Consider the following 41,032-nt stretch of genomic DNA (forward strand, 5'->3'; position numbering starts at 1 on the left):
GGGCTGAGCGTGCATTCACGAGTTCATCCCAGGCCGGTCGTGTTGCCGTGCCGCACGAGTGAATCGATTCCAGACCTATGGCGAAGTACCCCAAAGACCAGTTCGACGACCTTCCGGCCGACCTGGCACGCGTTGGCGCCCACCGGGCACCGCCCAAGGCCGGCCGCGGCTGGATCACCTTCGCCTGGGCCGCGCTGTTCACTGGCATCTTCGTGCTGATCGGCGTGCTCGGGCTCAACCTGCTGAACGGCACTGGCTTTCTCGAGGGAGAGCCGACCGCTGCGCCGTCGGCGTCGCCGAGCCTGACCGCAGAGCCGCTCACCGACCCGACGACGATCGACCCGGCGCGCGCGATCACCATCACGGTGCTCAACGCCACCCCGACCGTCGACCTTGAGACTGCCGCCGGCACTGCTCTTCGCACAGCGGGATGGCCCGTCGGCGCGTTCGCACTCGCCTCGCAGCGCGACATCGAGAAGACCGTCGTCTACTACAGCAACCCGGCAGACGAGGACATCGCGCGCGGCCTCGTGCTCGCACTCGGCACTGGCGATGTGCTCGAGAGCACGGCGTTCCTCGGTGCCCCGATCACCATCGTGCTCGGCTCTGACTACGAGGCTCCGACCCCGTAGTCGAAGCCATGCCGCAGCCCAGTGTTTCGGGCGTGTTTAAGTCTCGTTGAATCGCGGTAACACCCGGTCACGATCGCTTTTTCGGGCCATTTCTGTGGTGTCTGCTCCGCTACTGTCGTGTTTCACGAGCAAGGAGCGAGACATGGCACAGGGCACCGTCAAGTGGTTCAACGCGGAGAAGGGCTACGGCTTCATCACGGTCGATGGCAGCGGGCAGGACGTCTTCGTGCACTACTCCGCCATCGACATGGGCGGCTACAAGGTGCTGGAGGAGGGGCAGCTGGTCACCTTCGAACTCGGCACCGGCGCCAAGGGCCCGCAGGCCGAATCCGTGCGGGTCTCCTAGTCACGCCGGCTCCATCTCAAAACCAGACACGACCTCAGCTATCGACGTCGCGGAGGTCGCCGCAGCTAGGCTTGTTGTTGTGAACGCTCGTCGCGCGGTGCGCATCGCACCCCTGGTAGCCGTCGGCCTCGTGCTGGCCGGCTGCACCGCGTCCGAGCCGGTGCCGACCCCGACCCCGTCGTACACCTCGACCTATGAGGCGCCAGAGCCCATGGGCATCGCGCCTCTCACCGGCGAGGCCATCCCCGTTGGCAGCGCGCTCAATCCATCGCTTGCCGCGAAGATCGACAACCACCCAGAGGCCAGGCCGCAGGTCGGGCTCGACCGCACCGACATCGTGTTCGAGGAGCTAGTCGAAGGCGGTTTGACCCGCTACGTCGCCATCTGGCAGTCCGATGTGCCAGACGAGATCGGGCCGGTGCGCTCCATTCGACCGATGGACCCGGATATCGTCTCGGCCTTCGGCGGAATCATCGCCTACTCCGGCGGCCAGCAGCGATTCGTCGCACTCATGCAGGCCACGAACGTCTTCAACGCCATACACGGCCAGAAGTCGACGGCAGAGACGTTCTACCGCACCAAGACCAAGACGGCCCCGCACAACGTGCTCGTCAAGGCGGTCGCGCTGATCGCAGAGCACCCAGAGCTACGTCCCCCGCAGCAGCAGTTCGCGTTCTCCCTCGACGTGCCGTCGTCGACGGCCGCGAAGGAGGGCGCGCCGGCCAGCGCCCTCAATATCGTGTTCTCGACCTACTCCACCCCGTCGTGGACGTGGGACGCGGCGCAGTCGAAGTACCTGCGTGCGCAGAAGGGCGTCGCCGACATGGACAGCAACGGCGCGCAGCTGTCGGCCACCAACGTCATCGCCCTCTTCGTCGGCATCGACAAGAGCCTCGGGGTGCCGAAGACGCAGCTCGTGGGCACCGGCCAGGGCTGGGTCTCGAGCGGCGCCGCCACGATTCCCGTGACGTGGTCGAAGGATGCCGCAACCTCCGTCATCCGCCTCGTCGACGACCAGGGAGTGACGGTGCGCCTCGCCCCCGGCAACAGCTGGATAGAGCTGGTGCCGACAACGGGATCCTTTACGCCAGTAGCGTGATCTGCCGAGCGCCACGGCCCGGCGCTTTCTTGCACTCCCCATACCCGAGTGCTAGATTTCCCTTTGGCACTCGCAGAGTTCGAGTGCCAACAACTCAGCTGTAATACGTCCGGGAGGGACGAGAAACACACATGGCAAAGATCATTGCTTTCAACGAAGAGGCCCGTCGCGGCCTCGAGCGCGGCCTCAACATTCTCGCCGACGCCGTCAAGGTGACCCTCGGCCCGCGCGGCCGCAACGTCGTGCTAGAGAAGAAGTGGGGCGCCCCCACCATCACGAACGACGGCGTGTCGATCGCCAAGGAGATCGAGCTCGACGACCCGTACGAGAAGATCGGCGCAGAGCTCGTCAAGGAAGTTGCCAAGAAGACGGATGACGTCGCTGGCGACGGAACGACCACCTCCGTGGTGCTCGCCCAGGCTCTCGTTCGCGAAGGCCTCCGCAACGTTGCCGCCGGTGCTGACCCGATCAGCCTCAAGCGCGGTATCGAGAAGGCAACCGCTGCCGTCATCGAGGCACTCGTCGCCTCCGCCAAGGAGATCGAGACCAAGGAAGAGATCGCTGCAACGGCGTCTATCTCTGCCGCAGACCCCGAGATCGGCGCGCTTATCGCCGAGGCGATCGACAAGGTCGGCAAGGAGGGTGTCGTCACCGTCGAGGAGTCGAACACCTTCGGCACGACGCTCGAGCTGACCGAGGGCATGCGCTTCGACAAGGGCTACCTTTCGCAGTACTTCGTCACCGACCCGGAGCGCCAGGAGGCTGTCTTCGAAGACCCGTACATCCTCATCGCGAACTCGAAGATCTCCAACATCAAGGACCTCCTTCCGATCGTCGACAAGGTGATCCAGTCAGGCAAGCAGCTGCTCATCATCGCCGAGGATGTCGACGGCGAGGCCCTCGCGACCCTGGTGGTCAACAAGATCCGCGGCATCTTCAAGTCGGTTGCCGTCAAGGCTCCCGGTTTCGGCGACCGTCGCAAGGCGCAGCTGCAGGACATCGCGATCCTCACCGGAGGACAGGTCATCTCCGAGGAGGTCGGTCTCAAGCTCGAGAACGCCACCCTCGACCTGCTCGGCCGTGCTCGCAAGGTGATCATCACCAAGGACGAGACCACGATCATCGAGGGGGCGGGTGACGAGGAGGCGATTGCCGGCCGTGTCAAGCAGATCCGTGCAGAGATCGACAACACCGACAGCGACTACGACCGCGAGAAGCTCCAGGAGCGCCTCGCGAAGCTCGCCGGCGGTGTTGCGGTCATCAAGGCCGGTGCAGCCACCGAGGTCGAGCTCAAGGAGCGCAAGCACCGCATCGAGGATGCAGTGCGCAACGCCAAGGCAGCCGTCGAGGAGGGCATCGTCGCCGGTGGTGGCGTCGCCCTCATCCAGGCTGGCAAGGTCGCTTTCGACGGTGACGTCATCAAGGGCCTCGTCGGTGACGAGGCAACGGGTGCCAACATCGTGCGCGTTGCCATCGACGCCCCGCTCAAGCAGATCGCGCTTAACGCCGGTCTCGAGCCGGGTGTTGTCGCTGACAAGGTGCGCCACCTGCCCGTCGGTCACGGCCTCAACGCCGCAACCGGTGAGTACGTCGACATGCTCGCTGCAGGCATCAACGACCCGGTGAAGGTCACGCGCTCTGCGCTGCTCAACGCCGCGTCGATCGCCGGTCTCTTCCTCACCACTGAGGCAGTCATCGCAGAGAAGCCAGAGAAGAACCCCGCGCCGATGGGTGACCCCAGCGGCGGAATGGATTTCTAAAAGCCAAAGATCTGGCTTGAGAAACCATTCCGGCGTGAGCGTGACTTCTTTCTAGAAGGCACCTGGCGCCGACAACGAAAAGTGGGCGGTCCCCTAACCGGGCCCGCCCACTTTTGCTGTTAACGCCCTATCGCCCGAACAACCCCGCGTTGGCCGCCTCGACATCGGCGTACTGCTGGCCGGCCTGGGCCAGGGCGAGGGTGATGGACTCCAGGCTCTGCTCGACGCGGGACTGGGTCACCCGCCACTCGTCGGCCACGACCTGAAAGGCCGTGGCGGCTGGCCCCGACCAGGAGGACTGCAGGTCGGCGAGCTGCGTGTGCAGCCCTGCGACCTCGGACTGGATGCGGGAGACGGTAGAGCGGGCGTGGGCGGTCACCGTGGCAACCGCTTCACTGTCAACGGTTTAGTTGGTCATGGCGGTGACGCTAGCCACGAGCCGCCCCTGCGCGAGCTCAGTGCTCCGCGACTGTGGACTGTGCCGGATCCTGTCCTGGTTGGAGGAGAGGAAGGGCGACACGGAAGGTCGCTCCACCGCCCGGAGTCTCGAGTACCTGCACCTCGCCCTTGTGGGCGGCGACGATCGACGCCGCGATCGCGAGGCCGAGGCCGCTGCCGCCGGTGTCGCGATTGCGCGACGAGTCGGCCCGCCAGAAGCGCTGGAAGATCTTCTCGCGGATCTGCGGGGGAATTCCCTCACCGTGGTCGATGACCGAGATGACGCCCTGCTTGCGCTCCTCGTCGACCTCGACGGCGATCTCGATGGGGGAGTCGTGCGGTGTGAAGCGCAGCGCGTTGCCCATGAGGTTGGTGATCACCTGCCGGATCTTGTTCTCCTCGGCCGGCACGATCGCGGTCGACGGCGGCGTCGGTGCGCTCAGCTCGACGGGCACCGGCGACGGCGCCTTGGTCGGCCGCGGGCGGATGAGCCGGAGCCGTGCGAGCGTGGCTCCGGCGAACGAGATGGGGCCGGTGGTGAGCGCGGGTGGTCGCGCGGGTCCGGGCGGAGGGCCGGCCGCGGGCACCATGACGATCGGCGATTCGAGGGCGACGCTCGGTCCGCTCTCCGCGGGTGCTGGCTCGGTCGCGACCACGGTGACGACGCGGTCCGGCTGGCTGGCCATGGCATCCAGTGCGGCATCGCGGGCGAGCGGAACCAGGTCGACTGCCGTCAGGGCGAGCGGCTTCGCCTCGTCGATGCGAGCGAGCTCGAGCAGGTCGGTGACGAGCTCGCCCATGCGGATCGCCTCCTTCTCGATGCGCTCCATCGCCTGGGCGATGTCCTCCTTCTTGGTGAGCGCGCCCATGCGGTAGAGCTCTGCATAGCCGCGCACCGACACGAGGGGAGTTCGCAGCTCGTGGCTGGCGTCACCGACGAATCGCCGCATCTGCTCGATGGTTCTCGCACGGTCGGCGAAGGCGCGGTCGATGCGGTTGAGCATGGAGTTGAGGGAGCGGTTGAGGCGCCCGACCTCGGTGTTCGGCGTCGCACCGCCGAGGCGCTGGCTGAAGTCGCCTGCCGCGAACCGCGCTGCGGTCGCCTCGACCTCTCTCAGGGGAGCAAATGTCGTCGTCACGAGCAGTCGGGTGAGAGCCCCGCCGAACAGGATGACGATGAAGGCGAAGAACAGGAAGATCGCGGAGTAGCGATTGAGCAGCGCGTTGTTCTGGCTGAGGTTCTGGCCGACGAGCAGCGTCGCCTCGCCGCTGGAGCCGATGCGAAGGGGCAGCGCGATGACCCGCCATTGCGCCGTGTGGTTCTTGTTGAAGAGCGTGAAGGCGCCCTCGTGGCTCGACAGGTAGAGGAGGCTGAGTTCGGAGACATCCGGAGCCGTCTTGGTGAGCTCGTCGGGCAGGTTGTCCTCGATGAGGCCGCCGCCGGCGTCGATGGCGGCGAGGTAGTAGGGGTTACGCCCGGAGTAGATGTCCTCGCTGAAGGTGTTGTCGCCGTCGAGCACGATGTCGGAGTCAAGGTCGCCGACGGCGACCTGCAGGCGCCGATCGGTCTCGTCGATCAGGTAGCTGCTGACGACCGAGAGCGTGCCTGCGCCCGCGACGGTGAGTCCCATCGCGAGGAGCAGCACCGTGACACCGGTGATCTTGGAGCGAAGCGAGATGGTCGACCACCACCTGCTCAGACGATCGTGCATCCCGCGATCTTAGTTCGCCCGGCTAGGGGCGGTATCAGACGCGAGCGGCTTTGAGCATGTAGCCGAAGCCCCTCTTGGTCTGGATGATCGGCTCAGCCGAGTACTGGTCGAGCTTGCGGCGGAGGTAGGAGATGTAGCTCTCCACGATGCCGGCGTCGCCGTTGAAGTCGTACTCCCAGACGTGGTCGAGGATCTGCGCCTTCGACAGCACACGGTTGGGGTTGAGCATGAGGTAGCGCAGCAGCTTGAACTCGGTCGGGCTCAGCTCGACCGGGCTGTCACCGACGGTGACCTCGTGGGTGTCCTGGTCCATCGTGAGCTCGCCGGCACGGATGACGGCCTCCTCGTCGTCCTGCATGGTGCGACGGAGGATGGCCTTGATGCGAGCGACGATCTCATCGAGACTGAACGGCTTGGTGACGTAGTCGTCGCCGCCAACGGTGAGGCCCATGATCTTGTCCTCCGTGTCGTCCTTCGCCGTGAGGAAGAGGATGGGCGCGGTGTAGCCGGAGGCCCTCAGGCGCTTCGTCACACCGAACCCGTTGATGTCGGGAAGCATGACGTCGAGGATGATGAGGTCGGGTTCTTCTTCGAGCACCGCCGAGATGGCCTGGGCCCCGTTTCCCACCGCTCGCACGGCAAAACCGGCGAACCGCAGGCTCGTGGTCAGCAGGTCGCGGATATTGGGCTCGTCGTCAACGATGAGAATCTTTGGTCCGTCACTCATGCGAACAGTATCTGCGCGTTTCCTGAACGTTTTCTGGAAGCCGTACCCCTGCGGGATTCCCAGCCGGCCTTTCGTAGACTTCTGCTCGCACCCATACTCGGAGGACCCATGACGACACCGCCATCCACCCGCAGCGAGAACCCGCTCGTCAGGCTCGAGCATGCGGGAGAGCAGTTCCTGTTCGCGAGCCGCTGGCTGCTCGCTCCGCTCTACCTCGGCATGGTGGTTGCGCTCGTTCTCATCGGCGTCAAGTTCTTCCAGGAGCTGTGGCATCTCATCACCCACGTGCTCGAGGCCGACGGCAACGACATCGTGCTCGGCACCCTCGCCCTGCTCGACCTCGCGCTGCTGGCCAACCTCGTGCTCATCGTGATCTTCGCCGGCTATGAGAACTTCGTCTCCAAGATCCGTGCCGCTCGCAACTCGGAGGACCGGCCGGCCTGGATGGGGCACGTCGACTTCTCCGGGCTCAAGATGAAGCTCATCGGATCGATCGTCGCCATCTCTGCGATCGGCCTGCTGCAGGACTACTTCACCTACGACTCCTCCTCCGACGCGAGCGTGCAGTTCTGGCGCATCATGCTGCACCTGACCTTCGTCATCTCCGGCCTGCTCTTCGCCGTGATGGACTGGCTCGGCGAGAAGCGCCTTGCGCTGACGAAGCAGACGCACTCGTCGGGCGACGAGTACTAGTCAGGCAGCGGCATCCAGCGTGTGCGAGTCGAGGATCGTGTAGCTGTAGCCCTGCTCTGCCAGGAACCGCTGGCGGTTCTGCGCGAAGTCCTGGTCGACCGTGTCGCGGGCCACGAGAGTGTAGAAGCTCGCCGGCAGGCCGCTCTCCTTCGGCCGAAGCAGCCGCCCGAGGCGCTGTGCCTCCTCCTGGCGTGAGCCGAACGAGCCGCTCACCTGGATGGCGACGGTGGCCTCCGGCAGGTCGACAGAGAAGTTGGCGACCTTGGACACCACGAGGAGCTTGATGGTTCCATTGCGGAAGTCCTCGTAGAGGCGCTCCCTCTCTGCAACCGGTGTCGACCCGGTGAGGGTCGGGGCATCCAGCAGCTCTCCGAGCTCCTCGATCTGGTCGAGGTACTGGCCGATGACGAGGATGCGCTCGCCGGCATGCTTCGCCACGAGCCGCTTGACGACGTCGACCTTCGCATCGGCGGTGGCCGCGAGACGGTAGCGGCCCTCGTCGGCCGATGCCGCGTACTCGAGCCGCTGCTGCTGGGGAAGGTCGACGCGCACCTCGAAGCACGACGCGGGAGAGATGAAGCCCTGTGCCTCGATCTCCTTCCACGGCGCATCGAAGCGCTTCGGGCCGATGAGGCTGAAGACGTCACCTTCGCGGCCGTCCTCGCGCACCAGCGTCGCGGTGAGGCCGAGGCGGCGACGGGCCTGCAGCTCTGCCGTGAGCTTGAACACCGGAGCGGGTAGCAGGTGCACCTCGTCGTAGACGATGAGTCCCCAGTCGAGAGCATCGAGCAGGGCGAGGTGCGCATACTGGCCGCCGCGCTTCGCGGTGAGGATCTGGTAGGTCGCGATGGTGACCGGCTTTATCTCCTTGACCTGACCGGAGTACTCGCCCACCTCGTCCTCTGTCAGCGTCGTGCGCTTGAGCAGCTCGCTGCGCCACTGGCGGGCACTGACCGTGTTGGTGACGAGGATGAGGGTGTTCGACTTCGCAGTCGCCATCGCCCCAGCCCCCACGAGCGTCTTGCCGGCACCGCAGGGCAGCACGACGACGCCGGAGCCGTTGTCGTAGAAGCTCGCGACCGCCTGCTTCTGGTACTCGCGCAGCGACCAGCCGTCTTCGACGAGGGCGATCTCGTGCGGGGTGCCGGGGGTGTATCCCGCGAGGTCCTCCGCTGGCCAGCCGAGTTTGAGCAGCTGCTGCTTGAGCTCGCCGCGGGCCCACGGCTGCATGACGACGGTGTTCTCGTCGCGCTCCTCGAACAGCAGCTCTGCGATCTTCTTGGCCCGGCGGATCTCGGCAAGCACGCTGCGGTCGCTCGCGGTGAGCACGAGCACGCCCTCCGCGTCGCGCTCGATGCGAAGTCGGCCGTAGCGCCCGACCGTCTCTGCGATGTCGACGGACACGCTCTGGGGGATCGGGAAGCGCGAGTACTGCGAGAGAGTGGAGAGCATCTGCTCTGCCGTGTGGCCGGCGGCGCGCGCGTTCCACAGGCCGAGGCGAGTGATGCGGTAGGTGTGGATGTGCTCCGGCGCCCGTTCGAGCTCGGCGAAGACTGCGAGGTCGTGGCGGGCGTCCTCGGCCTGGGGGTGCGCCACTTCGAGAAGCACGGTGCGGTCGCTCTGAACGATGAGGGGTCCTGGCACGCTTTCGGGCATCCGACCATTCTCCCACGCGGGTGCTCAGTCCGTGGGGTGCACCTCGAGGATGCTCGACAGCGGCAGCGTGCGCTCGATATCGGAGGCGCGGTCGCGGGCACGCAACCGCCCACCCCCGATACCCGTCGGCTCGAGCACGTACGTGGTGGTGCCGGAGGGCAGGTTGACCGTCACGACGACGGTTGACCTCGCCTTGACGGCCGTCTCGAGCTGGCGCTCGAGCCAGCTCGTCTCTGTCTCCTCTGCGCTCGAGAGGCGCAGTCTCTCGATGAGCTCTCGTGCCGAATCCCGGGCGGGCGCGCTCGTCGTCGCGGCCCGTCGGCGGTGCACGGTGCGGATGCCGCCGGAGGAGTCCTCGACCGACACCGGGTAGCGCGCATCGGCGAGTGCCCAGAAGACGAGCTCCTCGTCGAAACGCGACTCGAGGCCATCGGCGGTTCGCTGCAGGCCGAGGGGCGACAACGAGTGGTCGATCGCGATCGCGGCGAGCAGGTCGGGGTCGGCGGAGTGCACGTAGCTGCCGCCCTCGGCGCTCCCAACGCGCACGAGGCCGTGTCGGCGCGCGGTCTCCTCGATGAGGTAGTCGAGCGGCTGCGGTATTCCGGTCAAGGAGATGCTCGCGACGAACTCGCGCAGCGTCTCTGCGGTGTCGCCTGCGGCCACGGCACGGTTGATGCTGCCAGCGCTGACCCGGTAGGTCGTCGCGAGGCCGCTGCTCTCGACATCGGCGAGCTCGCGAAGGCGGGAGTCGAGCGGTGCCTCGAGGGGGCCGGGCGAGACGATCGTGAGGTCGTGCTGCACGAACACCTTGTCGACCTCGGCGGGAAAGAGCGCTGCCATCGTCGAGAGAGCTGACCCCATGTCGCCAGAGAGCACGGCGGAGCCGGGTGTGCTCGGCGCGGCGTCGACGATGATGCCGAGCAGCTCTGCGCAGCGCAGTTGCACGGCGATGCGTGCGTGCATGTGGTCGGCGCTCGCGGGGTAGAGCCAGCCGACGTACTCGGCGAGCGAGTCTCCCCACATCGCATGCGCACGGTCGCCGAGCAGGGACTGGATGTCGCGGGGCAGCCCCGCAAACCATCCCTCTGCCAGCTGCGCCCAGCGCTGCGCGGCGCCGCCCTCACGCCAGCGCGCTGCGTGCTGCCCTGGCAGCCACTCACTGCCGACGAGCTCGGCAAGGCCCGCGGCCGCGCACACCGCGAGCAGCGGCGGGAGGTCGTCGAGCGACACCCCGGCGGAGGAGGAGAGCCGCTTCGCGTCGGGCAGGGCCAGCCCGCCGCGCACAAGCTCCCGAGCCGGGCTGTGCCACAGCTCTGCGAGTATCTCGAGCGCCGCGCTCGTTGTCGCGAAGGCACGCTCCGCCGCCGCGTGGTCGGTGAACGTCGAGTCGCTGTGACTGACGGCCGCGAGGGCGGCCGGCGCCGGTTCTGCGAGCTCAATGGGGGAGGGGAGGCCGATGGCCGGCCACTCGGCGAGGGTGGCGGCCACGGCGTCGTACGCCACGCCATCCTGGTCGGTGAGAGCGAGAGCAGAGAGGTCGACGGACTGCTCTGAGAGCGCCAGCAGTGTCGGTCGGTCGAGCCGCGAGAGGGCGAGCTGCACGCTGTCGCGGGTGAGCAGGCGCTCTGCGAGGTCGAAGAAGCTTGCGATGCCTGCCTGGCTCACCTCGCGCGAGCGAAGGAGGTCGGCAAGGGTGCCGTCGTCGAGCGCGCGCAGCCGACCGGCGAGGGCGAGAGCCGAGCTGGTGCTAGCCGGCATCCCTCGCCGCACGACTGCGCCGGATGGCGCTGACAATCACGAGCGCAATTATGAAGGCAACCCCGAAGATGAGGCCGATGGGGGGCAGCGCGACGACCGTCAGCCAGATGCCCGTGGTGACATCGACGCGGGCCGCTCCAGCGATGAGAAGGGCGACGATGGCGAGAAGAGCTAGTCCGATCGAGGATGCGACCATATAGGCGAGCACGCGTTCGGTACGATAGACGGTCACTGGAGTGTTTTCTGCCACAGGTCAAGAATAGGGGCACATCCCAGTGCCCCTCTTCTGCGGAAGAAGCACCATCCACTAGGGAGTAATAGAGATGCCTACCGGCAAGGTCAAGTTCTACGACGACGAGAAGGGCTTCGGCTTCATCAGTTCTGATGATGGCGTCGAGGTGTTCCTGCACGCGTCAGCGCTGCCAGCGGGCACCACTGGTGTGAAGGCTGGCACCCGCCTCGAGTTCGGCATCGCCGACGGCAAGAAGGGCGCGCAGGCGCTGTCTGTTCGCATCCTCGATGCTCCCCCCAGCCTCGCCAAGCTCAACCGCAAGCCGGCCGACGACATGGCGATCATCGTCGAAGACCTCGTGAAGCTCCTCGACGGCATCGGCTCCAACCTCAAGCGCGGCCGCTACCCAGACAAGAGCCACAGCGGCAAGATCGCCGCCATGCTTCGCAAGGTCGCTGACGAACTCGATGCTTGAGTACAACGAGGAGCTCTACAGCGCCGTCGCGAAGGCCGCGCTGCTCGAGCTGACTCCGGAGAACACCATCGGCGACCTCACCGGTCACGTCGAGGAGGACGGCGCGATCACCGTCACCTTCGCGGCCCGCATGTCTGGCTACCCTGGCTGGCACTGGACGGTCAGCGTCGCCCAGGTCGAGGGCTCGGAGCCGACGGCCCTCGAGGTCGAGCTCATGCCCGGTGCCGGCGCGCTGCTGGCTCCCGACTGGGTGCCGTGGAGCGAGCGCCTCGCCGAGTACCAGGCCGCCCAGGAGCTGCTCGAGGCGGAGAACGCCACCGACGGCGAATCGGATGACGACGATGATTCCGACGACGATGCAGACGACGACTCCGATGACGACGACCTCGACGAGGACGACGCTGATGACGACGACTCCGACGATGACGACGAGGACGACGACGACCCGCTCGGCAGCGACGTGCTGCACGGCGGCGACCTCGACGGTGTCGACATCGACGAGCCGGAAGACGAGTCAGACGACGAGCTCGACGAATCGGACGACGACGAGCCAGACGACGAGTCGGATGACGACTCCGATGACGACGGCGACGACCGCTCCTACTGATTGCGCATCGGCTGCCCTAGGCTCCGGGCATGGACATTCTGGTGGTCTTCGTATTCCTCTTCGTGGTGGCACTCGTTGTCGTGGTGATCTACCTCGTGACGCGAGCCGCCACAGCCGGTGGGTCCAGAAGCACCCATGACTCCGGCGCGGGCTACAACGGTGGATCGCATTTCTCCGACTCCCACAGTTCCCACTCCGGCGGCGACGGGCACGGCTTCGGCGGCGGCTCTGACGGTGGTGGAAGCAGTGGCGATGGTGGCGGTGGCGGTGGTGGAGGCGGCGACTAGCTCACGGAAGCCCGCGCGGGCATCTCGGCGTCGCTGTCGCCCGTGGGTGCGCGCCAACCACGTGCGCTCGGTCGGAGCGCTGCTGGCCTCTGCCGCCTTCGTGGCGGCAGCGCTGGTGGCCTAGAGCGCGTCGACCACGAACTCGATCGACCGGATGAGCTGGCGCACATCCGCCGGATCGATCGCCACGAAGGTGGCGACCCGCAACTGGTTGCGGCCGAGCTTGCGGTAGGGGTCGGTGTCGACGACGCCGTTGGCCCGCAGCACCTTCGCGACCTCCGCGGCATCCACCGTGGCGTCGAAGTCGATCGTCACGACGACCTGCGAGCGGTGATCCGGGTCGGTGACGAAGGGGTTCGCGTAGTCGGAGGCATCCGCCCACTCATAGAGTGCGGCCGACGACTCGAGGGTGCGCGCCGAGGCCCAGGCGAGCCCGCCGTTGCCGTTGATCCAGTCGACCTGGTTCTCGAGCATGAGGAGCGTTGAGATCGCCGGGGTGTTGAGCGTCTGGTTGAGGCGCGAGTTGTCGATCGCGTTCTGCAGGCTGAGGAACTCGGGAATGTAGCGGCCCGACGCGGCGATGCGCGCGACCCGCTCGATGGCGGCAGGCGACATGAGCGCGAACCACAGGCCGCCGTCCGAGGCGAAGTTCTTCTGCGGCGCGAAGTAGTAGACGTCGGTCTCTGCGACATCGAAGTCCGCACCGCCCGCGGCGCTCGTCGCGTCGATGACGGTGAGGGCGTTCGCGTCGACTCGCTTGATCGGGGCCATGACTCCGGTCGAGGTCTCGTTGTGGGTCCAGGCGTAGACGTCGATGCCGTCGACGATCTCGACCTCCGAGCGCGAACCTGCCGGGGCGTTGATGACGAGCGGTGCCTCGAGGTGCGGCGCGGCGGCGGCCGCCGCGAACTTGGAGCCGAACTCGCCGAAGGTCAGGTTCTCTGCGCGGCGCTCGATGAGCGAGTAGGCCGCGGCGTCCCAGAACGCGGTCGAGCCACCGTTGCCGATGACGACCTCGTAGCCATCGGGAAGGCGGAAGAGCTCGCCGAGCCCGGCCCGCACGCGGCCGACCATGTCTTTGATGGGTGCCTGGCGGTGCGAGGTGCCCATGAGCTTTGCACCCTCGGTGACGAGGTAGTCGAGCTGCTCCTGCCGCACCTTGGACGGGCCGCAGCCGAAACGGCCGTCAGCGGGAAGGAGGTCTGCGGGAATAGTGATCGTCGGCACGCGTCAATGCTAGCGTCGGCGCGAGTCGCCACCGCTGGGTAGGCTGAGGGCTGCAATATTCGCGTGCAGCTGGAGGGGCTCTCATGACGGATCTCGTCGACACGACAGAGATGTACCTGCGCACCATCCTCGATCTAGAGGAGGAGCACATCGTTCCGCTGCGCGCCCGCATCTCCGAGCGCCTCGGCCACTCCGGCCCGACCGTCTCGCAGACCATCGCCCGCATGGAGCGCGATGGCCTCGTCAACGTCGAGGGCGACCGCCATCTCGAGCTGACCATCGCCGGCCGCAGCAAGGCGACCCACGTGCTGCGCAAGCACCGTCTTGCCGAGCGCCTGCTCGCCGACGTCATCGGCCTCGACTGGGCCTACGTGCACGACGAGGCCTGCCGGTGGGAGCATGTCATGAGCGAGCAGGTGGAGCGCCGTGTGCTCGAGCTGCTCGGCAACCCGACAGAGTCGCCCTACGGCAACCCGATCCCCGGGCTGGCCGAGCTCGGCGTGCCATCGGCGCCGGCATTCATGGATGGCGTGGTCAACCTGGTCAGTGCCGTCACCGACAGCGCCGATCCCATCACCCGCACCATCCGCCGTCTCGGCGAGCCCGTGCAGTTCGAGCCGGAGCTGCTGCAGCAGCTGCAGAACGCGGGCGTCATGCCCGGTGCCATCGTCACAGCATCCGCGGCCGGGTCCTACGTCTTCGTCGCGGTCTACGGATTCGGCGACGGACTCGAGCTGCCCAACGAGGTCGCGGTTCACATCTTCGTCGGCGTGTAGCCCTTTCGTTACGCCGAGTTCGCCCTTTCTGGGTTAACCTGACACTCGTGGAAACCTCTACACCAGGAGAGCCGATGAGCAGCAGGGGCAGCGTCCAAACCACGGACGCGCGCGCCGACCTGCACATACGGCACAGCGGGTTCCGGGTGCTCATACGCGCCCTCGATGACTAGGCACTGTCTTCTAGACAGTGCCTTTTTGTTTGCCCTCTCGCTTCCGGTGCTGAGAAGTCCGCGGTAGGTCGACTGCCTGCAAGCCGTGCAGGCACATCGAAAGGACTCCGATGCGCACTCTTGTACTCAACGCGGGCTATGAGCCCCTCGCCGTCGTGTCGTTCAAACGGGCCATCGTGCTCGTCATGAACGAGAAGGCGACGATCGTGGCTGCCGACGGGGAGCATCCGGTGTTCGGCTCCTCCGGTGCGTGGGATCGCCCCTCTGTCATCATCCTTCGCCGCTATGTTCGCGTGCCGAGCGGCCGCAGCGTTCCCGTGTCTCGGCGCGGGGTGCTTCGGCGCGACAGCAGCCGCTGCGGCTACTGCGGCGCGACCGCCACGACGATCGACCACATCATGCCGCGTTCCCGAGGCGGCAAGGACAGCTGGGAGAACCTCGTGGCCTGCTGCCTCAAGTGCAACAACCTCAAGGGCGACAGAACACCGGATGAGATGCGCTGGACCCTGCGATCGACGCCCCAGCCGCCGCACGGGGTCGCCTGGCTGGTGCGGGGAATCGAGCGCGAGATGCCGTCATGGGAGGAGTTCCTGCCCGCGGCGTGATCTTTCGACCCGTGAGGTTTCGTTATCAAGTTGTCACAATTGGATAACGCGGCTAACCTCGAAAAGTTCGACAAACCCGATCCCTAGCTTCCCGGAGTTCGTTTCCTTGGTTTCTTCCACCACGCCCCCCGACGGCGATGGACTCGAGAACCTGTTCGGCGACTCGGGATTCTCGTGGAATGTGACGCCCTCTGACGCCGTGCCGACGTCGTTCCCGTCGCGCCGCGAGCTGCGTCAGAGTGCTGCCGCACCTCGCCGTCGCACCCCTCCGGTGCCAGCCGGCACGGCACGCACAGCAAAGTCGCGTGCGAAGGCCTCGGCACCCGTGCCACCCCGCGTCGACTCCGCCTACCCGGAGGGTCGCGTGCTCGTTGTCGTGCGCCCCGCCCCCGTAATCAAGAAGAAGCGCGGGCAGAACGTGCTCACTGCTTTCGTCGTCGTTGCCATCTTCGGCTCCGTTGCCCTGCCTGCCGCCGCGCTCTCGCCCCAGGTGGCTGCTGACACCGAGGTGATCGCCGCAGCGCAGGGCGACGCCGCGCTGCTCGTCTCGAAGGAGGTGACGGTGACCGCCGCCGACCGCGGCCAGTTCTCCGCCACCACGGCCACCGACCTCCGCTCGCAGCGCAGCACCGCCCGCAAGGCTGCCAACTTCGAGGAGTACCTCAAGTCGGGTGCCCGCGAGCTCGGCGACGACTACCCGTGGTTCTCCGAGCTGTCGAACAACCAGGGCGGCGGACTCTCGCCGCTCAACTACTTCTACCGCGAGTGCGTCGACTTCGTCGCATGGCGCCTCAACCGCGACGCTGGCAGCGTCGGCGAGCCGTTCACGTACGTCTGGTCGAACCTGACGCCGAGCGGCGGCAACGCCTCGCAGTGGAAGTACGCGTGGAGAAACCACGGATGGCCAACCTCCACGACTCCGATCGCCGGCTCGGTCGCCTACTTCAGCGGCAACCACGTCGCCTACGTGAAGCAGGTCAACGCCGACGGCACCGTGCTGCTCGAGGAGTACAACTACAACTCCGACCATCTCTACGGCCAGCGCACGATCCCGGCAACAGACGTCGAGCTCTTCCTCTACCCGCCGCCGCGCTAGTCGTTCGGTAGGCTCGTACCGCCAGCCTCTGTAGCTCAATGGAAGAGCAGTTCCGTCCTAAGGAAACGGTTGGGGGTTCGAGTCCCTCCAGGGGCACCCCTAGTCACGGTATCCATCTGGTTCGCAGTTCTCAGCGAATTCGCTGGCTCCGATTCCTTGAGTGTGACAACATACCCCCCGGAGGTATGTGACATGCTTGGGCGCCTGGCGTACTTGCTACTGATCGCGGCGTTCGCGATCGTCGGCATCGCCATGAGCTCCCACAGCGCGACACCCTCCGCACACTCGACTGCGGCGGCGGCGATGACCGCGCACGTGGGTGAGCTCGTGCACGAGCATCCTGCGCCGATCACTGCTCACGGTGACACGAACGTCGGTGACTTCTCTGGGGCTGCCTGTGTGGACTGTGCGGGCGATCACCCCGGTCTGCTGATGGCGTGCGCCTTCCTCGCGCTTCTCCTAGTGGTCGGTGTGGTGATGCCTTCCGTCGCGATGCGGTTCGGGCTTACAGCTCCCGGGGTGTCCATAGGGGAGGGCGTTCCTCGTCGTGTCGCCGCGCCCCGTCCGCCCGACCTTCTGGAGCTCTGCATCGCCCGTCAGTGATTGGTCGCTGGATGGCGGCCCCCCGTTCGCCATCTCGCCGACAGATCGACCACTACTGACGAAAGAGAGAAGAACCATGAAGAAGACATCAGGCATTCGCGCGCTCGCGACGGGTGCATTCGCCCTCATCACTGTGATGGGGCTCTCCGCGTGCGCCATGGCTGCGGAACTGTCCGACGATTCGGGCGCGAACATGGCGGACGTCATGTTCGTGCAGATGATGATCCCCCACCACGAGGGAGCCATCGAGATGAGCGATCTGCTGCTCGCAAAGTCGGGAGTGGATCCCGACGTTGTTGAGCTGGCGAAGCAGATCAAGGCCGCGCAGGGCCCAGAGATCCGCCAGATGGAGGCCTGGCTCGATGACTGGGGCATGCCGCATGCGGACGACGGCATGGGCGGCATGGACCATGGCGGCATGGACGGCATGTCCGACGACGACCTGCGAGCCTTGAAGGATGCGAGCGGCACCGAGGCCAGGGATCTGTTTCTTGAGCAGATGATCGTGCACCACGAAGGCGCGATCGACATGGCCGAGGAGGTGCTCGACGATGGCGAGCACCCGGGGGTGCGCGAACTGGCGGAGAGCATCATCACCAGCCAGACGGCGGAGATCGAGCAGATGCGGTCGATGCTCGAGCTCTGATGAGACGGAGGGGCGCGGCGATCGTAGGTGCGGTCGCTGCCCTCTCTGCTCTGCTCGTGGGTTGCTTCAGCGTTCGCGCGCCGCTCCGGCACGAGAGCAAGCGCAAGTATGGATACGTCTTAGCGATGGTTATCAAGTTAAACATCGGTAAGATGGGCGCATGGCGATGGACGAGAACAGGAAATCGCCCTGGCCGATCCTTCACTACGAGAAGCGGGAGTGGAATCGCGACGACGGCGAGGGCCAGTCACGCCGTGCAGCTCTCCGCGCGCGGGGGCCATACGAGGCTGCCGTCCCACCGCTCATCGCAACCCTGCCACTACCTGCGCTGGACTCCGATACGACGATCGCGGCCGAGGACGCCGTTGTCGAACTGGGCCGATTCGATGGAGAGGTCGGCGCCATCGCTGCGCCATTCTCGGCGATCCTCCTGCGAAGTGAGAGTGCGGCCAGCTCGCAGATAGAGCAGCTGACGGCGACGGCGAAGAGCATTGCCCTCGCGCAACTCGGTCGCAGCGCTGGGCAGAACTCGCGGCTGATCGTCGGCAACGTGCGCGCGATGGAGGCGGCCATCGCGATGGCCGATGACCTCGACACGACCACCATCATCGCGATGCAGGCAGAGATCCCTGGCGACGATCGACCAGAGCACACGGGGCAGTGGCGAGAGCAGCAGGTCTGGATCGGCGGGGGGTTCGGCAACAGTCCTCACGGCGCCACCTTCGTGCCTCCCCACCACGAGCGCGTTGCGGCGCTGATGGATGACCTGGTCGCGTTCGCTCACCGCACCGACCTGCCGGCTCTGCCGCAGATCGCGATCGCGCATGCGCAGTTCGAGACGATCCACCCCTTTCCGGATGGCAATGGTCGAACAGGGCGAGCGCTTGTGCAGTCGATGCTGCGTCGGCTCGGTGTCACTCGCAACGTCACGGTGCCCGTCTCGGCAGGCCTGCTGCGCAACACCCGAGGCTACTTTGACGCGCTCACCGAGTATCGACGCGGAGATGTCGACCCGATCGTGCAGGCGTTTGCTCGAGCTTCGACAGACGCGATCGTGAACGGGCGACAGCTGGTCGCCGATCTGACTCGAATCCGATCGGGATGGGAAGTGAGCACCAGCGCGCGAGCTGGAAGCGCCGGGAGGCGCCTCCTCGACCTCCTTCAGCGACAGCCCGTTGTTGACGCGAACCTCGCGGCACGCGAGCTGGGCGTCGACGCCAGGAACGTTCAGAACGGAATCGACCGACTGGTGGCAGACGGCATCCTTCATCAGAACGGAACGAGCTCACGCAACCGCACATACGAAGCGCGCGAGGTGCTGGATGCGCTCGATGCGTTCGCCACCCGCGCGCACCGTCCTCGCTAGAGCGGCGCCAGCGCCCTCACTCGTGCTGCAGCGACTCGTGCCAACGCGCCCGCCGCACGCGCCCCACCTGGTACCACACCTCGAGCAGCAGGCTCGCGCCCGCCGCGATAGCCACGGCCGCCGACGTGACTCCGACCGGAGGCAGCTCGAGTGCAAGGAAGTCGCGTACGAGGGGCTGCGAGACGACGAGCAGGAGACCGAGGTATGCGCCCGCCAGCACCGCTGCCGTCAGGCGGGTCAGCGGGCGCAGGAGGATGACCAGCACCCAGAGCGCGCTGAGGGTGAGCGTGATCACGGCTGCCGTCTGCACCTGGGCAGCGGGTAGTCCGATTGCCACCGCGACGGTGGCAAGGATCGCCAGCGCGACGATGACCCCGGAGGGCACGCAGAACCGCGCCGTTCTGCGCAGGAACCCCGGTCGGTACCTCCGGGCGTTCGGGAGGAGCACGAGCACGAGAGCGGGAAGGCCGATGGTGAGCCCGTCGGTGACCGACGACTGGCGGGGGAGGAACGGGTACGGCACCAGCAGCACGCCGAACGTGACGGCGAGAACGATCGCGTAGACCGTCTTGGTCAGGAATACCCGGGCGAGGCGCTCCACGTTCGCGATGATCTGCCTTCCCTCGGCCACGACGCGGGGCAGGTGCGCGAACTCGCCGTCGAGCAGCACGAGGTGCGCAACGCCACGCGCGGCCGCCGAGCCAGAGCCCATCGCTATGCCGAGGTCGGCGTGCTTGAGCGCGAGCGTGTCGTTGACGCCGTCGCCGATCATCGCCACCGTGTGACCCGACGCCTGCAGCGCGAGCACCATCGCCTTCTTCTGCTCTGGGGTGACCCGCCCGAAGATGCGCTGGGTGCGCAGCACATCGGCGAGTGCGGCGGGCTCGGTGGGGAGGGTTCTGGCATCCACGCTCTCGAGGTGGCTTGGCAGGCCGGCGGCCCGCGCGACGGCGGCGACGGTGCGGGGCTCGTCGCCAGACATGACGCACAGCTCGACGCCCTCATCTTCGAAGTAGTGCAGGATCTGGGCGGCGTCATCGCGCACGTGCTCCCGCAGCACGATCACCGCCACCGGCGCCAGCTCGCGCGGCAGTCGCGGCTCATGCCGGCCCGCGACCGCTATCGGCTCTGGGGAGTGCGCGAGCACCAGGGTGCGCGCTCCGGCTGCCGCCAGCTCGATCGCGCGAGCGTGCACGGGAGCCGTCTGCGGTGTGCGCTCGAGCGTGACATCCGCACCACCGAGCACCCAGGTGCCGGGGCTCCGACTGGCGAACTGCACGGCGCTCCACTTGTGGCGACTGGAGAACGGCACAGTGGCCACCGGGGCGACGTCATCCGCAGAGTCGCTGAACCGCTCGCCGATGACGCGGGCCGTCGCGTTCGCCGACGGCTCGGCGGCGAGGGCGGCGAGCGCCTGCTGCCAGCCCGGTCGGTTTGCGTCGATCAGCTCGATCTGGTCGAGTGTCATCGAGCCCTCGGTGAGCGTGCCGGTCTTGTCGATGCAGAGCATGTCGACGCGGGCGAGGCCCTCGACAGCGGCGAGCTCCCGCACGAGAACGCGCCGTCTCGCGAGTCGCACCGCGCCGACGGCAAGCGCGACCGAGGTGATGAAGACGAGCCCGGCCGGCACCATCGCGATGATGCTCGCGGTCGCGGTGATGGCCGCCTCCCGCCACGAGCCGGTGGCGAGGGCCTGCGACCAGCCGCCAACGGCCTGCATCTGCCCGTTGACGATGATCGCCGACCCCGGCAGGAGCGCAATGGAGAGCCACCGGATGATGCGGGCGATATCGCGACGCAGCTCGCTGTTCACGAGAGAGAACTGCCTCGCCTCGCTCGTGACGCGCGACGCGTAGGAGTCGGCACCGACGCGCACCGCGCGCGCCAGGCCACTGCCCGCGACCACGAGCGAACCGCTGAGCAGCTCACGGCCGACCGGGGCACTGACGGGGTCTGCCTCCCCGGTGAGCAGCGACTCGTCGACCTCGAGCTCGTCGGCCTCGAGCAGCAGGGCGTCGGCGGCGACCTGCGCGCCTGGCCGCAGCACGAGCACGTCGTCGAGCACCACGTGCTCGATGCCGCACTCCACCTCCATGCCGTTGCGACGCACGAGCGCTTGCGGTGCTGTGAGCACAGCGAGTCGCGAGAGCACGCGCTTCGCATGGAACTCCTGCAGCACGCCGATCAGGGTGTTGGCGATGACGAACAGCCCGAACAGCGCGTCCTGCCACGCCCCGAGCGCGAGCAGCAGGGTGAAGCACCCGCCAACGACCGCGTTGAAGACCGTGAGCACGTTGGCAGAGAGGATGCGGGCGAAGGAGCGCCCGGTGTCATCCGGAATTCGATTGACCAGCCCGCGATCGCGCCGGTCGCTGACTTCGGCGACGCTCAGGCCGTCCACCGCGGAGCCCCGGCCGCCTATGAGGAGAGGAATCCGCCGTCGACGGGCACGGCGGCCCCTTGAACGTAGCTCGCCAGATCGCAGGAGAGGAAGAGCACGACCTTGGCCACGTCATCCGGGTATCCCCATCGTCGGTTGGCGAGGCGCTGGTGAAAGGCGTACCCGGTCTTGGCGAGTTTGACGCTCAGCCGCAGAATGGCGTTCTTCACGAGCGCCTGGGTGCCGGGGGTCGTGATCGCCCCCGGGATGACCGCATTCGTGCGAAACCCCTTCGCCCCGTAGTCGCTCGCGAGCGAGCGGGTGAGGGCGAGCACACCCGCCTTGCTGATCGAGTAGTGCGTCATGTCGTCTTTGAACGGAAGGATCGCCTCGACAGAGGAGGTGTTGACGATCACACCGCCCTGCGAGCCGCGTCGCTCGATGAAGTTCTGGCACATCCAGAATGTCGCGTTGAGGTTGATGTCGAGGGTGCGGCGCAGATAGGCCTCGCTCACCTCGAGAAAGTCGCGCATGGGGTAGATGCCGGCGTTGTTGACGAGCACATCGGGCAGGGTGTGCGCGTCGATGCGGGTCCACAGGGCGTCGATGTTGGCCTTGTGCTCGAGATCGACCACCTGCAGCTCGTGACCACCGCCGGTCAGTGCTCCCAGCGTCTCGTGCAGACCGGCGGCGTCGGAGTCGACCATCACGAGACTCGCACCCGCCTCGTCGAACCGGGTGCAGATCGCCCGCCCGATACCCGATGCGGCGCCAGTGACCATGACCGTCTTGCCGGTGAACAAGAGCTGATCGACCAGCGGTGTGCGAGCCCGAACCGTCATGCCGACGACGCTAGGAGTCATGTCGGCTGCCGCTGTAGAGTCTTTGGTCCTCAGCGGTTCGTGTCTCGGATGCCGGGCGCCCGATCACCTGACCCGTCGCCGCATGCGCAGCGTCGCGAGCGTCGTGAACACGGCCGTCATGGCAAGGAGCACCCCGATCACGAAGACGCCGGGCACCTGCCAGTCGCCGACCGTGGTGGTGAGGCCGAAGAAGTCGCGAAGATAGGCTCTCGCCTCTGGCTGGTCGGCCGTGAGCGCGGCAAGAGTCTGCTCAGAGAGCTGCCGCCGGATGAGCGTGGCCGACTGCCCGAACGGCATCGAGTTGATGAGGGAGCGCACCCCCTCGGGAAAGAGCCCGATGGGCACGTAGGCGCCGGCGAGAAAGCCGAGGCTTGTGCCCACGATCGTGGCGAGGGCGGAGAAGGCTCCTGGCGTGCGGATGAACGACACGATGAGCGCCGACAGCGAGGCGAACCCCACGCAGCTGAGCACGATCTCGCCGCCGATCACGGCGACCTGCGCCGCCGTGAGCATGAGGCCGTCGACGAAGAACAGGTAGACGCCGCTCAGCAACAGGACGATGACGCTCATACTCACCGCGACGACCACACTCGACAGCAGGTAGCCGAGCACGAGCTCGCTGCGCGTGATCGGCGACACGACGAAGTCGCGGAATCGCGAGGTGGCCGCGTCATCCACGAAGCTGCTGAAGGCACCGAGGCCCGTGGTTATCGTGGTGATGCCGATGATGCCAGCGAACATCCACGTGTCGACGAACGCAGAGATGGTGGCAGAGCTCGAATCGGGGAAGCTGCCCTCGAGGCTGGCGGTCTGGAGGCTGCGCAGGAAGAGGGTGTGCAGCATGAACAGCACGAGGGCGCCGAGCAGAGAGAAGAACACGCCGAGTCGGTCGCGAAAGTAGATGCGGAGGTTGCGACCCGTCACCGCGGCGATGACCTTCACGACGCTGCGACCGAGTTCTGCTCTGCGGTGACGGCGAGGAAGACGTCGTCCATAGTTCCATGTCGAAACTCGAAGTCCGTCACGTCGTCGCCGTGCGCGGCGAGGAGGCGGCGGGCGACGGTGGCATCGGGCACGACGATGCGAACGGGGTCGGTGCCGTCGATGGCGCACCCGGTTCGCGTCGCGAGATCGGTCAGCGCACCGGGGTTGCGGGTGGCAACGGTGAGCACGCTGCTGCTGTACTCGGCTCGAAGCTCGGCGGGGCTTCCCTGCGCGACCAACCGCCCGTGATCGATGAGGCAGACGCGATCGGCCTCCTCCGTCTCCTCCATGTAGTGCGTGGTGAGAAAGACCGTGAGCCCGTGTCTCTGCCGCAGCTCGCGTATGGTCGCCCAGACCAGGGCGCGCCCGGCGGGGTCGAGGCCAGCAGTTGGCTCGTCGAGGAAGATCAGCGACGGCGACGACAGCAGTGCCCGTGCGATGTCGACGCGTCGCTTCTGCCCACCAGAGAGTCGGCCGTAGCGACGGCCGAGGACGCCGTCGAGCCCGACGAGAGCGCTCAGCTCGGTGATGCGGGCGGCGACCGCGCGCCGTTCTGCACCGTAGAACGTGCCGCGCACGCGCAGGTTCTCCCCGACAGAGAGGAATGGATCCAGCAGCGACTCCTGAAACACCACTCCGATACCAGCCCGCACCGCATCGGGTTCGGTGCGCACGTCGTGCCCGAGCACGGTGATATCACCGGCGTCGGCATCGAGAAGGGTGGTCAGGCAGGAGATGGTTGTCGACTTGCCTGCGCCGTTGGTGCCGACGAACGCGAAGACACTGCCGCGGTCGACCACGAAGCTCACGTCATCGACGGCGATCGTCGGGCCGAAGCGCTTGGTGAGGCCCCGCACGGTGATGGCGGGCGTTGTCGCGTTCATGCGTCGAGCGTGCGCCGGAGATCGTGGGCCCTACAGAGCCATTGGTCCTGCGGGACCTTTGACCCTAAAAGTGGCCACACCCTCGGCGCAGTCTGGTGTGCGCATCCACTACCGGAAGTGAGGGCTACCTGATGTCGGAAGCACCACCTGTCGTTGCACCGCCTGCTCCGGCCGCGTCTGCAGCGGGCCGACGATCGGGGTGGTTTGCCCTGATCGTGATCGGCAGCATCCTGACGTTCATCTCCGCCACGACGCTCGCTGCCGCGGCCACTATCGCCGGCGCCGTCTTCTCTCGTACTGACGACGGGTACCTCACGACACCGTCGGCGCGACTCTCTGCCCAGACGTTCGCGGTCGTCAGCCCACCGGCGCGACTGGAGGGGGCACGAGGGGCGGACTCGCTGCCCGACATCCGCATCTCGCTGTCAGCGGGCACGCCGGGCGGCGAACCCGTGTTCATCGGCATCGGCCCGACGGCCGACGTCAAGGAGTACCTCGCCGACGTGCATGTCGCAGAGATCACAGGCATGCGCGGCGTGCCGTTCGAGCTGCGAACGCGCGACATTGCCGGAACAGAACAGCCGGAGTCGCCGGATTCCCAGGACTTCTGGGTCGCCTCAGACGCAGGAGGGGGAGTGCGCGAGCTCACCTGGCTCATCGAGCCGGGCACCTGGACGGTGGTCATCATGAATGCCGACGGCACGCAGGGCATCAGCACCAATGTCGCGGCCGGAGTCGAGGCACCGTGGGCGGCGCCGCTCGCCGCAACCTTCGCGGCAGTGGCCGCAGGCATGCTGCTGATCGGCGTCGCGGTCATCCTCGTTGGAGTGTTCGGCTGGGGGCGCGGTCGCGCATCCACTGCACCGATCGTCGGGGCATACCCGGTAGCCGTCACTGGCGTGCTGCGGGGCACGCCGTCGCAGTGGCTGTGGCTGGTCAAGTGGATTCTGGCGATACCCCACTGGATCGTGCTGGCGATCCTATGGGTCGCGTTCGTCGTCGCCACCATTGCGGCTGGCTTCGCGATCCTGTTCACCGGCCGGTATCCGCGCCCGATCTTCGAGTTCACCGTGGGGGTTCTGCGCTGGAACTGGCGCGTGTCGTTCTACTCCTACTCGGCGCTCGGCACCGACCAGTACCCGCCGTTCACCCTCGAGCACACCGACTACCCGGCAGACTTCGACGTGGTCTACCCCGAGCGCCTGTCACATGGGCTCGTGCTTGTGAAGTCGTGGCTGCTCGCGATTCCCCACCTTCTCGTGGTCAGCATCCTGACCGGCGGTGCGATGTGGGGCGTCGGCTCGTGGCCGGGCAACTGGCCAGGCGGCGGCTGGCCCCCGGGGGGCGTGAGCGCCTCCCTGCTGAGCCTTCTTGTTCTCGTGGCCGCGGTCATCCTTCTGTTCACCGGTCGCTACCAGCAGCCGCTGTTCGACCTCATCATGGGCGTCAACCGCTGGGCGCTGCGCGTTGCCAGCTACGTCGCGCTCATGCGAGACGAGTACCCGCCGTTCCGACTCGATCAGGGGGCAGCCGAGCTCCCGACGGCAAACACGGTGTTGTCGAACGATGGCACCGCACACTGAAAGGAGGCGGCAATCGTGCACGCCATAGTCATTTACGAGACCCTCTGGGGCAACACGGAGAAGATCGCACGGGCGATCGCCAAAGGGCTCGAGACCGCTATGACCGTCGACGTCGTTGACACCGACTCGGCACCCACGGCCCTCGATGCCTACGACCTCGTGGTGGTCGGCGGTCCTACCCATGCATTCTCGATGTCTCGACCCTCGACCCGTAAAGGCGCCGTCGAGACAAACGGTGCCCCTGCGGCGCCGCACCGCGGGCTTCGCGAGTGGCTCGCCGATCTCGAACCGCACTCACGATCCATTCGGGCTGTCGCATTCGACACGAGGGTCGACTCCCCGCGGCTGCCGGGCTCTGCCGCGAAGGCTGCACGGCACGAACTGCGCTCGCTCGGCTTCGATGTGACCATCAAGGCGGAGTCGTTTCGCGTGCATGGCTACGAGGGCCCCCTGCTCGCCAACGAGCTGGAGCGAGCAGAGCACTGGGCCAAGCGGCTGATACCCGTCACCATGGCGGGCAGTGGGCGCGAGGCGCACGAGGGGCACCACGATGTCTGATCGTGTGCGGTTTGTCGAGAGAAACGGCCCGTGGGGCTTCTTCTTCTTGCTCGCCTACATCGGGGCGGCGATCTACTTCATCGCGACGTCAGACGGGAGCTTCTGGGCGGTGGTGCTCGGGCTGCTCAAGGCGATCGTCTGGCCGGTGTACGCGACCTACCACGTGCTGGAGGCGCTCGGGGCGTAGTGCCGTGTCCTTGGGCGCAAACGCATCAGCGTCTTCGACAATGAGGGGGTGAGTCATCCACATCCCGGCACCTACCGCCACTACAAGGGCGGCCTCTACGAGGTCGTGGATGTCGCCCGCCACTCAGAGACGGAGGAGTGGTTCGTGGTCTACCGCGCCCTCTATGGCGAGCGCGGGCTGTGGGTGCGACCGCTCGCGATGTTCCTTGAGACGGTCGAGGTGGACGGGGCTCAGGTGCCTCGCTTCGTGCCGGCCTGAGCGCGAGTCGGTGACGTCACCTCGCCCAGGCGCGAAATTCAGGTTCAGCGGCGATCCATCGGCCATATGCCCATGGATGGCGGCCAAGCCTGAATTTCGAGCACCGTAAGCCTGCGGTCTTGAGCTGCATGGTCGCGAGGAAGAGCTGCTCCTTCGACCTGAAGGGTAGATGGTCGTGAACGTCGCGGTTCCGCTCGCGCGGGCCAGCCGCACCCCAGTTACGGGGGGCTGGAAGGGTTTGTCTGTCCGTCATACGCTTGGCCGTATGGTTGTCGCGCGAGAAGGGATGCCCGTCTCGCGAGGAGCACGCGGCGGGCCGACGTTCGCTGCCATCCAGGTGCTCACGTGGGTGATGATCGCCCTCTTCCTCACCTTCCTCATCGCCCTGTTCATCCTCAACGGCAAGCCGCAGCCGGCCATCAATGTCGGTGTCTCCATCGCGAGCCAGTGGGTGCCGGCGACCCTGTTCTGGCTGGTCGTCTACCGAACGGGCTTCGCGCGCTGGGATGTGCTGTTCGCGGCCATCGGCGTCACCTTCTCCGCCTTGGGCGACACCTACTACTCGCTCGCCATGGACGAGAACGGCTCCCTCGAGTTTCCGTCTATCGCCGACATCGGGTACCTGCTCTTCTACCCGTTCATGATCGCCGCGATCATCGCCTTGATCCGCCACCAGCGCGGGGGATTCTCCCGGTCGGTGCTGCTGGACAGCGCGGTCGCTTCCCTCGGCTCCGCGGCCGTGCTGGCAGTGCTGCTCTCACCGGTGATCTCCGAGGCCCTCACCGGCGAGACCTCCTTCTCCTCCGTCGTCGCGGCGCTCTATCCCTTGCTCGACGTGCTCATCGTCGCGGCTATCGTCGGCGTCGCCGCCTCCCCGAGCCTCGAAGTCGGCCGCCGCTGGGGCTACCTCGTCGCCGGTCTGCTCATCCTCACATCGGGCGACGTCGCCTATGCCCTCCTCGAGTACCACGGGCGCTACTCGGCCGGCACCCCGCTCGACGCCGTCTGGACCCTTGGCCTTGTGGTGCTCACGATCTGGGTGCTCGCGCAGCAGCGCACCCACGACAGGTCGACACGCTCGTCGCCCTTCCTCGTGCCTGTGCCTGCGCTCTCGGTCATCGCCGGGCTCGCCGTGCTCGTTCTCGGCACCCAGGTGGAGGTGACCCCGGTCGCGATAGTGCTGGCGGCGCTCGCTGTCGCCCTCGCCGCGGTTCCGATGATGCTGCGCCAGGCGGTGCTGTCTCGCCTGCTCGAAGGGCGCAACACGGTGGTGCATCAGCTCGAGGAGCTCGACCGGGCCAAGAGCGAGATGATGTCGACGGTCAACCACGAGCTCCGCACCCCGCTCACGTCGATCCGCGGGTACGTCGAACTGCTCATGGAGGGTGAGGGCGGCGCCATCACCGAGGAGGGGCAGAAGATGCTGCGCGTGGTCGATCACAACGCCGACCGCCTCGAGAACCTCGTCAACGACATGCTCACCATGTCGCGGCTCGACACCCAGAGCGGGGCCATGTCATCGCGGCCAGTCGACCTCGTGTCGCTGCTCGACACCGTCGAGATCTCGCTGCGGCCGTTCGCGAAGTCGCGCGATGTCGAGATCATGATCGAGTCAGAGGGCGCGCCCGCGATAATCACCGGCGATCGCAAGCAGCTTGAGCGCGCATTCACGAACCTCACCCACAATGCGGTCAAGTTCACCCCGGAGGGCGGATCGGTGGGAATCGAGCTCGAGTCGGAGGATGGCGCTGTCGTCGTGCGGGTGATCGACACGGGCATCGGGATTCCAGAGCGCGACGTGCCGCTGCTGTTCGGCCGCTTCTTCCGTGCCTCGAACGCCCAGTCAGAGGCGGTGCCGGGCACCGGACTCGGCCTCGCCATCGTGCGCGGCATCGTCGTCGCCCACGGTGGGGCGATCTCCGTTGCCTCCACGGAGGGCATCGGCACGACGGTGCGCGTCGAGCTTCCGCTGGCTAGCGTTGGATCATGACCCCGCAGGAGATCGCCAACCTCGTGCACCTTCGCCGCGCTCGCGACTTCATCGACCGCGAGTACGCGCAGCCGCTCGATGTGCCGGCCATGGCGGCACGGGCGTTCATGTCGACGGCCCACTTCTCTCGAAGCTTCGCAGCCGCCTACGGTGAGACCCCGTACAGCTATCTCATGACGCGTCGCATCGAGCGGGCCATGGCGCTGCTGCGGGCCGGTGTGTCGGTGACGGACGCCTGCATGGCGGTTGGGGCGACATCCCTCGGCTCGTTCAGTTCGCGGTTCACCGAGATCGCGGGGGAGACCCCGAGCGCGTACGCGGCACGCGAGCACACCGCCATCGAGCTGATGCCCTCCTACGTTGCGAAGATCACCACCCGACCGCTTCGTCAGGCACAGAGCAGGATTCGAGAAGCGGTCGGCGCGCCCGCTTCCTAGAGTTGTGGCCATGACAACAGCACTCCGTTACGCGCCGATCACCGTCCACGACGTGGACGAGGCCCTCGCCTTCTACCGTGACGCCCTCGACCTCGAGGTGCGCAACGACGTCGCCAACGGCGGGTTTCGCTGGGTGACGCTCGGCTTCCCTGGCGACTCCGTCACCGAGCTCGTGCTCTCGGTTCCCCACGCGGGGCGATCCGAGGCCGATGGCGACGCCATGCAGGCGCTGCTGGCTAAGGGAATGCTGCCCTCGCTCATCTTCGTCGTCGACGACCTCGACGCAACCTTCGAGCGCGCCGTCGCGGCCGGGGGCGAGGTGCTCCAGGAGCCGGTCGACCAGCCGTGGGGCCCGCGCGACTGCGCCTTTCGCGACCCGTCGGGCAACGCCATCCGCATCAACCAGGCGGCCTAGGCGCTACTCCCGCGTTGCCTCGATGTGCATGATCGCCGCCTGGGTGCGCCGCTGAAGTCCGAGCTTGGCGAGCAGGCCGGAGATGTAGTTCTTCACGGTCTTCTCTGCGAGGTCGAGGCGCTCGCCGATCTCGCGGTTGGTGAGGCCCTCGGCGATGAGCGGCAGGATCTCGCGCTCGCGCCCCGTGAGGGTCTCCAGCAGCGGGTCGGCGGTGTGGGTCGTGGTGATGCGGTCGACGACCCGGCGGTTGAGCGACGGATGCAGCAGCTGCTCGCCAGCGGCGACGCGGCGCACAGAGTCGATGAGGCGCGTTCCCTGCACGTCTTTGAGCACATACCCGGATGCCCCGGCGAGCACGGAGGCATAGGTCGCCTCGTCGTCGTCGTAGCCGGTGAGGATGAGGCAGTGTGTCTCCGGCAGCTCCGAGCGCACATCGCGGCACACATCGATGCCACTCCCGTCGGGAAGTCGAACGTCGAGAACGGCGACGTCGGGGCGGGTCGCGCGAATGCGCGCCCGAGCCTGAGCGGCGGTTCCTGCCTCTCCAACGACCTCGATGTCGGGGTGCGCGTTCAGCAGCTCGGTGATGCCGCGGCGCACGAGCTCGTGGTCGTCGACAAGGAAGACGCGGATCATGATGCCTCCTGCAGATCGCTCTCGACCGGAACCGTCCAGCGCAGGCGAGTGCCGGTGCTGTCGGAGTCGAAGTGGAAGGTGCCGCCCCGCAGTGCAGCTCGTCGCTCGAGGTTGGCGAGTCCGCTGCGGCGGCCGCTCGCTGCTGCTCCCTGACCGTCGTCGGTGATCTGGAGCACGACATCCGGTCCCTCGACCGACAGGCCGACGGTCGTGTTCTGCGCGTTGGCGTGCTTGACGACGTTCATCAGCGCCTCGCGGGTGACGGCCACGATGTCGTCGGCGATGTCGTCGGTGAGCAGTAGGTCTACCGGTCCGGAGAAGTGGACGGTCGGCGTGTGGGGCAGGCCGATGGCTGCGTCCTTCACGAGGGTGAGGATCGCCTCGCGGATTCCCGACGACGCCGTGCCGCTCGGCGACGCGAGGGCGAAGATGATGGTGCGGATGTGCGAGATGCTCGCGTCGATTCCCTCGACCGCCTGCATGATCCGCTCTGGCGAGACGCCAGCTGCCGCGATCGCCTGCAGCTCGAGGCCGGTTCCGAACAGCTGCTGGATGACGTGGTCGTGCAGGTCGCGGGCGATGCGTCCGCGATCCTCGATGAGCTCCATTCGCTGCAGGTCGGATCGGGCGGCCGCAAGCTCCATCACGACGCTCGCCTGCTGCGTCAGCTCTGCCGCGAACTCGAGGTCGCCCCGGGCAAAGCGCTCGTCTATGCCGTGTCGAACGGCAGCCAGCACGGCGCTCGACCCGTCTGCGAGATGGAACGGAACGGCAATGGCTGACGATGGCCTGCCGTCGATGCGCTCGTCGAGTTGCGCTGGCCGCCCAGAGCGCAGCGCGGATTCCGCGGCGGTGCCGGCGACGAGGTAGGTGCTGTTCACGGTCTCCTCGTGCAGCCCCCTCGCCATGGTCACTGTCAGGGTGGCTGGGTCCTCCGACGGCACGAGCACGTAGACCGTGTCGGCAGAGGTGAGGTCGAGCACCCGCGTGCACAGGATTCCCATGGTCTGCCCGTCATCGCCGGCGAGAAGCGCACCGGCCATCTCAGCCGAAGCGGCAGCCCACGCCTGGCGCCGGTGCGTCTCAGAGTAGAGCCGCGCGTTCTCGATGGCGATGCCGGCGGTGGCGGCGAGGGCGGTGACGAGCTGCTCGTCCTCCTGGCTGAACTGCCCGCCTTTGCGGTTGCTGAGGTAGAGGTTGCCGTACACCTCGTCGCGAACCCGGATCGGCACACCGAGGAAGCTGTCCATCGGCGGATGCCCGGCGGGAAATCCCACCGACAGCGGGTGGTCGGCGATGGATGGGATGCGAATGGGGTGCGGGTCGTCGATCAGCGCACCGAGCAGGCCGTGCCCCTCGGGAAGGTGGCCGATAGCGGCGATCTCCTCCGGCGTCATTCCGATGGAGATGAACTGCTCGAGACCGCCCTCCGGCGACACGACGCCCAGTGCCCCATAGCGCGCCCCGACCAGCTCGACCGCCGCATCGATGATGCGCTGCAGCACGACGGGCAGATCGAGGTGCTCGATGATCGCGCTGTTGGCGCGAAGCAGCGCCCGCAGCCTCCCTTGCGTGCCGAGCACCTCTCTCGCGCTCGTCATGAGGTCGTCAAGAGCCTTGTCGAGACCCTCGCGCGGCTCGTCGGGGAAGCTGAGTGGCATGCGACCGCCTCGGTGGTGGAACGTGCTGAGGTCCCTATCGTTGCAGACACAGCCCGCCACCGGCACCTAGCGGAGCCAGGACTGGCTGCGCACGATGGCGAGTTCGCGCCACTGGCGGCCGAATCCCCAGGTGTCTCCTGCCGATGTCGCGGCGATCGCGATGAGGGCGAGGGCGTAGACGATGTGGTAGTCGACGAGCGGGTTGTTCGATCCGGTGTTCGGCGTGAACGGCCACTCGGCGAGGTACATCAGCACCATGAGGATGCTGCCGGCGACGGCAGAGACGCGCAGCCCGATACCGAGCATGACCGCAAGACCGATACCGAGCATGCCCGCCATGAACAGCCAGTCGGTGAGGGGGCTCGCGATGCTAGCGAAGAACTCCTTGAGCGGGCCGACGACGGCGTCGCTCTTGAGGAACCCCTGACTGGGAGCGCCTCCGTTGATCCAGGCCCGCTCGACCGGCGTCGCGTAGCCGAGACCGAAGGTCTTGTCGACGAAGGCCCAGAGGAAGATGAAGCCGGTGCCGAAGCGCAGCAGGGCGAGGGCGACGCGACCTGCTCGTCCTTCGTGTGCGAGACCGGAGGCGGTCGACATTGTCGACGCGCCGGCGGTGTGAGTGAGCGTTGCAGTCATGTCAAACCCCTTTGCTGGTGGCCGACGAACTGCGTCGGTCGGTGGATGGTTCCACGACAACTGTGGGCTCTTGGTGCTCCCGAAGTTAGGGTCGAAGGTCCCGTCGCTCGATCGCAGACAGCACCTGAAGGAGAGGCTGCGGCAGGTGCTCTGACAGCAGCGCGGCGGTGAGCGCTCTGCCGTACTTCTCCTTGCGGCCGCCGATGGTTCCGAAGAACCGGTGCAACTGGCGGTCGAGCGTGCGCTCGCGCTGCGCCGGCTGGTTCTGGAACACCCGGAATGCGGCGAGGTCGCCCTCCGCGTCGAGCACATCGAGCACGCGGGCGTGGCCGAGAGCGCGCATCAGCTCGTACTCGAGGTCGGGGTCGCACGCGACGATGGTCGGCACCCCGGCCCGCTCGAAGTGTCCGACCTCGGCGATGTCGCAGAGCCCGACGAGGTGCACCCCGCCCAGCAGGGAGACGAATCGCCGGATGCTCATCGCGCCACCCATGGGAACGACCAGCACGCCGTCGAGGTCGGCCGTCGCGATCCCCGCCGCCGTCTCGACCGCGGCGAGGTCGCTCGCGCCCTCCACGAGCACGACCGTGCGCAGGGCGCCGGGCAGCGTGACAGAGCCCCCGCCCGCAGCCGCGTGCATGATCGCGGTGCGCAGCTCCAGCATCCGTCCATCCAAACACCAGTCGTACGCTCAATCCCATAGCAGTGCTCGCGCAGAGCGCAACCCCCGCCGAAATCCCAGCCGCCCGGGCCATCATGAGCGAATGGAGACCTTCGGCCTTGAAGAGGAGTTCATGCTCATCGACCCCGGGTCGCTCGAGCCGGTGCCGGAGGCGCGCGAGATCCTCGACTCGCTTCGCCGGTCGGCGGGTGCCGACGGCACGAAGGAGTTCCTCGCCTCCCAGGTCGAGCACTCGTCACGCATCTTCTCCACGGTTGCGGATGCGCTCGCAGAACTCACCGCGTTCCGCACGCGGCTCGCGGCGACGGCAGCAGAGCGCGGGCTCGCCGCCGTCAGCGTCGGCGTTCCATTCCAGACGACGCCGTATCCGCTGCTGACACCGGGCGACCGCTACGACGAGGTCGAGCACGAGTTCCGCTCCGTCGTCGCCGACCACCAGGTCAACGGCCTTCACGTGCACGTGCACGTTCCCGACCGCGAGGCTGGCGTTCTGGCGCTCAACCGGGTGCGCACGTGGATCCCGGTGCTCCTGGCGCTCAGCGGCAACTCGCCGTTCTGGCGCGGAGCCGACACGGGGTTCTGCAGCTGGCGCAGCATCATCCTTCGGCGCTGGGTGACGGCGGGTTGCCCACCGCACTTCGAGGACGCCGCTGACTACGACCGGCGCCTGCACCAGCTCGTCGGCGTCGGCGGCACCGTCGACGTCGAGACCGTCGCCTGGAACGCCCGACTGTCAGAGCACTGGCCGACGCTTGAGTTTCGGGTGTTCGACGCCCAGCTCGAGCCGGAGGACTCCGTGCTGCTCGCCGCCCTCGCTCGTGGACTCGTCGCCGTCGCCCTCGACGAGGAGCACTCTGAGCCGGCGCCTCCGCCGGAGCTGCTCGACGCTGCCCTCTGGCACGCGGCTCGCGACGGCATCAGCGGGTCGCTCGTGCACCCCGTGACCGGTCGGCTGGAGCCAGCGAGGACGGTGGTGGACGCGATGGTCGACCGGGCGCGCCAGCGGCTGGAGCTCGGCTCCGACCTCGACTTCGTCACGGAGTCGATCGACCGGGTGTTCCGCGACGGCACGGGTGCGACCCGCCAGCGCGCCGCGCACGCCGTGGGCAGCATCATCCGGCTCGGAGACCTGACCGAGGTGCACTGAGCACCGGCAAAGCTCAGCTGGCGTTCAGCTACTGCTCGGCGGTCTCTGATGCTCGACACGCGAAAAGTCGATAATTTATAGGCGATCGATCAGCTGTGTCAAGGGGTCCACGTGCTCCCGGGCAGCCATCGATACCCTGAACGCATTCACTTCCCCCAACCCCGGAAGGCGACATTTTTGGGAACGCTGTACTACGGAGATGCGCGAGTTGCCATCCCCATCGACGACCGAGCGCTGACGCACCTTCGGTTCGTGATCCTCACCAAGTTCCGTCGAGGGGAGTCCTTCGGATTCTCCTGGGCGAAGTCGGCCAACGAGGGCAGCGGCCGGTCCACCGTGTGGTTGCATCCGTCCATCCCGCTCCAGTTCGAGTTCGAGGGAAGCCGCAGCCCGAGCCTCAATCGTCAGTGGCTAGAGGAGCTCACCCGCCAGGCGGCAACGAGCGGCGGCTTGCTCGTGACAGAGGAGCCGAAGCAGGAGTCGGGCGACGACGACGTCGTCGCGGCCTGAGTGCTCGGCGACCGAGACGCTCGCCCGCGACTGGGGCGTATCCTGTCGTCAGGTTTCAGGTCACGACAGGAGTCACCGGTGGGAACGCTGTACTACGGCAACGCACGAACCCCTATCGAGGTGGAGGATCGTGCGCTCGCGCATCTGAAGTTCGTCATTCTCGCAAAGCTTCGCCGCAACGAGGGCTTCGGCTTCTCGTGGTCGAAAGGCATGGAGCATGGGGGCGGTCGGTCGACCGTCTGGGTCGCCCCATCCATTCCCCTGCAGTTCGACTTCGCCGAGCAGGCCCGCCCCGCCCTCAACCGCGCATGGCTCGAAGCGCTGACCCAGCAGGCGGCCACGAGCGGGGGGCTCTCGCTCATCCCAGAGCCGACCGAGGCAGATCCAGAGCAGCCCTAGCCCGCCGGTTCGCCTGGGAGTAGTCTCGCGACATGGGCGGCCAACGGCGGGCGTTTGCGATCGTTGCGATGTCGTTCGCCCTCGCCCTCTCCGGCTGCAGCAGCACGGCCGGCTCGGCCCCAGAGGCGCTGTGCAACCTCTCGGCCACTGGCACGCTCGAGCGGCTCGTCGACGGCGGCTATCTCTATACCTTCGCCAATGGCACGACGGCGCGCATCGCCTTCGCCAACGGCGCGTGCGTGCTCGACTCCAACCCGTTCCCCATTCAGCGGGAGGAGCGCACGGAGTGGGAGCTCGGCTTCACCTACGACTACTACCTCAGCAAGCTCGGGCCGTGCCTTAACGGATTCGGCTTCCCCCTTGTCGCCCCTCCGAGCCGCGAGGACTTCATCGCCTCGGGAGGCGACTGGTCGCCGTACGACGCTGTCTTCACCGCCATGGTGAGCGGGTCGACCATTGCGCAGCTCAACAGCGTGTGCCCTCGGCATCCGCCGGCACTGCCGTAGCTGGCTCTGAGACCTAGCGGCCCATCGCGTCGTAGCGCGCGAGTGCATCGGCATCGCGGGCGTTGGTGACAGCTCGTCGAGCGGCGTCGAGCGCCTCCACCGGGTCGGCCTCCACCTCGGCGTGGGCGAGTTCCCGCTCTGCCTCGGAGAGTCGTGCCCGTGCCTCAGCGCTGACCCGCGACCCGCCGGCGCCGATGAATCCCTTGGCTGCGGCCAGCTGGCCACGAGCGGAGACGAGAGTGCCGGCGAGGGCGAGGCGTGCGTGCTCGAGGCGCTGCGACTGGTTGCGTGCGGTCGCGAGGGCGGTGTCGAGTCGGGCGTTGGCTGCGTTCAGAGCATCGAGGGATTCGAAGGGATCGCTGGGCCGCCCCGCCGACGCGATCTCACCGAGAACCCGTTCGACGCCCGCGATCGCGTCGACGATCGCCGCGCCCGTGTCGGCGTCGGGAGCCGCGTCGCGCTGCGCCCGCGCCTCGGCGAGGTCGTCTTTCGTGGCGGCGACCATGCTCGCAACGGCGGCGGCCGCGTTGTCGAGCTCTGCCTCGAGCGTGCCGATGCCGTCGAGCAGTGCGGTTGCGCGACCAACGGCGGTGGTTGCTGCGGCGAGCTCCGGGGTGACGGCGTTCACTCCGGCTGGCGAGAGCTGCGAGGTCGCGGTTGCAACGGTCGCCGTCGCGGTGGCGAGCGCTCGCTCAGCCTCGGCCACCGCATCCTCATGCTCCTCTGCCACTCGCGGGCGGTAATCGGCGGCAAGGCGCGCGAGCGTCGTGCGTGCTGGCGCGATCCGCGCCGTCGTGGCGGCGATCGAGGCCGACAGCGAGTCGAGCGCCTTCGGTGCCGCCAGCTCTGCCGACCGGCGTGCCGTGAACGAGCCCTGCTGCTCGTCGAGACGCTGCTGGGCCTTCTCGGTGAAGGCGATCATCTGCAGCGTCAGCTCGCGCTTCCGGGTGTCGGACTCGGGGAAGGCGTCGTCGAGCTCCTTGCGCAGCCGGAATGCGCTTGTTGCGAGTGCGGCAGCAGAGTCGACGGCTGCGGCGAACTCCGCCGTCTTCTCCTCCCCGAACTGCGCAATCGCGAAGCCGAGCTCGTCGCGCGCCGCAGCGACGGAGTCGTCGAGGCGCACGAGCGCGATGTCTGCGCGTGCCCGAAGGCCGGGCAGCCCGCTCGCGCTGCTCGACCGCGCTCCCTGGCGATTGCGGAACAGGAGGGCGAGGCCGACAATGAAGGCGGCGACGACGATGACGCCGACAACGATCGAGATAATGACGAGTGTGGTGGCCATCGCCAGTTATTGTACGGCGGCACGAGTGGGGATTAGCGGCGTATCCTCCCGGGTTTTCTCTGCTTGTGCCCTTAAGGTGGCCTCGTGTGGCGTGCCAACCAAACGAACGAGTTCGACCCGGACCACGGGCCGGATCACTCTGATGAGCCCGCGCACCTCGAGACCCAGGCACAGGTCACGACGCCGCAGGCGCTCAGCATGACCGGCTCGATCGGCATCGAGCCATCGAACATCGCGGAGCCGACCTGGCTGCGCTGGCACAGTGAGCTGCAGGCGGTGGGAGGGGCGTCATCCCTCCTCCACTTCGCCGACTCGCCGCGCACGCGCATCGAGCTCGGCGCGACGCACCCCGGCGGTCTCGCCCAGTTCATCACGGGCAAGACGACCCTCCTCTCCAACCTCATCCGTGACGACCTCGCGCTGCGCAGCGCCAAGGTCGCGGCCGGCCTCATCGCTGCGAAGGGGCTGGAGCTCGCGTCAACTCGAGGCATCGACGCCGTGCACCTCGGCATCGGCATCGCAGAGTGGAGCAACGCCGACGAGCACTACCGGGCTCCTGTGCTGCTGCGCCCGCTCGCCATCCGCCGTGCGGGCCGCGACTTCGAGGTGAAGCTGCGCGGTCGCGCCATCCTCAACCCTCGCCTGGCCGAGGCACTCAAGGCGCAGTTCGGCCTAGAGCTCGACGCGCGCGCCTTCGTCGCCCTCGCCGACGCCGACGGAACCTTCAAGCCGAACCCCGTCATCGACCGCCTCCGCGGTCTCACCTCCCACCTCGAGTCGTTCAGCGTGAGCCCGCGCCTCGTCGTGTCGAGCTTCGCGGATGTCGCGAGCGCCATGGCGAAGGACGCGCGCGACCTGGAGCACCCGGTGCTCGATGCGCTGGCGGGAAACCCCACCGCACGCTGGACGGTGGAGGAGAGCTTCACCGAGGTCGCAGCGATGAGCGCCGACGTGCGCCCGCCGCAGACCGACACCCTGCTGCTCGATGCCGACAGCGAGCAGGAGAACGTGATCGCCCAGGTTGCCGCCGGCAACTCGCTCGTCGTTCGCACCCTGCCAGGCACAGGCAGCACCCAGACCATCGTCAACGCCATCGGGGCGCTCGTCGGGCAGAACAAGCGCGTTCTGGTGGTCGGTGCGCGCAGGGCGTCGCTGCTCGGCATCGCGCAGCGCCTCGGCGATATCGGGCTCGGGGGTCTTGCGGTCTCGCCGTCGTCGTTGCGCAAGGACATCATCCGGTCCATCGGTCGCAGCGAGAAGGCCAAGCACCCGCACGTCGGCGAGGTGGATGACGCCCTCGTGCGACTGCGCACCGTCATCATGGACTACCGCGGGGCGCTCTCGAAGCCAGACCCGGTGATCGGCGTCTCGGTGCTCGACTGTGTCACTGAGCTCGCGCGTCTCGCGCTGCTGCCGACGCCGCCCGCGACGACGGCTCGTCTCAGTCGAAAGTCGGTCGAGGCGCTCGCCCACGGCCGCCAGCACGCGATCGACGTGATGGCCACCGCGGCCAAGCTCGGGGAGTTTCGCTACGGCCCGAACGACTCGCCGTGGTACGGCGCCCAGTTCCTCTCCGGCGACGATGCCGCAGCCGCCCACCGGCTGTCGCAGCAGCTGTGGAACCACGATGTGCCGTACCTCATCGACAAGGCGACCGAGCTGGTTGCCTCGACGCACATGCGGCCGTTCACCACGATTCACGAGCTCGGCGTCTACCTCGGCCTGCTCGTCGATCTTCGCGAGTCGCTCGACAAGTTCCAGCCGGTCGTCTTCGACCGCTCCATCACCGAGCTCATCACCGCAACGTCAAAGCGCCGTGACACCCCCGACATGTCGCCGGCCAACCGCCGTCGCCTCGTCAAGCTCGCCAAGGAGTACCTGCGCCCCGGCGTGCACGTCGGCGACATGAACGCCGCCCTCATGCGCATCCGCGACCAGCGCGTGCTCTGGCAGCGCTTCGCCGCCGAGGGTGCGCCACCGCACGTACCCGTCGGCATCGCCGAGGTTCTCAGCGCCTACCGCGAGGTGGAGAAGAACCTCGCGACCCTCGATGAGCCGCTCGGGTCGTTCACCCCTGACACCTCGCTCGCGCACATGCCGCTGCACCAGCTCACCGCGACCCTGCAGGGCCTTGCCGCCGAGTCGGAGGTGCTCACCAACCTGCAGGAGCGCACGGCGCTCATGAACGAGCTGCGCGACCTCGAGGTCGAACCGCTCACGATCGACCTTTCCAACCGCCACGTGCCGGAGTCGCAGGTTGCCGCAGAGCTCGAGCTCGCGTGGTGGCGCTCCGCCCTCGAGTCGCTGCTCGAGAGCGACCGCGCCCTGCTCGGAGCCAACACGAGCGTGCTCGACCGTCTCGAGGCCGACTTCCGTCTCGTCGACGAGGCCCATGCCGCAGGCAGCGCCGCGCTGCTCTCGTGGCAGCTGGCCGAGAACTGGAAGATCGGCCTCATGGACTGGCCAGAGGAGGCCGACCTTCTCAAGCGCCTGCTGCGCAGCGACAGCTTCACGGCCTTCGACCTGCAGACCTCTGCCCCGCACCTTTCCCGGGCGGTCGCGCCGGTGTGGCTCGCCTCTCCGTACGAGGTGCACGCGGTTGCCGACACGCTGCCGTTCGACACGGTCATCCTCGTGGATGCCGGTGCCACCACGATCGCAGAGAACGCCGGCGCGATCCGCCGCGGCCGCCAGCTCGTCGCCTTCGGCGACCCGGTGACGCAGACGCCCGCGCCGTTCTCCATCGCCATTGCCGAGGATGCCGAAACCGGCTCGCCCGCGCCGAGCGACGTCGACGAGTCCCGCCTCGATGCCCTCCACGAGGACTCGGCGCTCGCGCGCCTCTCCTCGCTGCTGCCGACCCTCACCCTCACCCGCTCCTACCGCCCCGGCGGCGAGGAGCTCGCAGAGCTCGTCAACCGCCGCTTCTACGGCGGACGCATCTCCGCCCTCCCGTGGGCTGGCAGCTTCCTCGGCCACGGCAGCCTTGAGCTCGAGTACGTCGAAGACGGCACCGGCATGCCCGACAGCTACACGGGAGCCGTCGAGAGCGTCGATGCAGAGGTCAACCGAGTGGTCGAGCTCGTGCTCGACCATGCCTCGACGAAGCCGCGCGAGTCGCTTATGGTCATCACCGCGTCCCCGCTGCACGCTGTGCGGGTGCACCAGGCGGTGCTCGCGGCGGTGGGCACGCACCCAGAGCTCAGCGACTTCCTCATCGGCGACCGGGCTGAGCCGTTCACTGTCGTCACGATCGACCAGGCGGTCGCAGAGAGCCGCGACCGCGTCATCCTCTCGATCGGCTTCGGGCGAACGCCCCACGGTCGCGTGCTCACCAACTTCGGAATCCTCGGGGAGCCGGGTGGGGAGCGCCTTCTCGCCGTCGCCATGACGCGCGCCCGCCGCTCGATGGCGATCGTCTCGTGCTTCCAGCCAACCGACATCGACGAGTCGCGCATGAGCCACGGCGCCGTCGCGCTTGCCGAGATCCTCGCAGAGGTGGATGCCCGCCTCGCGGACTCCCCGATCCCCGACGACCGCGACCCCATGCTCGTCGACCTCGCCCGGCGGCTCGCCGCGAAGGGCATCAACGTCGAGCTCGGTCACCGTGGCAAGCTCGGCCTCGTCGCCTCGCACGGCGGTCGCTGCGCGGCGATCGAGACCGACGCGGTGCTATTGCGGTCGAGCCTGCGCGAGTCGCTGCGCCTCCGCCCAGAGCTGCTGCGCCGACTCGGCTGGCACTACCTCCGGGTGCACGCCTTCGAGCTCTTCAGCGACCCGGATGCCGTCACGCGCCGCATCGTCACCCTCCTCGGCGCCGACGCAGAGCCGGTCACCGAGCCCATTCAGATCATCGCGAGCCCGGCGAGCGCATGACCGGAGAGCACGTCGGCACCCCGCTGCCGGAGGAGCAGGACATCGCCCTCGGCAACACCCCGCCGACGGGACGCCACCGCGGCCGCCGTGTGACGACAGAGGCGCCAGCAGGCAGCGACCCGAACCCCGCGCCAGAGCCGCAGCGCGGCTCAGGCACAGAGAACGACGATCGACTCAAGGCCGACAAGCCGCCGCACTGGGGCTAGCGCTGGTCGACTCCGCGCGCAGCCAGCAGGTCGCGGAT

At 67.4% G+C, this 41,032-nt stretch carries 42 protein-coding genes, 1 tRNA gene and 1 pseudogene; 28 read left to right on the plus strand and 16 right to left on the minus strand.

Features of this window, described 5'->3' with window-relative positions; all coding sequences use genetic code 11:
* The first annotated feature begins 77 nt into the window (after positions 1 to 77).
* The 4 genes from AC14A7_RS04055 to groL all read left to right on the plus strand — a co-directional run bounded on the left by AC14A7_RS04055 (position 78) and on the right by groL (position 3,837).
* Positions 78 to 632 carry a LytR C-terminal domain-containing protein gene (locus AC14A7_RS04055; protein ID WP_484006607.1) on the plus strand — a complete coding sequence of 185 codons (555 nt, stop codon included), beginning with the start codon at positions 78 to 80 and terminating at the stop codon, positions 630 to 632.
* Positions 633 to 774: 142 nt separating this feature from the next.
* Positions 775 to 978 carry a cold-shock protein gene (locus AC14A7_RS04060; RefSeq protein WP_484006608.1) on the plus strand — a complete coding sequence of 68 codons (204 nt, stop codon included), beginning with the start codon at positions 775 to 777 and terminating at the stop codon, positions 976 to 978.
* Between the two features lie 79 nt (positions 979 to 1,057).
* Positions 1,058 to 2,077 carry a DUF3048 domain-containing protein gene (locus AC14A7_RS04065; protein WP_484006609.1) on the plus strand — a complete coding sequence of 340 codons (1,020 nt, stop codon included), beginning with the start codon at positions 1,058 to 1,060 and terminating at the stop codon, positions 2,075 to 2,077.
* A gap of 131 nt (positions 2,078 to 2,208) precedes the next feature.
* Positions 2,209 to 3,837 (plus strand): chaperonin GroEL, encoded by a 1,629-nt coding sequence (gene groL / locus AC14A7_RS04070; RefSeq protein WP_484006610.1) that lies wholly within the window; start codon positions 2,209 to 2,211, stop codon positions 3,835 to 3,837.
* 127 nt (positions 3,838 to 3,964) lie between these two features.
* On the opposite strand, the pseudogene AC14A7_RS04075 reads toward groL, so the two are convergent.
* The 3 genes and pseudogenes from AC14A7_RS04075 to AC14A7_RS04085 form a co-directional block, all read right to left on the minus strand.
* Positions 3,965 to 4,228, minus strand: a pseudogene (locus AC14A7_RS04075) (WXG100 family type VII secretion target); the annotation flags it as partial.
* A 64-nt stretch (positions 4,229 to 4,292) separates the two neighbouring features.
* Positions 4,293 to 5,987: a sensor histidine kinase gene (locus AC14A7_RS04080; protein WP_484006611.1), complete on the minus strand. Its 1,695-nt coding sequence runs from the start codon at positions 5,985 to 5,987 to the stop codon at positions 4,293 to 4,295.
* A 34-nt stretch (positions 5,988 to 6,021) separates the two neighbouring features.
* Complete coding sequence (locus AC14A7_RS04085; protein WP_484006612.1) at positions 6,022 to 6,714, minus strand: response regulator transcription factor; 693 nt, start codon at positions 6,712 to 6,714, stop codon at positions 6,022 to 6,024.
* A gap of 108 nt (positions 6,715 to 6,822) precedes the next feature.
* Here AC14A7_RS04085 and AC14A7_RS04090 point away from each other — a divergent pair, with 108 nt between their 5' ends.
* Positions 6,823 to 7,407: a TIGR00645 family protein gene (locus AC14A7_RS04090; protein ID WP_484006613.1), complete on the plus strand. Its 585-nt coding sequence runs from the start codon at positions 6,823 to 6,825 to the stop codon at positions 7,405 to 7,407.
* On the opposite strand, the gene AC14A7_RS04095 is transcribed toward AC14A7_RS04090, so the two are convergent.
* The 3 genes from AC14A7_RS04095 to AC14A7_RS04105 are packed head-to-tail and all read right to left on the minus strand — an operon-like array spanning position 7,408 to position 11,053.
* Positions 7,408 to 9,063 (minus strand): DNA repair helicase XPB, encoded by a 1,656-nt coding sequence (locus tag AC14A7_RS04095; protein ID WP_484006614.1) that lies wholly within the window; start codon positions 9,061 to 9,063, stop codon positions 7,408 to 7,410.
* 24 nt (positions 9,064 to 9,087) lie between these two features.
* A complete protein-coding gene (locus AC14A7_RS04100) occupies positions 9,088 to 10,821 on the minus strand; it encodes a helicase-associated domain-containing protein (RefSeq protein WP_484006615.1) in 1,734 nt (577 codons plus the stop codon).
* On the minus strand, positions 10,811 to 11,053 hold the full coding sequence (locus AC14A7_RS04105; protein WP_484006616.1) for a hypothetical protein: 243 nt from the start codon (positions 11,051 to 11,053) through the stop codon (positions 10,811 to 10,813). The genes AC14A7_RS04100 and AC14A7_RS04105 overlap by 11 nt, the downstream gene beginning before the upstream one ends.
* Positions 11,054 to 11,144: 91 nt before the next feature.
* Here AC14A7_RS04105 and AC14A7_RS04110 point away from each other — a divergent pair, with 91 nt between their 5' ends.
* The 3 genes from AC14A7_RS04110 to AC14A7_RS04120 are packed head-to-tail and all read left to right on the plus strand — an operon-like array spanning position 11,145 to position 12,422.
* Positions 11,145 to 11,528 carry a cold-shock protein gene (locus AC14A7_RS04110; RefSeq protein ID WP_484006617.1) on the plus strand — a complete coding sequence of 128 codons (384 nt, stop codon included), beginning with the start codon at positions 11,145 to 11,147 and terminating at the stop codon, positions 11,526 to 11,528.
* Positions 11,521 to 12,135 carry a DUF3027 domain-containing protein gene (locus AC14A7_RS04115; protein ID WP_484006618.1) on the plus strand — a complete coding sequence of 205 codons (615 nt, stop codon included), beginning with the start codon at positions 11,521 to 11,523 and terminating at the stop codon, positions 12,133 to 12,135. Before AC14A7_RS04110 ends, AC14A7_RS04115 begins: the two co-directional genes overlap by 8 nt.
* A 29-nt stretch (positions 12,136 to 12,164) precedes the next feature.
* A complete protein-coding gene (locus AC14A7_RS04120; RefSeq protein WP_484006619.1) occupies positions 12,165 to 12,422 on the plus strand; it encodes a hypothetical protein in 258 nt (85 codons plus the stop codon).
* A 120-nt stretch (positions 12,423 to 12,542) separates the two neighbouring features.
* On the opposite strand, the gene serC is transcribed toward AC14A7_RS04120, so the two are convergent.
* Complete coding sequence (gene serC / locus AC14A7_RS04125) at positions 12,543 to 13,649, minus strand: phosphoserine transaminase (protein ID WP_484006620.1); 1,107 nt, start codon at positions 13,647 to 13,649, stop codon at positions 12,543 to 12,545.
* 83 nt (positions 13,650 to 13,732) lie between these two features.
* Here serC and AC14A7_RS04130 point away from each other — a divergent pair, with 83 nt between their 5' ends.
* The 7 genes from AC14A7_RS04130 (at position 13,733) to AC14A7_RS04160 (ending at position 18,914) form a co-directional block, all read left to right on the plus strand.
* The gene (locus tag AC14A7_RS04130; RefSeq protein WP_484006621.1) at positions 13,733 to 14,425 is read left to right on the plus strand and encodes an iron-dependent transcriptional repressor DtxR; all 693 of its coding nucleotides are present in this window, start codon (positions 13,733 to 13,735) and stop codon (positions 14,423 to 14,425) included.
* A gap of 283 nt (positions 14,426 to 14,708) precedes the next feature.
* On the plus strand, positions 14,709 to 15,203 hold the full coding sequence (locus tag AC14A7_RS04135) for an HNH endonuclease (protein WP_484006622.1): 495 nt from the start codon (positions 14,709 to 14,711) through the stop codon (positions 15,201 to 15,203).
* 106 nt (positions 15,204 to 15,309) lie between these two features.
* A complete protein-coding gene (locus AC14A7_RS04140) occupies positions 15,310 to 16,299 on the plus strand; it encodes a CHAP domain-containing protein (protein WP_484006623.1) in 990 nt (329 codons plus the stop codon).
* 24 nt (positions 16,300 to 16,323) lie between these two features.
* Positions 16,324 to 16,395, plus strand: a tRNA-Arg gene (locus tag AC14A7_RS04145).
* 96 nt (positions 16,396 to 16,491) lie between these two features.
* Positions 16,492 to 16,902: a hypothetical protein gene (locus AC14A7_RS04150; protein ID WP_484006624.1), complete on the plus strand. Its 411-nt coding sequence runs from the start codon at positions 16,492 to 16,494 to the stop codon at positions 16,900 to 16,902.
* A gap of 157 nt (positions 16,903 to 17,059) precedes the next feature.
* Positions 17,060 to 17,548, plus strand: coding sequence for a DUF305 domain-containing protein (locus AC14A7_RS04155; protein ID WP_484006625.1), 489 nt, complete (start codon positions 17,060 to 17,062; stop codon positions 17,546 to 17,548).
* 160 nt (positions 17,549 to 17,708) lie between these two features.
* A complete protein-coding gene (locus tag AC14A7_RS04160) occupies positions 17,709 to 18,914 on the plus strand; it encodes a Fic family protein (protein ID WP_484006626.1) in 1,206 nt (401 codons plus the stop codon).
* Positions 18,915 to 18,930: 16 nt separating this feature from the next.
* Here the strand turns inward: AC14A7_RS04160 and AC14A7_RS04165 are convergent, their stop codons facing one another.
* The 4 genes from AC14A7_RS04165 to AC14A7_RS04180 form a co-directional block, all read right to left on the minus strand.
* Entirely contained in the window at positions 18,931 to 21,315 is a 2,385-nt protein-coding gene (locus AC14A7_RS04165; protein ID WP_484006627.1) for an HAD-IC family P-type ATPase, read from the minus strand.
* Between the two features lie 17 nt (positions 21,316 to 21,332).
* Positions 21,333 to 22,136, minus strand: a complete 804-nt coding sequence (locus AC14A7_RS04170; RefSeq protein ID WP_484006628.1) for an SDR family NAD(P)-dependent oxidoreductase — start codon at positions 22,134 to 22,136, stop codon at positions 21,333 to 21,335.
* Between the two features lie 84 nt (positions 22,137 to 22,220).
* Positions 22,221 to 23,099: an ABC transporter permease gene (locus AC14A7_RS04175; protein ID WP_484006629.1), complete on the minus strand. Its 879-nt coding sequence runs from the start codon at positions 23,097 to 23,099 to the stop codon at positions 22,221 to 22,223.
* Positions 23,096 to 24,025 carry an ABC transporter ATP-binding protein gene (locus AC14A7_RS04180; RefSeq protein WP_484006630.1) on the minus strand — a complete coding sequence of 310 codons (930 nt, stop codon included), beginning with the start codon at positions 24,023 to 24,025 and terminating at the stop codon, positions 23,096 to 23,098. The genes AC14A7_RS04175 and AC14A7_RS04180 overlap by 4 nt, the downstream gene beginning before the upstream one ends.
* A gap of 131 nt (positions 24,026 to 24,156) precedes the next feature.
* Between AC14A7_RS04180 and AC14A7_RS04185 the strand changes: the two genes are divergently transcribed.
* From AC14A7_RS04185 to AC14A7_RS04215, 7 genes are all read left to right on the plus strand, one after another.
* Positions 24,157 to 25,608, plus strand: coding sequence for a DUF4389 domain-containing protein (locus tag AC14A7_RS04185; RefSeq protein ID WP_484006631.1), 1,452 nt, complete (start codon positions 24,157 to 24,159; stop codon positions 25,606 to 25,608).
* 15 nt (positions 25,609 to 25,623) lie between these two features.
* Positions 25,624 to 26,166 (plus strand): flavodoxin family protein, encoded by a 543-nt coding sequence (locus tag AC14A7_RS04190; protein WP_484006632.1) that lies wholly within the window; start codon positions 25,624 to 25,626, stop codon positions 26,164 to 26,166.
* Positions 26,159 to 26,353 carry a hypothetical protein gene (locus tag AC14A7_RS04195; protein ID WP_484006633.1) on the plus strand — a complete coding sequence of 65 codons (195 nt, stop codon included), beginning with the start codon at positions 26,159 to 26,161 and terminating at the stop codon, positions 26,351 to 26,353. Before AC14A7_RS04190 ends, AC14A7_RS04195 begins: the two co-directional genes overlap by 8 nt.
* Positions 26,354 to 26,401: 48 nt before the next feature.
* A complete protein-coding gene (locus AC14A7_RS04200; RefSeq protein WP_484006634.1) occupies positions 26,402 to 26,611 on the plus strand; it encodes a DUF1653 domain-containing protein in 210 nt (69 codons plus the stop codon).
* 265 nt (positions 26,612 to 26,876) lie between these two features.
* Positions 26,877 to 28,601 (plus strand): sensor histidine kinase, encoded by a 1,725-nt coding sequence (locus AC14A7_RS04205; RefSeq protein ID WP_484006635.1) that lies wholly within the window; start codon positions 26,877 to 26,879, stop codon positions 28,599 to 28,601.
* Positions 28,598 to 29,038, plus strand: coding sequence for a helix-turn-helix transcriptional regulator (locus tag AC14A7_RS04210; protein ID WP_484006636.1), 441 nt, complete (start codon positions 28,598 to 28,600; stop codon positions 29,036 to 29,038). The genes AC14A7_RS04205 and AC14A7_RS04210 overlap by 4 nt, the downstream gene beginning before the upstream one ends.
* 10 nt (positions 29,039 to 29,048) lie before the next feature.
* Complete coding sequence (locus AC14A7_RS04215; protein ID WP_484006637.1) at positions 29,049 to 29,453, plus strand: VOC family protein; 405 nt, start codon at positions 29,049 to 29,051, stop codon at positions 29,451 to 29,453.
* A 3-nt stretch (positions 29,454 to 29,456) separates the two neighbouring features.
* On the opposite strand, the gene AC14A7_RS04220 is transcribed toward AC14A7_RS04215, so the two are convergent.
* The 4 genes from AC14A7_RS04220 to AC14A7_RS04235 form a co-directional block, all read right to left on the minus strand.
* Positions 29,457 to 30,089 (minus strand): response regulator, encoded by a 633-nt coding sequence (locus AC14A7_RS04220; protein WP_484006638.1) that lies wholly within the window; start codon positions 30,087 to 30,089, stop codon positions 29,457 to 29,459.
* A complete protein-coding gene (locus tag AC14A7_RS04225) occupies positions 30,086 to 31,750 on the minus strand; it encodes a GAF domain-containing sensor histidine kinase (RefSeq protein ID WP_484006639.1) in 1,665 nt (554 codons plus the stop codon). Before AC14A7_RS04225 ends, AC14A7_RS04220 begins: the two co-directional genes overlap by 4 nt.
* A 66-nt stretch (positions 31,751 to 31,816) precedes the next feature.
* Positions 31,817 to 32,386, minus strand: a complete 570-nt coding sequence (locus AC14A7_RS04230) for a DoxX family protein (protein WP_484006640.1) — start codon at positions 32,384 to 32,386, stop codon at positions 31,817 to 31,819.
* Positions 32,387 to 32,471: 85 nt separating this feature from the next.
* Positions 32,472 to 33,050, minus strand: a complete 579-nt coding sequence (locus tag AC14A7_RS04235; protein ID WP_484006641.1) for a TOPRIM nucleotidyl transferase/hydrolase domain-containing protein — start codon at positions 33,048 to 33,050, stop codon at positions 32,472 to 32,474.
* A gap of 100 nt (positions 33,051 to 33,150) precedes the next feature.
* Between AC14A7_RS04235 and AC14A7_RS04240 the strand changes: the two genes are divergently transcribed.
* From AC14A7_RS04240 to AC14A7_RS04255, 4 genes are all read left to right on the plus strand, one after another.
* On the plus strand, positions 33,151 to 34,215 hold the full coding sequence (locus tag AC14A7_RS04240; RefSeq protein ID WP_484006642.1) for a carboxylate-amine ligase: 1,065 nt from the start codon (positions 33,151 to 33,153) through the stop codon (positions 34,213 to 34,215).
* A 177-nt stretch (positions 34,216 to 34,392) separates the two neighbouring features.
* Positions 34,393 to 34,725 (plus strand): DUF7882 family protein, encoded by a 333-nt coding sequence (locus AC14A7_RS04245; protein ID WP_484006643.1) that lies wholly within the window; start codon positions 34,393 to 34,395, stop codon positions 34,723 to 34,725.
* A gap of 78 nt (positions 34,726 to 34,803) precedes the next feature.
* Positions 34,804 to 35,124, plus strand: coding sequence for a DUF7882 family protein (locus AC14A7_RS04250; protein ID WP_484006644.1), 321 nt, complete (start codon positions 34,804 to 34,806; stop codon positions 35,122 to 35,124).
* A gap of 32 nt (positions 35,125 to 35,156) precedes the next feature.
* Positions 35,157 to 35,630, plus strand: coding sequence for a hypothetical protein (locus AC14A7_RS04255; RefSeq protein ID WP_484006645.1), 474 nt, complete (start codon positions 35,157 to 35,159; stop codon positions 35,628 to 35,630).
* A gap of 13 nt (positions 35,631 to 35,643) precedes the next feature.
* Here the strand turns inward: AC14A7_RS04255 and AC14A7_RS04260 are convergent, their stop codons facing one another.
* Positions 35,644 to 36,912, minus strand: coding sequence for a hypothetical protein (locus AC14A7_RS04260; protein WP_484006646.1), 1,269 nt, complete (start codon positions 36,910 to 36,912; stop codon positions 35,644 to 35,646).
* A 198-nt stretch (positions 36,913 to 37,110) separates the two neighbouring features.
* On the opposite strand from AC14A7_RS04260, the gene AC14A7_RS04265 reads away from it, so the two are divergent.
* Complete coding sequence (locus AC14A7_RS04265; RefSeq protein ID WP_484006647.1) at positions 37,111 to 40,788, plus strand: DEAD/DEAH box helicase; 3,678 nt, start codon at positions 37,111 to 37,113, stop codon at positions 40,786 to 40,788.
* A complete protein-coding gene (locus tag AC14A7_RS04270) occupies positions 40,785 to 40,994 on the plus strand; it encodes a hypothetical protein (protein WP_484006648.1) in 210 nt (69 codons plus the stop codon). The genes AC14A7_RS04265 and AC14A7_RS04270 overlap by 4 nt, the downstream gene beginning before the upstream one ends.
* Positions 40,995 to 41,032 lie beyond the last annotated feature (38 nt).

This window comes from Conyzicola sp. (assembly GCF_057073975.1).

Excerpts from the sequence above, each read along its gene's own strand:
- AC14A7_RS04055 (WP_484006607.1), top strand. The coding sequence starts at position 78 with ATGGCGAAGTACCCCAAAGACCAGTTCGACGACCTTCCGGCCGACCTG.
- AC14A7_RS04060 (WP_484006608.1), top strand. The coding sequence starts at position 775 with ATGGCACAGGGCACCGTCAAGTGGTTCAACGCGGAGAAGGGCTACGGC.
- groL (WP_484006610.1), top strand. The coding sequence starts at position 2,209 with ATGGCAAAGATCATTGCTTTCAACGAAGAGGCCCGTCGCGGCCTCGAG.
- AC14A7_RS04080 (WP_484006611.1), bottom strand. The coding sequence starts at position 5,987 with ATGCACGATCGTCTGAGCAGGTGGTGGTCGACCATCTCGCTTCGCTCC.
- AC14A7_RS04085 (WP_484006612.1), bottom strand. The coding sequence starts at position 6,714 with ATGAGTGACGGACCAAAGATTCTCATCGTTGACGACGAGCCCAATATC.
- AC14A7_RS04090 (WP_484006613.1), top strand. The coding sequence starts at position 6,823 with ATGACGACACCGCCATCCACCCGCAGCGAGAACCCGCTCGTCAGGCTC.
- AC14A7_RS04095 (WP_484006614.1), bottom strand. The coding sequence starts at position 9,063 with ATGCCCGAAAGCGTGCCAGGACCCCTCATCGTTCAGAGCGACCGCACC.
- AC14A7_RS04100 (WP_484006615.1), bottom strand. The coding sequence starts at position 10,821 with ATGCCGGCTAGCACCAGCTCGGCTCTCGCCCTCGCCGGTCGGCTGCGC.
- AC14A7_RS04110 (WP_484006617.1), top strand. The coding sequence starts at position 11,145 with ATGCCTACCGGCAAGGTCAAGTTCTACGACGACGAGAAGGGCTTCGGC.
- AC14A7_RS04115 (WP_484006618.1), top strand. The coding sequence starts at position 11,521 with ATGCTTGAGTACAACGAGGAGCTCTACAGCGCCGTCGCGAAGGCCGCG.
- AC14A7_RS04120 (WP_484006619.1), top strand. The coding sequence starts at position 12,165 with ATGGACATTCTGGTGGTCTTCGTATTCCTCTTCGTGGTGGCACTCGTT.
- AC14A7_RS04130 (WP_484006621.1), top strand. The coding sequence starts at position 13,733 with ATGACGGATCTCGTCGACACGACAGAGATGTACCTGCGCACCATCCTC.
- AC14A7_RS04135 (WP_484006622.1), top strand. The coding sequence starts at position 14,709 with ATGCGCACTCTTGTACTCAACGCGGGCTATGAGCCCCTCGCCGTCGTG.
- AC14A7_RS04150 (WP_484006624.1), top strand. The coding sequence starts at position 16,492 with ATGCTTGGGCGCCTGGCGTACTTGCTACTGATCGCGGCGTTCGCGATC.
- AC14A7_RS04155 (WP_484006625.1), top strand. The coding sequence starts at position 17,060 with ATGGCTGCGGAACTGTCCGACGATTCGGGCGCGAACATGGCGGACGTC.
- AC14A7_RS04160 (WP_484006626.1), top strand. The coding sequence starts at position 17,709 with ATGGCGATGGACGAGAACAGGAAATCGCCCTGGCCGATCCTTCACTAC.
- AC14A7_RS04170 (WP_484006628.1), bottom strand. The coding sequence starts at position 22,136 with ATGACGGTTCGGGCTCGCACACCGCTGGTCGATCAGCTCTTGTTCACC.
- AC14A7_RS04180 (WP_484006630.1), bottom strand. The coding sequence starts at position 24,025 with ATGAACGCGACAACGCCCGCCATCACCGTGCGGGGCCTCACCAAGCGC.
- AC14A7_RS04185 (WP_484006631.1), top strand. The coding sequence starts at position 24,157 with ATGTCGGAAGCACCACCTGTCGTTGCACCGCCTGCTCCGGCCGCGTCT.
- AC14A7_RS04195 (WP_484006633.1), top strand. The coding sequence starts at position 26,159 with ATGTCTGATCGTGTGCGGTTTGTCGAGAGAAACGGCCCGTGGGGCTTC.
- AC14A7_RS04205 (WP_484006635.1), top strand. The coding sequence starts at position 26,877 with ATGGTTGTCGCGCGAGAAGGGATGCCCGTCTCGCGAGGAGCACGCGGC.
- AC14A7_RS04210 (WP_484006636.1), top strand. The coding sequence starts at position 28,598 with ATGACCCCGCAGGAGATCGCCAACCTCGTGCACCTTCGCCGCGCTCGC.
- AC14A7_RS04215 (WP_484006637.1), top strand. The coding sequence starts at position 29,049 with ATGACAACAGCACTCCGTTACGCGCCGATCACCGTCCACGACGTGGAC.
- AC14A7_RS04220 (WP_484006638.1), bottom strand. The coding sequence starts at position 30,089 with ATGATCCGCGTCTTCCTTGTCGACGACCACGAGCTCGTGCGCCGCGGC.
- AC14A7_RS04225 (WP_484006639.1), bottom strand. The coding sequence starts at position 31,750 with ATGCCACTCAGCTTCCCCGACGAGCCGCGCGAGGGTCTCGACAAGGCT.
- AC14A7_RS04230 (WP_484006640.1), bottom strand. The coding sequence starts at position 32,386 with ATGACTGCAACGCTCACTCACACCGCCGGCGCGTCGACAATGTCGACC.
- AC14A7_RS04235 (WP_484006641.1), bottom strand. The coding sequence starts at position 33,050 with ATGCTGGAGCTGCGCACCGCGATCATGCACGCGGCTGCGGGCGGGGGC.
- AC14A7_RS04240 (WP_484006642.1), top strand. The coding sequence starts at position 33,151 with ATGGAGACCTTCGGCCTTGAAGAGGAGTTCATGCTCATCGACCCCGGG.
- AC14A7_RS04255 (WP_484006645.1), top strand. The coding sequence starts at position 35,157 with ATGGGCGGCCAACGGCGGGCGTTTGCGATCGTTGCGATGTCGTTCGCC.
- AC14A7_RS04260 (WP_484006646.1), bottom strand. The coding sequence starts at position 36,912 with ATGGCCACCACACTCGTCATTATCTCGATCGTTGTCGGCGTCATCGTC.
- AC14A7_RS04265 (WP_484006647.1), top strand. The coding sequence starts at position 37,111 with ATGACCGGCTCGATCGGCATCGAGCCATCGAACATCGCGGAGCCGACC.
- AC14A7_RS04270 (WP_484006648.1), top strand. The coding sequence starts at position 40,785 with ATGACCGGAGAGCACGTCGGCACCCCGCTGCCGGAGGAGCAGGACATC.